This window comes from Pseudomonas putida, assembly GCF_028682395.1.
GTDB lineage: Bacteria > Pseudomonadota > Gammaproteobacteria > Pseudomonadales > Pseudomonadaceae > Aquipseudomonas > Aquipseudomonas putida_AB.
Genome location: NZ_JANHLC010000008.1, coordinates 1 through 55,946, shown reverse-complemented (window position 1 = coordinate 55,946; position 55,946 = coordinate 1). Strand labels below are relative to the sequence as shown.

General features: G+C 61.4%; 53 protein-coding genes (1 of these 53 running past the window's edge). 35 read left to right on the top strand and 18 right to left on the bottom strand.

Annotated features, from left to right (window positions below):
- From NPS46_RS18490 to NPS46_RS18480, 3 genes are all read left to right on the top strand, one after another.
- A protein-coding gene (locus NPS46_RS18490) for a nuclear transport factor 2 family protein (RefSeq protein WP_274109671.1) crosses the window boundary here: on the top strand, nt 1-16 show its 3' end. It extends 455 nt beyond the left edge of the window; 16 of the gene's 471 nt are visible here — the last part of the coding sequence; the start codon falls outside the window, past its left edge; it ends in the stop codon at nt 14-16.
- A 45-nt stretch (nt 17-61) separates the two neighbouring features.
- Complete coding sequence (locus NPS46_RS18485) at nt 62-367, top strand: GIY-YIG nuclease family protein (RefSeq protein WP_274109669.1); 306 nt, start codon at nt 62-64, stop codon at nt 365-367.
- Nucleotides 368-442: 75 nt separating this feature from the next.
- Complete coding sequence (locus tag NPS46_RS18480) at nt 443-1,378, top strand: glutathione S-transferase family protein (protein ID WP_274109668.1); 936 nt, start codon at nt 443-445, stop codon at nt 1,376-1,378.
- Between the two features lie 24 nt (nt 1,379-1,402).
- Here NPS46_RS18480 and NPS46_RS18475 read toward each other — a convergent pair whose 3' ends face one another.
- Nucleotides 1,403-1,753, bottom strand: coding sequence for a glutaredoxin family protein (locus NPS46_RS18475; RefSeq protein WP_274109666.1), 351 nt, complete (start codon nt 1,751-1,753; stop codon nt 1,403-1,405).
- The gene (gene yejK / locus NPS46_RS18470) at nt 1,753-2,757 is read right to left on the bottom strand and encodes a nucleoid-associated protein YejK (protein WP_274109664.1); all 1,005 of its coding nucleotides are present in this window, start codon (nt 2,755-2,757) and stop codon (nt 1,753-1,755) included. The genes NPS46_RS18475 and yejK overlap by 1 nt, the downstream gene beginning before the upstream one ends.
- Nucleotides 2,758-3,154: 397 nt before the next feature.
- On the opposite strand from yejK, the gene NPS46_RS18465 reads away from it, so the two are divergent.
- Complete coding sequence (locus NPS46_RS18465) at nt 3,155-3,436, top strand: HU family DNA-binding protein (RefSeq protein ID WP_003440137.1); 282 nt, start codon at nt 3,155-3,157, stop codon at nt 3,434-3,436.
- A gap of 73 nt (nt 3,437-3,509) precedes the next feature.
- Here NPS46_RS18465 and rlmF read toward each other — a convergent pair whose 3' ends face one another.
- From rlmF to NPS46_RS18440, 5 genes are all read right to left on the bottom strand, one after another.
- Nucleotides 3,510-4,526 (bottom strand): 23S rRNA (adenine(1618)-N(6))-methyltransferase RlmF, encoded by a 1,017-nt coding sequence (rlmF, locus tag NPS46_RS18460; protein ID WP_274109663.1) that lies wholly within the window; start codon nt 4,524-4,526, stop codon nt 3,510-3,512.
- A gap of 213 nt (nt 4,527-4,739) precedes the next feature.
- Entirely contained in the window at nt 4,740-7,586 is a 2,847-nt protein-coding gene (locus NPS46_RS18455; protein WP_274109661.1) for a valine--tRNA ligase, read from the bottom strand.
- Nucleotides 7,587-7,751: 165 nt separating this feature from the next.
- Nucleotides 7,752-8,243: a DNA polymerase III subunit chi gene (locus tag NPS46_RS18450; protein ID WP_274109659.1), complete on the bottom strand. Its 492-nt coding sequence runs from the start codon at nt 8,241-8,243 to the stop codon at nt 7,752-7,754.
- Nucleotides 8,244-8,254: 11 nt separating this feature from the next.
- Nucleotides 8,255-8,683, bottom strand: a complete 429-nt coding sequence (locus NPS46_RS18445) for a DNA polymerase III subunit chi (RefSeq protein WP_274109657.1) — start codon at nt 8,681-8,683, stop codon at nt 8,255-8,257.
- A 53-nt stretch (nt 8,684-8,736) separates the two neighbouring features.
- A complete protein-coding gene (locus NPS46_RS18440; protein WP_274109655.1) occupies nt 8,737-10,227 on the bottom strand; it encodes a leucyl aminopeptidase in 1,491 nt (496 codons plus the stop codon).
- Nucleotides 10,228-10,514: 287 nt separating this feature from the next.
- Here NPS46_RS18440 and lptF point away from each other — a divergent pair, with 287 nt between their 5' ends.
- From lptF to pdxJ, 9 genes are all read left to right on the top strand, one after another.
- The gene (gene lptF / locus NPS46_RS18435) at nt 10,515-11,636 is read left to right on the top strand and encodes an LPS export ABC transporter permease LptF (RefSeq protein ID WP_274109653.1); all 1,122 of its coding nucleotides are present in this window, start codon (nt 10,515-10,517) and stop codon (nt 11,634-11,636) included.
- Nucleotides 11,629-12,690, top strand: a complete 1,062-nt coding sequence (gene lptG / locus NPS46_RS18430; RefSeq protein WP_274109651.1) for an LPS export ABC transporter permease LptG — start codon at nt 11,629-11,631, stop codon at nt 12,688-12,690. The genes lptF and lptG overlap by 8 nt, the downstream gene beginning before the upstream one ends.
- A 172-nt stretch (nt 12,691-12,862) precedes the next feature.
- Complete coding sequence (gene lepA / locus NPS46_RS18425; protein WP_274109649.1) at nt 12,863-14,662, top strand: translation elongation factor 4; 1,800 nt, start codon at nt 12,863-12,865, stop codon at nt 14,660-14,662.
- Between the two features lie 5 nt (nt 14,663-14,667).
- Nucleotides 14,668-15,522: a signal peptidase I gene (lepB, locus tag NPS46_RS18420; protein ID WP_274109647.1), complete on the top strand. Its 855-nt coding sequence runs from the start codon at nt 14,668-14,670 to the stop codon at nt 15,520-15,522.
- A 64-nt stretch (nt 15,523-15,586) separates the two neighbouring features.
- Nucleotides 15,587-15,964, top strand: a complete 378-nt coding sequence (locus tag NPS46_RS18415; protein ID WP_274109645.1) for a DUF4845 domain-containing protein — start codon at nt 15,587-15,589, stop codon at nt 15,962-15,964.
- The gene (gene rnc, locus NPS46_RS18410; protein WP_274109643.1) at nt 15,961-16,650 is read left to right on the top strand and encodes a ribonuclease III; all 690 of its coding nucleotides are present in this window, start codon (nt 15,961-15,963) and stop codon (nt 16,648-16,650) included. Before NPS46_RS18415 ends, rnc begins: the two co-directional genes overlap by 4 nt.
- Nucleotides 16,643-17,545, top strand: a complete 903-nt coding sequence (gene era / locus NPS46_RS18405) for a GTPase Era (RefSeq protein ID WP_274109641.1) — start codon at nt 16,643-16,645, stop codon at nt 17,543-17,545. Before rnc ends, era begins: the two co-directional genes overlap by 8 nt.
- A gap of 131 nt (nt 17,546-17,676) precedes the next feature.
- The gene (gene recO, locus NPS46_RS18400; RefSeq protein WP_274109640.1) at nt 17,677-18,366 is read left to right on the top strand and encodes a DNA repair protein RecO; all 690 of its coding nucleotides are present in this window, start codon (nt 17,677-17,679) and stop codon (nt 18,364-18,366) included.
- Nucleotides 18,367-18,417: 51 nt separating this feature from the next.
- Complete coding sequence (gene pdxJ, locus NPS46_RS18395) at nt 18,418-19,164, top strand: pyridoxine 5'-phosphate synthase (protein WP_274109638.1); 747 nt, start codon at nt 18,418-18,420, stop codon at nt 19,162-19,164.
- Nucleotides 19,165-19,220: 56 nt separating this feature from the next.
- Here the strand turns inward: pdxJ and mltF are convergent, their stop codons facing one another.
- Nucleotides 19,221-20,681: a membrane-bound lytic murein transglycosylase MltF gene (mltF, locus tag NPS46_RS18390; protein ID WP_274109636.1), complete on the bottom strand. Its 1,461-nt coding sequence runs from the start codon at nt 20,679-20,681 to the stop codon at nt 19,221-19,223.
- Nucleotides 20,682-20,966: 285 nt separating this feature from the next.
- Here mltF and purL point away from each other — a divergent pair, with 285 nt between their 5' ends.
- Nucleotides 20,967-24,863, top strand: a complete 3,897-nt coding sequence (gene purL, locus NPS46_RS18385) for a phosphoribosylformylglycinamidine synthase (RefSeq protein WP_274109634.1) — start codon at nt 20,967-20,969, stop codon at nt 24,861-24,863.
- A gap of 8 nt (nt 24,864-24,871) precedes the next feature.
- A complete protein-coding gene (locus NPS46_RS18380) occupies nt 24,872-25,183 on the top strand; it encodes a YqfO family protein (protein ID WP_274110024.1) in 312 nt (103 codons plus the stop codon).
- A gap of 36 nt (nt 25,184-25,219) precedes the next feature.
- Here the strand turns inward: NPS46_RS18380 and NPS46_RS18375 are convergent, their stop codons facing one another.
- On the bottom strand, nt 25,220-25,723 hold the full coding sequence (locus tag NPS46_RS18375; RefSeq protein ID WP_274109632.1) for a L,D-transpeptidase family protein: 504 nt from the start codon (nt 25,721-25,723) through the stop codon (nt 25,220-25,222).
- 33 nt (nt 25,724-25,756) lie between these two features.
- The gene (locus NPS46_RS18370) at nt 25,757-26,314 is read right to left on the bottom strand and encodes an NUDIX hydrolase (protein WP_274109630.1); all 558 of its coding nucleotides are present in this window, start codon (nt 26,312-26,314) and stop codon (nt 25,757-25,759) included.
- 146 nt (nt 26,315-26,460) lie between these two features.
- Between NPS46_RS18370 and NPS46_RS18365 the strand changes: the two genes are divergently transcribed.
- The 5 genes from NPS46_RS18365 (at nt 26,461) to purT (ending at nt 29,774) form a co-directional block, all read left to right on the top strand.
- Complete coding sequence (locus tag NPS46_RS18365; protein WP_274109628.1) at nt 26,461-27,060, top strand: CoA pyrophosphatase; 600 nt, start codon at nt 26,461-26,463, stop codon at nt 27,058-27,060.
- 56 nt (nt 27,061-27,116) lie between these two features.
- Nucleotides 27,117-27,641: a gamma carbonic anhydrase family protein gene (locus tag NPS46_RS18360; protein ID WP_274110022.1), complete on the top strand. Its 525-nt coding sequence runs from the start codon at nt 27,117-27,119 to the stop codon at nt 27,639-27,641.
- Complete coding sequence (locus tag NPS46_RS18355; RefSeq protein WP_274109625.1) at nt 27,638-27,865, top strand: DUF1289 domain-containing protein; 228 nt, start codon at nt 27,638-27,640, stop codon at nt 27,863-27,865. Before NPS46_RS18360 ends, NPS46_RS18355 begins: the two co-directional genes overlap by 4 nt.
- 161 nt (nt 27,866-28,026) lie before the next feature.
- Nucleotides 28,027-28,494 (top strand): preQ0 transporter, encoded by a 468-nt coding sequence (locus NPS46_RS18350; protein WP_274109623.1) that lies wholly within the window; start codon nt 28,027-28,029, stop codon nt 28,492-28,494.
- A gap of 98 nt (nt 28,495-28,592) precedes the next feature.
- Nucleotides 28,593-29,774: a formate-dependent phosphoribosylglycinamide formyltransferase gene (gene purT / locus NPS46_RS18345; RefSeq protein ID WP_274109621.1), complete on the top strand. Its 1,182-nt coding sequence runs from the start codon at nt 28,593-28,595 to the stop codon at nt 29,772-29,774.
- Nucleotides 29,775-29,822: 48 nt separating this feature from the next.
- Here purT and NPS46_RS18340 read toward each other — a convergent pair whose 3' ends face one another.
- The 3 genes from NPS46_RS18340 to NPS46_RS18330 form a co-directional block, all read right to left on the bottom strand.
- Nucleotides 29,823-31,133, bottom strand: coding sequence for an MFS transporter (locus tag NPS46_RS18340; RefSeq protein ID WP_274109619.1), 1,311 nt, complete (start codon nt 31,131-31,133; stop codon nt 29,823-29,825).
- 222 nt (nt 31,134-31,355) lie between these two features.
- Complete coding sequence (locus NPS46_RS18335) at nt 31,356-32,597, bottom strand: transporter associated domain-containing protein (protein WP_274109617.1); 1,242 nt, start codon at nt 32,595-32,597, stop codon at nt 31,356-31,358.
- A 12-nt stretch (nt 32,598-32,609) separates the two neighbouring features.
- On the bottom strand, nt 32,610-33,422 hold the full coding sequence (locus tag NPS46_RS18330; protein ID WP_274109615.1) for a cytochrome C assembly family protein: 813 nt from the start codon (nt 33,420-33,422) through the stop codon (nt 32,610-32,612).
- A 210-nt stretch (nt 33,423-33,632) separates the two neighbouring features.
- Between NPS46_RS18330 and ffh the strand changes: the two genes are divergently transcribed.
- The 6 genes from ffh (at nt 33,633) to NPS46_RS18300 (ending at nt 37,709) form a co-directional block, all read left to right on the top strand.
- Nucleotides 33,633-35,009, top strand: coding sequence for a signal recognition particle protein (gene ffh / locus NPS46_RS18325; protein WP_274109613.1), 1,377 nt, complete (start codon nt 33,633-33,635; stop codon nt 35,007-35,009).
- Between the two features lie 249 nt (nt 35,010-35,258).
- Nucleotides 35,259-35,510 (top strand): 30S ribosomal protein S16, encoded by a 252-nt coding sequence (gene rpsP / locus NPS46_RS18320; protein WP_007927680.1) that lies wholly within the window; start codon nt 35,259-35,261, stop codon nt 35,508-35,510.
- Between the two features lie 5 nt (nt 35,511-35,515).
- Nucleotides 35,516-36,052, top strand: coding sequence for a ribosome maturation factor RimM (gene rimM, locus NPS46_RS18315; RefSeq protein ID WP_274109604.1), 537 nt, complete (start codon nt 35,516-35,518; stop codon nt 36,050-36,052).
- Entirely contained in the window at nt 36,034-36,807 is a 774-nt protein-coding gene (gene trmD, locus NPS46_RS18310) for a tRNA (guanosine(37)-N1)-methyltransferase TrmD (protein WP_274109602.1), read from the top strand. Before rimM ends, trmD begins: the two co-directional genes overlap by 19 nt.
- A 45-nt stretch (nt 36,808-36,852) precedes the next feature.
- A complete protein-coding gene (gene rplS, locus NPS46_RS18305) occupies nt 36,853-37,203 on the top strand; it encodes a 50S ribosomal protein L19 (protein ID WP_043193039.1) in 351 nt (116 codons plus the stop codon).
- A 92-nt stretch (nt 37,204-37,295) separates the two neighbouring features.
- On the top strand, nt 37,296-37,709 hold the full coding sequence (locus NPS46_RS18300) for an acyl-CoA thioesterase (protein WP_274109600.1): 414 nt from the start codon (nt 37,296-37,298) through the stop codon (nt 37,707-37,709).
- Here NPS46_RS18300 and NPS46_RS18295 read toward each other — a convergent pair.
- Nucleotides 37,706-39,526, bottom strand: a complete 1,821-nt coding sequence (locus NPS46_RS18295; RefSeq protein WP_274109598.1) for a cation:proton antiporter — start codon at nt 39,524-39,526, stop codon at nt 37,706-37,708. The genes NPS46_RS18300 and NPS46_RS18295 overlap by 4 nt on opposite strands.
- A gap of 117 nt (nt 39,527-39,643) precedes the next feature.
- On the opposite strand from NPS46_RS18295, the gene xerD reads away from it, so the two are divergent.
- From xerD to NPS46_RS18265, 6 genes are all read left to right on the top strand, one after another.
- Nucleotides 39,644-40,540, top strand: a complete 897-nt coding sequence (xerD, locus tag NPS46_RS18290; RefSeq protein WP_274109597.1) for a site-specific tyrosine recombinase XerD — start codon at nt 39,644-39,646, stop codon at nt 40,538-40,540.
- A 184-nt stretch (nt 40,541-40,724) separates the two neighbouring features.
- On the top strand, nt 40,725-41,453 hold the full coding sequence (locus tag NPS46_RS18285) for a thioredoxin fold domain-containing protein (RefSeq protein WP_274109595.1): 729 nt from the start codon (nt 40,725-40,727) through the stop codon (nt 41,451-41,453).
- Between the two features lie 139 nt (nt 41,454-41,592).
- Nucleotides 41,593-42,897, top strand: coding sequence for a homoserine dehydrogenase (locus NPS46_RS18280; protein WP_274109593.1), 1,305 nt, complete (start codon nt 41,593-41,595; stop codon nt 42,895-42,897).
- A gap of 108 nt (nt 42,898-43,005) precedes the next feature.
- Nucleotides 43,006-44,415, top strand: coding sequence for a threonine synthase (thrC, locus tag NPS46_RS18275; protein ID WP_274109591.1), 1,410 nt, complete (start codon nt 43,006-43,008; stop codon nt 44,413-44,415).
- Between the two features lie 168 nt (nt 44,416-44,583).
- Entirely contained in the window at nt 44,584-45,717 is a 1,134-nt protein-coding gene (locus NPS46_RS18270) for an EAL domain-containing response regulator (protein ID WP_274109589.1), read from the top strand.
- Nucleotides 45,718-45,895: 178 nt separating this feature from the next.
- A complete protein-coding gene (locus tag NPS46_RS18265; protein WP_274109587.1) occupies nt 45,896-46,183 on the top strand; it encodes a DUF3509 domain-containing protein in 288 nt (95 codons plus the stop codon).
- 185 nt (nt 46,184-46,368) lie between these two features.
- Here the strand turns inward: NPS46_RS18265 and NPS46_RS18260 are convergent, their stop codons facing one another.
- Both NPS46_RS18260 and NPS46_RS18255 read right to left on the bottom strand, forming a co-directional pair.
- Nucleotides 46,369-47,250: a TIGR02285 family protein gene (locus NPS46_RS18260; protein WP_274109585.1), complete on the bottom strand. Its 882-nt coding sequence runs from the start codon at nt 47,248-47,250 to the stop codon at nt 46,369-46,371.
- 35 nt (nt 47,251-47,285) lie between these two features.
- A complete protein-coding gene (locus NPS46_RS18255; protein WP_274109583.1) occupies nt 47,286-48,485 on the bottom strand; it encodes a CaiB/BaiF CoA transferase family protein in 1,200 nt (399 codons plus the stop codon).
- A 139-nt stretch (nt 48,486-48,624) separates the two neighbouring features.
- Between NPS46_RS18255 and NPS46_RS18250 the strand changes: the two genes are divergently transcribed.
- From NPS46_RS18250 to NPS46_RS18240, 3 genes are all read left to right on the top strand, one after another.
- Nucleotides 48,625-49,167 (top strand): YaeQ family protein, encoded by a 543-nt coding sequence (locus NPS46_RS18250; RefSeq protein ID WP_274109581.1) that lies wholly within the window; start codon nt 48,625-48,627, stop codon nt 49,165-49,167.
- Nucleotides 49,168-49,220: 53 nt separating this feature from the next.
- Entirely contained in the window at nt 49,221-50,930 is a 1,710-nt protein-coding gene (recJ, locus tag NPS46_RS18245) for a single-stranded-DNA-specific exonuclease RecJ (RefSeq protein WP_274109579.1), read from the top strand.
- 279 nt (nt 50,931-51,209) lie between these two features.
- The gene (locus NPS46_RS18240; protein ID WP_274109577.1) at nt 51,210-52,316 is read left to right on the top strand and encodes an NADH:flavin oxidoreductase/NADH oxidase; all 1,107 of its coding nucleotides are present in this window, start codon (nt 51,210-51,212) and stop codon (nt 52,314-52,316) included.
- A gap of 51 nt (nt 52,317-52,367) precedes the next feature.
- Here NPS46_RS18240 and NPS46_RS18235 read toward each other — a convergent pair whose 3' ends face one another.
- Together NPS46_RS18235 and NPS46_RS18230 are read right to left on the bottom strand one after the other, a co-directional pair.
- Nucleotides 52,368-54,230 (bottom strand): NAD(P)/FAD-dependent oxidoreductase, encoded by a 1,863-nt coding sequence (locus NPS46_RS18235; RefSeq protein ID WP_274109576.1) that lies wholly within the window; start codon nt 54,228-54,230, stop codon nt 52,368-52,370.
- A 65-nt stretch (nt 54,231-54,295) separates the two neighbouring features.
- Nucleotides 54,296-55,771, bottom strand: a complete 1,476-nt coding sequence (locus tag NPS46_RS18230) for an APC family permease (protein ID WP_274109574.1) — start codon at nt 55,769-55,771, stop codon at nt 54,296-54,298.
- Nucleotides 55,772-55,946 lie beyond the last annotated feature (175 nt).

The following is a 55,946-nucleotide window of genomic DNA, read 5'->3' as shown; positions in this document are numbered from 1 at the left end:
CCAGGCCGGGCGTTAGGTTCTGGTACTATCGCCGCCCGTTTCCTGTCAGCCTCAAGTGCCCGTGAACAGCCGCGAACCAGCCCCTGCGAGTGTCGAACCGCCTAGCAAACGCTGGTTTGTCTATCTGGTGCGCGCGGCTAATGGTTCGCTCTACTGCGGGATCAGCGACGACCCGCAGCGGCGCTTTGCTTTGCACCAAAGCGGCAAGGGCGCGCGGTTTTTCCATTCCAGCCCGGCGGTGGCGTTGGTGTATGTCGAGGCCTGCCGCGACAAGGGCGAGGCGTTGCGCCAGGAGCGGTTGATCAAGAAGCTCAGAAAAAGCGCCAAGGAATGCCTGGTGGCGAGCATGGCGGTGACCCTAAGCTGACTGATGGGTTCTTATAGGCCGCCCGGGGATTGCGCGCTAAGCTGCGGAATTCCCTATAAGATCGGTGGAACCAGCATGTCAGATTTGATTCTTCATCATTATCCGGCTTCCCCCTTTGCCGAGAAGGCCCGGCTGCTGCTGGGGTTCAAGAGCCTGTCCTGGCGTTCGGTGAAGATCTCGCCGGTGATGCCAAAACCCGATCTGACCGCCTTGACTGGCGGCTACCGCAAGACCCCGGTGTTGCAGATAGGGGCCGATATCTATTGCGACACAGCCTTGATTGCGCGGCGCCTGGAGCAGGCCAAAGCCGGCCCGGCGCTGTTTCCCGAGGGCCAGGAAGTGATCGTGGCGAGTTTTGCCGCCTGGGCCGATACGGTGATCTTCCAGCATGCCGTCAGCCTGGTGTTCCAGCCCGAGTCGGTGGCGGCGCGTTTTGCCGCGTTGCCGCCCGAAGCAATCAAGGCGTTTCTCGCGGACCGGGCTGCCCTGTTCAAGGGCGGCAGCACTACCCGCCTGAGCCCTGAACTGGCGCGGCACCAATGGCCGGCGTTGATGGCCCGGCTGGAACAGCAGCTGCAGCGTGAGGAAGGCGATTTCCTGTTTGGTGCGCCGTCCATCGCTGACTTTGCCCTGGCTCACCCATTGTGGTTTCTCAAGGGCACGCCCGTCACTGCACCGCTGGTCGATGCTTATCCGGCGGTGGCCACGTGGCTGGCCAGGGTCCTGGCGTTTGGTCATGGTGCGTCGAGTGCGCTGGGGGCCGAGGAAGCCCTGGAGATTGCTCGCCTGGCCACGCCCGCCGCGCTGCCCACTGAAGCCTTTAGCGACCCCAACGGTTTTGCGGCCGGTCAGCGGGTACGTATTGCCGCGACCGACTATGGCGTCGATCCGGTGGAGGGGGAGTTGGTGTTTGTCGGTGGGGAAGAGCTGATTCTGCGGCGCGAGGACCCCAGGGCGGGTGTGGTGCATGTGCACTTCCCGCGCCTGGGTTTTCAGCTTGAGGCGATCTAACACCTGCTGCTGGCGGGCTGGCGGCTACTCGAGCGCTGCCAGTATCGCCTCCGGGCTGTAGCCACGGATCAGCGTGCCATTGACGTCCAGCAGTGGAATGCCCCGCCCGCCTAGTGCTTCGTAGGCCTTGCGCCCTTCGGCCGATTTTTCGATATCGAACTCGCTGAAGGGGATCCCCTTCTGGTCGAGAAAACGTCGCGTCAGCTTGCAGTAGCCGCACCAGTCGGTGGCATACAGCACGACCCGGGCATTGGCCTGGGTCTGTTGCGACACCTGGCCGGCCGGGTTGAACAGCCGCTCGATCTTGCCCCAGTGCTGGTAGACCACGACCACCAGCAGGATCAGCAGGAATTTCTTGAGCACTCGGTTGAGCATCAGTTACGCCGCTTCAACTGGTCGGTCAGTTGGGTGGGCAATCCCTTGATAATCAGGGTGCCCGCTTCCTCGTCATACTCGATCTTCGAACCCAGCAGATGGGCTTCGAAGCTGATGGACAGGCCTTCGGCGCGGCCGGTGAAGCGGCGGAACTGGTTGAGGGTGCGTTTGTCCGCCGGGATCTCTGGCGACAGGCCGTAGTCCTTGTTGCGGATATGGTCGTAGAAGGCCCGCGGGCGCTCTTCGTCAATCAGCCCGGAAAGCTCCTCCAGGCCCATGGGCTCGCCCATTTTGGCCTGGCTGCTGGCGTAGTCGACCAGGGTCTTGGTTTTTTCCCGGGCGTCATCTTCAGGCAGGTCTTCGCTCTCGACAAAGTCGCTGAACGCCTTGAGCAAGGTGCGGGTCTCGCCCGGGCCGTCGACGCCTTCCTGGCAGCCGATAAAGTCGCGAAAGTACTCGGAGACCTTTTTGCCGTTCTTGCCCTTGATAAAGGAAATGTACTGCTTGGATTGGCGATTGTTCTGCCACTCGGAAATATTGATCCGTGCGGCCAGGTGCAATTGGCCTAGGTCCAGATGGCGCGAGGGCGTCACATCCAGTTCGGCATTCACTGCCACCCCTTCGCTGTGGTGCAGCAGGGCGATGGCCAGGTAGTCGGTCATGCCTTGCTGGTAATGGGCAAACAGCACGTGGCCGCCAGTGGATAGGTTGGATTCTTCCATCAGCTTTTGCAGGTGCTCGACGGCGACCCGGCTGAATGCGGTGAAGTCCTTGCCGTCGTCCAGGTATTCCTTCAGCCAGCCGCTGAAAGGGTGTGCCCCGGACTCGGCATGGAAGAACCCCCAGGCCTTGCCCTGTTTGGCGTTGTAGCTCTCGTTGAGGTCGGCGAGCAGGTTCTCGATGGCGGCTGATTCAGCCAGTTCGCGGTCGCGGGCGTGGAGAACTGCAGGAGTGCCGTCGGGTTTTTTGTCGATCAGGTGGACAATGCAATGACGGATCGGCATGGGCTTCTCGGCTGGTGGGCGGGAGCAGGACAGACTCCCCGAAAAAGTGCCCAGTGTACCGCACCCATTGGTTTTGGCGCTGTTCGAAGGCGCTTTGACAGAGGTGTCATACTGCACTTTGGCTTTTTTTCCCGGTTTAGAGCGATAAAGCTGACCAAATGGCTAGGTAGAGGCGGATATTTCCCCGTCTCTGTGCTAGTTTTGCCCCGTCTTGCGCTCTAGACGGCGCAAAGCGTGCATTCAGCAGTTGTCAGGTCGAACCAAACCCCGATTTCGGTATCTACACTTGGCGATTCTTCGAGCAAGGAGAGCCGGGGGTGCCTGGTCATGACGATCCGGCTCGATGGCTGACACTGCACTCTGCAAACCAAATGAATTTGATAGGGAAGGAACACACATGGCTATTACTAAAGACCAACTGATCGCCGATATTGCCGAAGCTATCGACGCGCCGAAAACCACTGCGCGTAACGCTCTGGACCAACTGGCTCAGATCGTTGCTGATCAATTGGAAAATGGCGGCGAAATCACTCTGCCAGGTATCGGCAAACTGAAAGTGACCGAGCGTCCTGCCCGTACTGGCCGTAACCCTTCGACTGGCGCTGCCATCGAAATCGCAGCTAAGAAAGTTATCAAGCTCGTTGTGGCCAAAGGCCTGACTGACGCTGTTAACAAGTAAGACGCTGTAGAAACCGTGTCCCGGAGTGATCCGGGCACGGTTTTTTTTCGCCTGGAGAAAAGCGGCCCTGGCTTCAGCTCCAGCGGGCCTGGCGCCAGGCGGCTTGCTGGGCTTGATCCTGAAAGGTCCAGGCGACGAAGCGGCTCTGCTTTTGTCCCTGGGACATTTCCACCACCTGGCTGTGCAAGGCGCCGGCTTTTTTCAACGCGCTCTCGATGGCCGGCAGGTTGGAGGCCTTGGACACCAGGCTGCTGAACCACAGCACCTGGTGCGCCACTTGGGCGCTCTCGGCGATCAACTGGGTGACGAAGCGCACTTCGCCGCCTTCGCACCACAACTCCGCCGCCTGCCCGCCAAAATTCAGCACCGGCAGCTTGCGCTTGGGGTCGGCCTTGCCCAGGGCTCGCCACTTGCGCTGGCTGCCACGCTGAGCTTCGTCCAGCGAGGCGTGGAAGGGCGGGTTGCACATTGTCAGGTCGAAGCGTTCATCACTCTTGAGCAGGCCGAGCAGGATCTGCCGCGGATTGCCCTGCTGGCGCAGGCTTATGCTCTTGCCCAGGCCGTTCGCCTGGACAATGGCCTGGGCGGCGGCGATGGCGGTCTTGTCGATATCCGAGCCGAGAAAATGCCAGCGATAGTCGCCATGGCCGATCAACGGGTACACGCAGTTGGCGCCGGTGCCGATATCCAGCACCCGCACCGCTGCACCCCGGGGGATGACGCCGGCATTGTGCTCGGCCAGCAGGTCGGCGAGAAAGTGCAGGTAATCGGCGCGCCCGGGAATGGGCGGGCACAGGTAGTCAGCCGGGATATCCCAATGGGCGATGCCATAGAAGGCCTTGAGCAGGGCACGGTTGAAGACGCGAACCGCTGCGGGATTGGCGAAGTCGATGCTCTCCTTGCCATAGGGGTTGATGATCACGAAGGCGCCCAGTTCGGGGGTGCTCTTGATCAACTGCGGGAAATCGTAACGCCCCTGATGGCGATTGCGCGGATGCAGGCTGGCCTTTTCCCGGGGCGCGGCCGGCTGGGATGCGGTGGCAGGCTTGGGCTGTTTGCGCGGGGCTTTGGGAGTGCGGGGGGTGGTCATGGGCAGCGTCGATTCGGGTATGGCTCAAAGTGACGGGCATTGTCCCATATCTGGCGCTCGAACCTTGCGGACAAATCGCCGGGCGTGACTTGCCGCTCCCTGCTGTCTGTTTAGACGCAAGGCGGTTGCAGCGTTTGGCGTGGTTACAGGAAAGGGGGGGAAGGGGGGACCTGCCGGAGCGAGCACGCTCGCCCCGGCAGGGGGGGGCAGCCTTTACAGGCTGGCGATCCGGGCGTGCTGCTCGGCCAGCTTGCCCAGGGCCTGTTCGGCCTCGGCCAGCTTGGCGCGTTCCTTGTCGATGACTTCGGCAGGGGCCTTGTCGACGAATGCCGCATTGGACAGTTTGCCACCAACGCGCTGGACTTCACCCTGCAGACGCTGGATTTCCTTGTCCAGGCGCGCCAGTTCGGCGCCCTTGTCGATCAAGCCGGCCATAGGCACCAGCACTTCCATCTCGCCGACTAGGGCGGTGGCGGACAGCGGTGCTTCGTCGCCTTCGGCCAGTACGGTGATCGATTCGAGCTTGGCCAGTTTCCTGAGCAGGGTCTCGTTTTCGCTCAGGCGGCGCTGGTCTTGGGCACTGACATTTTTCAGGAACAGGGCCAGAGGCTTGCCCGGGCCGATGTTCATTTCGGCACGGATATTACGGGTGCCGAGCATCAGGCCCTTGAGCCATTCGATATCGTCTTCGGCCGCCTGGTCGATGCGTGCCTCGTTGGCCACCGGCCAAGGCTGCAGCATGATCGTCTTGCCTTCGACACCGGCCAGCGGCGCGAGACGCTGCCAGATTTCTTCGGTGATAAACGGCATGAACGGGTGAGCCAGACGCAGGGCGACTTCCAGGACCCGGACCAGGGTCCGACGGGTGCCACGCTGGCGTTCGACCGGCGCATTTTCATCCCACAGAACCGGCTTGGACAGCTCCAGGTACCAGTCGCAGTACTGGTTCCAGATAAATTCGTACAACGCCTGGGCGGCGAGGTCGAAACGGAACTGGTCGAGTTGGCGAGTCACTTCGGCTTCGGTGCGCTGCAACTGCGAAATGATCCAGCGGTCAGCGAGGGACAGTTCGTAGGCTTCGCCGTTCTGGCCGCAGTCTTCGCCCTTGTCCAGCACATAGCGTGCGGCGTTCCAGATCTTGTTGCAGAAGTTGCGGTAGCCTTCGACGCGGCCCATGTCGAACTTGATGTCGCGACCGGTGGAGGCCAGCGAGCAGAACGTGAAGCGCAGGGCGTCGGTGCCGTAGCTGGCGATACCGTCGGCAAATTCCTGGCGGGTCTGCTTCTCGATTTTCTTCGCCAGTTGCGGTTGCATCATGCCGGTGGTGCGTTTTTGCACCAGGTCTTCCAGCTCGATGCCGTCGATGATGTCCAGCGGATCCAGGACGTTGCCCTTGGACTTGGACATCTTCTGGCCCTGGCCATCGCGGACGAGGCCGTGGACATAGACGGTCTTGAACGGAACCTGCGGGGTGCCGTCCTCGTTCTTCACCAGGTGCATGGTGAGCATGATCATCCGGGCGACCCAGAAGAAAATGATGTCGAAGCCGGTGACCAGTACGTCGGTCGGGTGGAAGGTCTTGAGGTAGTCGGTCTGCTCCGGCCAACCCAGGGTGGAGAACGTCCACAGGCCCGAACTGAACCAGGTGTCGAGTACGTCGTTGTCCTGCTGCAGGGCTACATCCGGCCCCAGGTTGTGCTTGGCACGCACTTCGGCTTCATCGCGGCCGACATAGACTTTGCCCGACTCGTCATACCAGGCCGGGATCCGGTGGCCCCACCAAAGCTGACGGCTGATGCACCAGTCCTGGATATCACGCATCCAGGAGAAGTACATGTTCTCGTACTGCTTGGGTATGAAGGCGATACGGCCGTCTTCGACTGCGGCAATGGCCGGTTCGGCCAGGGGCTTGGTCGATACATACCATTGGTCGGTCAGCCACGGCTCGATCACGGTGCCGGAGCGGTCGCCTTTGGGGACTTTCAGGGCGTGGTCGTCGACGCTGACCAGCAACCCGGCGGCATCGAAGGCGGCAACGATGCGCTTGCGCGCTTCGAAGCGGTCGAGGCCGGCGTATTCGGCCGGGATCGCGCCGTCGATGCTGTCGTTGAGCGTGCCGTCCAGGTTGAACACCTGGCAGGCCGGCAGCACGGCGGCATTTTTGTCAAAGATGTTGAGCAACGGCAGGTTGTGGCGCTTGCCGACTTCATAGTCGTTGAAGTCGTGGGCCGGGGTGATTTTCACGCAGCCTGTGCCGAACTCGGGGTCGCAGTAGTCGTCGGCGATGATCGGGATGCGACGGCCGACCAGGGGCAGCTCGACGAATTTGCCGATCAGGGCTTTGTAGCGCTCGTCCTCAGGGTTTACCGCGACGGCGGAGTCGCCGAGCATGGTTTCCGGGCGCGTGGTCGCGACCACCAGGTAGTCCAGGCCTTCGGCGGTCTTGGCGCCATCGGCCAGCGGGTAGCGCAGGTTCCACAGGAAGCCTTTCTCGTCGTGGTTTTCCACTTCGAGGTCGGAGATCGCCGTGTGCAGCTTGGTGTCCCAGTTGACCAGGCGCTTGCCGCGATAGATCAGGCCGTCTTCGTGCAGGCGGACGAACGCTTCTTTAACCGCTTCCGAGAGGCCGTCGTCCATGGTGAAGCGCTCGCGGCTCCAGTCCACGGACGAGCCGAGGCGCCGGATCTGCCGGCTGATATTGCCGCCGGACTGTTCCTTCCACTCCCAGACCTTGTCGAGAAACTTCTCGCGACCCAAGTCGTGGCGGTTCAGGCCCTGGGCTTCGATCTGGCGCTCCACCAGCATCTGGGTCGCGATGCCGGCGTGGTCGGTGCCCGGCTGCCACAGGGTGTTGCGACCCTGCATGCGGCGGAAACGGATCAGGGCGTCCATGATCGCGTTGTTGAAACCGTGGCCCATGTGCAGGCTGCCAGTGACGTTCGGCGGCGGGATCATGATGGTGTACGAGTCGCCGGCGCCTTGCGGGGCGAAATAGTTCTCGGACTCCCAGGTCTGGTACCAGGAAGTTTCAATGGCGTGCGGCTGGTAGGTCTTATCCATGCGCGGCGGGACCCTATTGGCATTAATTCAGGAAAGCCGGCAAGTATAACGGAGCGAAGGGGAACGGAGCTACAAGCGACTAAGCGCTAAGCTACAGGCACATAAGTGCTGAGCTAAAAGCCCCGCGTGTGGCGGGGCTTTGGCGTTCGGGAGGTTGCTTGTCGCTTAGGGCTTGCCGCTGGTCGCCGTGGCGAGCAGCCGCTCCAGTCTTACATCGAGGCGCCGCTTGATCTCGGTCTCGATATGCGGGGCAAAATCGTCGATCACATCCTGCATGATCAATTGGGCGGCGGCCCGCAATTCGCTGTCCAGGTGCAGCAGGGCATCCGCGCCGCTACGCTCGGCAGCTGGAGCTGGAGCTGGAGCTGGAGCTGGAGCTGGAGCTGGAGCTGTTGCGGCAGCGACGGGAGTCGTGATGACAGGCGCTGCTGCAGGTGTTGGGGGTGGGGCAGCTGCAGCCGTTGGTGCGGCGGCTGGACGAGGCGCGGCGGGCGGGCTGGCGATCACATCGAACAGCAGGGGGATCTGGACTTCGGCAGGCTCGACGGTGTCGGTCAGGAGCGGCGGCTGCAGGTTGTCATCGCCCAGCAGTTGGCGGATCGATTCGAGATCGTCCAGCAGGTGTGCGGACTTTTGTTGTGGTTTGGGTGTGTCCATCATCGTTTTACTCAAAGGCGCTGTAGACGGTGATCCTGCAGAGGATAGCCCTGTTCGCGGTAGTAACGGAAACTCTCCCGGGCGGCCTGGCGAATGGCCGGGTCCTCGACCACCACTTCCGCCACACGGGCGAAACGCGAGGCAAAGGCCGGTACGCGCAGGTCCAGGTTCACCAGCAGATCCTGGTGCTCGCCGGGGTCTTCTCCCAGGCCAAGGACGATGCAACCGTCGGGCTGTTCCTCCCGTGCACTGTGGGGCACGAAGCTTTCGCCCTTGAAGCTCCACAGGCGGGCATCGAGTGCCTCGCGCTGGGCGCTATCGCTGCAGTGCAGGTAGACCTGATGGCCGAGGCGCCAGGCTTTTTCCGTGAGCTTGCAGGCAAAGTCCAGCCGCGCCATGGGGTCGGCGCTGGGCAGGATATAGAAGTCGACTTTGGTCATAGGGATTCCCGAGCCAGCGGCCACCCCATGGGAGGCGACCGCGGGTCTCAGCTTCAGGCCTTGGCGCGGTCGAGCAGGTACTGGGTCAGCAGGGGCACAGGCCGGCCGGTGGCGCCCTTGTCCTTGCCGCCGCTGGTCCAGGCGGTCCCGGCGATGTCCAGGTGAGCCCAGTGGTATTGCTTGGCAAAGCGCGAGAGGAAGCAGCCGGCCGTGATGGCGCCGCCTTTCGGGCCGCCAATGTTGGCGATATCGGCGAACGGGCTGTCCAGTTGCTCCTGGTACTCATCGAACAGTGGCAACTGCCAAGCGCGGTCATCGGCCAGCTGGCCGGCGTTGAGCAACTGACCGATCAGTTCGTCGTTATTGCCCATCAGGCCGGTGGTGTGGGAGCCCAACGCGACCATGCAGGCGCCGGTCAGGGTGGCGATATCAATCACCGCCTGGGGCTTGAAGCGTTCGGCGTAGGTCAGGGCATCGCACAGCACCAGGCGGCCTTCGGCGTCGGTGTTGAGGATCTCCACGGTCTGGCCGCTCATGGTCGTGACGATATCGCCAGGGCGGCAGGCGCCACCGCTCGGCATGTTCTCGGCACAGGCCAGCAGGCACACCAGGTTGACCGGCAGCTTGAGTTCGAGCACCGCGCGCAGGGTGCCGAACACGCTGGCCGCGCCCCCCATGTCGTATTTCATCTCGTCCATGCCGGCGCCCGGTTTGAGGCTGATGCCACCGGTGTCGAAGGTAATGCCCTTGCCGACCAGCACATAGGGCTTCTCGGACTTCTTGGCGCCTTGATAGCTCATGACGATCAGGCGTGGCGGCTGGTCGCTGCCCTGGCCCACGGCATAGAACGCGCCCATGCCCAGTTCCTTGATCTTCTTCTCGTCGAGGATCTCGACTTTCAGGCCCTTGTGCTCCTTGCCCAGGTTCTTGGCCTGTTCGGCCAGGTAAGTCGGGTGGCAGATATTGGGCGGCAGATTGCCCAGGTCGCGGGTCAGGGCCATACCGCTGGCGATGGCCCGGGCGTGGCTGACGGCGCGTTCGACTTCGGCCTGGGCGGCCTTGATGGTCAGCAGGGTGACTTTTTTCAGGGCGCGGGGTTCGGCTTTCTGGCTTTTGAAGCGATCGAAGCTGTACTCGCCATCGAACAGGCTTTCAGCCAGCAGGCGGGTCTTGCCATAGCTGTCGCGACCCTTGACCACCAGTTCATCCAGGGCCAGCACCGCATCGCTGCCGCCCAGGCCCTTGAGGGTGTTGAGGAGGCCGGCGACAATCTTGCGAAACGGCCGGTCGCCCAGTTCAGCGTCCTTGCCTGTGCCGACCAGCAGCACGCGTTCGGCCTTGAGGTTGGGCAGGCTGTGCAGCAACAGGCTCTGGCCGACCTTGCCGGCCAGGTCGCCGCGCTTGAGTACGGCACTGATCGCGCCACCGCTAAGTTCATCGAGGGTCTTGGCCACGGCGCCGAGCTTGCGGTCTTCGCCAACGGCGACGACCAGGGTGGCGGTCTTCAACGATTCTGGGTTGACGCTTTTTACAACCAATTCCATGTCCGGATCCCTGAATGAGTAGTCGATGCGCCGGGGTGGGCCGTGCGCTGGAAAAAGGCCTGGCGGCAGGCTCGCCCGCCCATGGCAAAGGCCGCAGTTTGAACCTCGCCGCAGGCCACTGACAACCCTGGATTACAGCTTTGCCGCGTCGTTGGAGCAAGCGCAGTGACAGGCGCGGCCAATCGCAGGATAATGCCCCATCTTTTTTCGGTGGCCCGTCTCCACGGGCCGACTCGATATGCTTGAGTGTCCGGCCATTCGCGCTTGGCAACCCTGGAGTGTCCGGTTTGATTGTCTTTCGTTATTTATCCCGTGAAGTTCTGGTGACCTTGAGTGCAGTGAGTGCTGTGCTGCTGGTCATCATCATGAGTGGGCGCTTCATCAAGTACCTGGCGCAAGCCGCCTCGGGGATGCTCGATCCCAGCTCGCTGTTCCTGATCATGGGCTTTCGTCTGCCAGGCTTCTTGCAGGTCATCCTGCCTTTGGGCCTGTTCCTGGGGATTTTGCTGGCCTATGGCCGGCTCTACCTGGAAAGCGAGATGACCGTGCTTTCGGCTACCGGCATGAGCCAGCAGCGTTTGCTGGGCATGACCTTGGTGCCGGCGACACTGGTTGCGCTGGTGGTCGCCTGGTTGAGCTTCAGCCTGGCGCCGCAGGGGGCGACGCAATTCTCCCTGCTGATCAACAAGCAGGACGCGCTGACCGAGTTCGACACCCTGGTGCCGGGGCGCTTCCAGTCATTGCGCGATGGCACTCGGGTGACCTACACCGAGGAGTTGTCCGAAGACCGGACCCGCCTGGCCGGCGTGTTCATTTCCGAAAAACGTATTTCCCAGGACAAGAGCAAGGATCGCGGGATTTCCGTGCTGGTGGCCGAAAAAGGTCGTCAGGAGATACGCCCCGATGGCAATCGCTACCTGATTCTGGAAAACGGCTACCGCTATGACGGTAACCCGGGCCAGGCCGATTACCGTGCCATCAAGTACGAGACCTATGGCGTGCTGCTGCCCAAGCCGGATGTCAGCGATGAAGTCACCGACCGTGACGCCATTCCGACCCTGGACCTGATCGGCAAGGACGACAACCGCTCGCGGGCCGAGCTGCAATGGCGGGTGTCGCTGCCGATCCTGGTGTTTATCGTGACCCTGATGGCCGTGCCACTGTCGCGCGTCAATCCGCGCCAGGGGCGCTTCCTCAAACTGCTGCCGGCGATTCTTCTTTATATGGGTTACCTGACCATTCTGATTTCCGTACGTGGCGCCATGGAGAAGGGCAAGGCCTTCGGCGCCCTGGGTGTGTGGTGGGTGCACGCGCTGTTCCTGCTGGTCGGCCTGGGGCTGCTGTACTGGGAGCCATGGCGCTTGAAGCTGGCGAGTCGTCGTAGCGCGCGGGAGATGGCCCATGGTTAAGCTCGATCGCTACATTGGCCGCAGCGTGCTGTTTGGCATCGTCGCGGTGCTGGGGATTATTTTCGGCCTGGCCTCGTTGTTCGCCTTTATCGATGAAATGAGCGACATCAGCGACACCTATACCTTTATGGATGCCCTGGCCTACGTGATGCTCACGGCGCCGCGGCGTATCTACGACATGCTGCCGATGGCTGCGCTGATCGGCTGCCTGATCGGCCTGGGCAATCTGGCCAGCAACAGCGAACTGACCATCATGCGCGCCGCTGGCGTGTCCATCGGTCGGATCGTCTGGGCGGTCATGAAACCGATGCTGGTACTGATGGTGGTCGGTGTGCTGATGGGCGAGTACGTGGCGCCAGTCACGGAAACCCTGGCCCAGGCCAATCGCTCCCTGGCCCAGGGCGGCGGTTCGGCGCAGAGTTCCAAGCACGGTCTGTGGCATCGCCAGGGCGAGGAGTTCATTCACGTCAACTCGGTCCAACCCAGTGGCATGCTCTTGGGCGTGACCCGTTATCGGTTTGACGAGCAGCGCCATATGCTCTCTTCGAGCTTCGCCAAGGAAGCGCGTTTCGAGCAGGATCACTGGCAACTGAGCGATGTGGCGACCACCGTGTTCCACCAGGACAGGACCGAGGTCATCAGGACGCCGCAGGAGCGCTGGGATATTGCCCTGAGCCCACAGCTGTTGAGTACGGTGGTGATGGCCCCGGAGTCGTTGTCCATTACCGGATTGTGGGGCTATATCCACTACCTGGCGGATCAGGGGCTGAATAACGGCCGCTACTGGCTGGCGTTCTGGGTCAAGGTCCTGCAACCACTGGTCACGGCAGCCCTGGTGCTGATGGCGATCTCGTTTATTTTTGGTCCGCTGCGCTCGGTAACCCTGGGGCAGCGCCTGTTTACCGGCGTGCTGGTCGGTTTCAGTTTCCGTATCGCCCAGGATCTGCTGGGGCCATCGAGCCTGGTATTCGGTTTCTCGCCGCTGTTTGCGGTGCTGGTGCCGGCCGGTATCTGTGCGCTGGCCGGGTTCTGGCTGTTGCGTCGGGCCGGCTGATCGCCCGGGAAACACAGGCTGTACAGGCTAAAAAGCCCTGGTCCGATGACCGGGGCTTTTTACGTCCGGGCGGGGCCGGCTTGCAAACGTGACGCCCGGCACGGGTATCAGGTACAATTCCCGGCTATTTTTCGGCGGGCAGTCTGCCCGCAGCCTTTTTGAGTGTTGACCCGTGAGTGATTTGAGTCATATCCGCAATTTCTCCATCATCGCCCACATTGACCATGGCAAGTCGACTCTGGCCGATCGGTTTATCCAGATGTGCGGCGGCCTGGCCGAGCGCGAAATGGAAGCCCAGGTGCTGGACTCCATGGACCTCGAGCGCGAGCGCGGGATCACCATCAAGGCTCACAGCGTTACCCTGTATTACAAAGCCAAAGATGGCGTGACCTACCAGCTGAACTTCATCGATACCCCGGGCCACGTCGACTTCACCTATGAAGTCAGCCGTTCCCTGGCGGCCTGTGAAGGCGCGCTGCTGGTGGTCGATGCCGGCCAGGGCGTAGAAGCCCAATCCGTTGCCAACTGCTACACCGCCATCGAGCAAGGCCTCGAAGTGATGCCGGTGCTGAACAAGATCGACCTGCCTCAGGCCGATCCGGAGCGGGTCAAGGAAGAGATCGAGAAGATCATCGGTATCGACGCCACTGACGCCGTGACCTGTAGCGCCAAGACCGGCCTGGGTGTCGATGAGGTGCTCGAGCGCCTGGTCACGACCATTCCGGCGCCGACCGGCAATATCGAAGATCCGCTGCAAGCGTTGATCATCGACTCCTGGTTCGACAACTACCTGGGCGTTGTTTCCCTGGTTCGCGTGCGCCACGGCCGCGTGAAAAAAGGCGACAAGATCCTGGTCAAGTCCACTGGCAAGGTGCACTTGGTCGACAGCGTGGGTGTCTTCAATCCGAAGCACACCGCCACCGCCGACCTGAAAGCCGGTGAAGTAGGCTTTATCATCGCCGGCATCAAGGACATTCACGGTGCGCCGGTCGGCGACACCCTGACGTTGAACTCGACGCCCGACGTCGATGTTCTGCCGGGCTTCAAGCGTATTCAGCCGCAAGTGTATGCCGGCCTGTTTCCGGTCAGCTCCGATGACTTCGAGGATTTCCGCGAAGCCCTGCAGAAGCTGACCCTGAACGACTCGTCGCTGCAGTACACCCCGGAAAGCTCCGACGCGCTGGGCTTCGGCTTCCGCTGCGGCTTCCTCGGCATGCTGCACATGGAGATCATCCAGGAGCGCCTGGAGCGCGAGTACGACCTGGACCTGATCACCACGGCGCCGACAGTAATCTTCGAGCTTCTGCTCAAGACCGGCGAGACCATCTACGTCGATAACCCGTCCAAGCTGCCGGACCTGTCGTCGATCGAAGACATGCGCGAGCCGATCGTGCGCGCCAATATCCTTGTGCCTCAAGAGCACCTGGGTAACGTCATTACCCTGTGCATCGAGAAACGGGGCGTGCAGCATGACATGCTGTTCCTCGGCTCCCAGGTGCAAGTGACCTACGACCTGCCGATGAACGAAGTGGTCCTGGACTTCTTCGATCGCCTGAAGTCGACCAGCCGTGGTTATGCCTCGCTGGATTACCATTTCGATCGCTATCAGTCGGCTAATCTGGTCAAGCTGGACGTGCTGATCAACGGCGAGAAGGTCGATGCCCTGGCCTTGATCGTGCATCGTGACAACGCACACTACAAAGGCCGTGCGCTGACCGAGAAGATGAAGGAACTGATCCCACGGCAAATGTTCGACGTGGCAATCCAGGCCGCCATTGGCGGGCAGATTGTGGCGCGTACAACCGTCAAGGCTCTCAGAAAGAACGTACTGGCCAAATGCTACGGTGGTGACGTTAGCCGTAAGCGCAAGCTGTTGGAAAAGCAGAAGGCCGGTAAAAAACGCATGAAGCAAGTGGGTAACGTGGAGATTCCACAGGAAGCCTTCCTTGCAGTGCTCAGGTTGGATAGTTAGGTCCTATGTCACTAAATTTCCCGCTGTTGCTGGTTATCGCCGTTGCCCTGTGCGGTCTGTTGGCGCTGCTTGATCTGGTCTTCCTGGCGCCGCGCCGGCGCGCGGCCATTGCCCAGTATCAGGGCAGCGTCAGCGAGCCTGATATTGAGACGGTCGAAAAGCTCAACAAAGAGCCACTGCTGGTTGAATACGGCAAGTCGTTCTTTCCGGTGCTGTTTATCGTGTTGGTGCTGCGCTCGTTTCTGGTCGAGCCGTTCCAGATTCCATCGGGTTCGATGAAGCCGACCCTGGAAGTGGGTGACTTCATTCTGGTCAGCAAGTTTTCCTACGGGATCCGCTTGCCAGTGATCGACAAAAAAATCATCGATATCGGCGAGCCTGCGCGCGGCGATGTCATGGTGTTTCGCTATCCAAGTGATCCGAACGTCAACTACATCAAGCGTGTAGTCGGCCTGCCGGGTGACGAAGTGCGCTACACCAGCGACAAGAAGCTGTTCGTCAACGGCCAGCCGATTGCCGAGCAGTTGGTCGGCTCCGAGCCCGGTGCGCTGGGGACTGCCGAGCTCTACCAGGAGAAGCTGGGTGAAGCCGAGCACATGATCCGCAAGGAAATGAGCCGCTACCGCTCGCCGCCGGACAGCCAGTGGGTCGTACCGGCAGGTCACTACTTCATGATGGGTGACAACCGCGACAACTCCAACGATAGCCGCTACTGGGATGACCCAAGTATTCCCAAGGCGCTGCACGGCATGGTTCCCGACAAAAACATCGTCGGCAAGGCCTTCGCGGTCTGGATGAGCTGGCCGGAACCCAAACTCAGCCACCTGCCTAATTTCTCGCGGGTTGGCCTGATCAAGTAACCCATGACGGCGCTGTGAACACAGCGCCGAATGCGTTTCTGGGACTTGGCAATAGAGATCGACTATGACATTTACCCGTAACGAGAAAGGCCTTTCTTTTGTTGGCTGGCTACTGGTCCTGGCATTGCTTGGCTTGAGCGTCAATCTGGCGATGAAGCTGGTGCCGCACTATCTCGATTACCTGTCGATGAAGAAAATCATCGCTTCGGTCGGTACCGACCGAGCGACGGGCGTCAGTACCGTCGACGACTTCTATCAGTATGTCGCCCGAGGCATGAAGCTCAACAATATTCAGGATGTGGATTTGAACAAAGCGTTAAGCGTGACATTGGAGAACAATCGGTTTCTCGCGCACTTGAGCTACGAGGCGCGTGAACCCTTGATCAAGAACATCGACCTGCTGGTCAAATTCGACCAAGACTTCAGCGTGGTCAAACCGTGAGCGTCTCTTTAAGCCGTCTCGAGCGTCAGCTCGGCTATACCTTCAAGGATCAGGAACTGATGATCCTGGCCCTGACCCACCGCAGTTTCGCCGGGCGCAACAACGAGCGCCTGGAGTTCCTCGGTGATGCCATCCTCAATTTTGTCGCCGGTGAAGCCTTGTTCGATCGCTTCCCGCAGGCCCGTGAAGGGCAGCTGTCGCGCTTGCGTGCGCGGTTGGTGAAAGGCGAAACCCTGGCGGTGTTGGCCCGTGGCTTCGATCTGGGTGAATACCTGCGCCTGGGCTCCGGTGAGCTGAAAAGTGGCGGTTTTCGCCGCGAGTCGATCCTTGCCGATGCTCTGGAGGCGTTGATTGGCGCCATCTACCTGGACTCGGGCATGGACGTGGCACGTGAGCGCGTCCTGGCCTGGTTGACGTCCGAGTTCGAGAGCCTGACGCTGGTCGACACCAATAAAGACCCCAAGACCCGCCTGCAGGAATTTCTGCAATCGCGTGGTTGCGAGCTGCCGCGTTACGAAGTGGTGGATATCCAGGGTGAACCGCATTGCCGGACCTTCTTCGTCGAATGCGAGATCACCTTACTGAATGAAAAAAGCCGAGGTCAGGGTGTGAGCCGTCGTATTGCCGAACAGGTAGCGGCCGCTGCAGCACTGATTGCCCTGGGCGTGGAGAATGGCCATGACTGATTCAACTGCAACTCGCTGTGGCTATGTCGCCATTGTCGGCCGCCCGAACGTGGGCAAGTCGACGCTGCTCAACCATATCCTCGGGCAAAAGCTTGCGATCACTTCGCGCAAGCCCCAGACCACTCGCCACAATATGCTGGGCATCAAGACCGAGGGCGCGATCCAGGCGATCTACGTCGATACCCCCGGTATGCACAAGGGCGGCGAGAAGGCCCTGAACCGCTACATGAACAAAACCGCCTCGGCTGCCTTGAAGGACGTTGATGTGGTGATCTTCGTGGTCGATCGTACGCGCTGGACCGAAGAGGACCAGATGGTCCTCGAGCGTGTGCAGTACGTCGAAGGGCCGCTGATCGTGGCCTTGAACAAGACTGACCGGATCGAAGACAAGGCCGAACTGATGCCGCACCTGACCTGGTTGCAGGAGCAGTTGCCCAATGCCCAGATCGTGCCGATTTCCGCACAGCACGGCCATAACCTCGACGCGCTGGAAGGGCTGATCGCCCAGCATCTGCCGGAGAACGAGCACTTTTTCCCGGAAGACCAGATCACCGACCGCAGCAGTCGCTTCCTGGCTGCCGAACTGGTGCGCGAGAAAATCATGCGTCAGTTGGGTGCGGAATTGCCGTACCAGATCACCGTGGAAATCGAAGAGTTCAAGCAGCAGGGCAAGACGCTGCATATCCATGCGCTGATCCTGGTCGAACGTGATGGCCAGAAGAAAATCATCATTGGCGACAAGGGCGAGCGCATCAAGCGTATCGGCACCGAAGCGCGCAAGGATATGGAGCTGTTGTTCGACTCCAAGATCATGCTCAACCTGTGGGTCAAGGTTAAGGGCGGCTGGTCCGATGACGAACGCGCCCTGCGTTCGCTCGGTTACGGCGACCTCTAACCCGTTCAGGGTTGCCGGCGTGTCTCGCCTGGCAACCCTCTGGTTGCGGCCATCGGTAGGTCCCTCGGCACTTCCAGCAGGCCGCGGCCGTGCTGACAGGTCCAGGTTTCGATTTCGCCAGAGAATGCCTGATGTCCAGTTCCGCGCCTCCCGGTCAACTCGCCTATGTGCTGCACAGCCGTGCCTATCGGGAAAGCAGTGCGCTGGTGGATTTCCTTACGCCCCAGGGCCGCCTGCGCGCGGTCTTGCGCAGTGCGCGCGGCAAAGCCGGGACCCTGGCGCGGCCGTTTGTGCCGTTGGAAGTCGAGTTTCGCGGACGCGGGGAATTGAAAAACGTCGGGCGCATGGAAAGCGCTGGGCTATCGACCTGGCTCAATGGCGAAGCGCTGTTTAGCGGCCTCTATCTCAATGAATTGCTGATTCGCCTACTGCCGGCCGAAGACCCGCATCCCGCCGTCTTCGAGCACTATGCGGCGACCCTGTTGGCCTTGGCCGAAGGGCGTGCCCTGGAGCCCTTGCTGCGTTCGTTCGAGTGGCGCCTGCTGGATGACCTGGGCTACGGTTTTGCCCTGAGCCAGGATATCCATGGCGACCCGGTCGCTGCGGATGGCATGTATCGCCTGCAGGTCGATGCTGGGTTGGAGCGGGTCTATCTGTTGCAACCCGGCTTGTTTCAGGGGGTGGAACTGCTGGCCATGGCCGAGGCGGACTGGAGCGCCGCCGGCGCGCTGTCGGCGGCCAAGCGCTTGATGCGTCAGGCCCTGGCGGTGCATCTGGGCGGTCGGCCGCTGGTCAGTCGCGAGTTGTTTCGAAAGCCCTGAATTCCCCGTGTATGCTGTGCGCCGAATCCTCAACTCTTCAGGAGAGTGTCCGTGACCAGCTGCAATCGTATTCTTCTCGGCGTCAACATCGACCACGTCGCCACCCTGCGTCAGGCCCGGGGGACGCGTTATCCCGATCCGGTCAAGGCCGCGCTGGATGCCGAAGAAGCGGGCGCTGACGGCATTACCGTGCACTTGCGCGAAGATCGCCGGCATATTCAGGAGCGCGATGTCCTGCTGCTCAAGGATGTGCTGCAAACGCGGATGAACTTCGAGATGGGCGTGACCGAGGAGATGCTGGCCTTTGCCGAGCGTATTCGTCCGGCCCATGTCTGCCTGGTACCGGAAACCCGCCAGGAATTGACCACCGAAGGCGGCCTGGATGTGGCCGGCCAGGAAGCGCGGATCAAGGCGGCCGTCGAGCGGCTGGCGCTGCTGGGTTGCGAGGTTTCGCTGTTTATCGATGCCGATGAGCGGCAGATCGAAGCGTCCAGGCGAGTCGGTGCGCCAGCCATCGAGCTGCACACCGGGCGTTATGCCGATGCCCAGACCCCGACCGAAGTGGCCGATGAGTTGCAGCGCATTGTCACGGGCGTGGCCTGTGGCCTCGACCAGGGGCTGATCGTCAATGCCGGCCACGGCTTGCACTACCACAACGTCGAAGCGGTTGCGGCGATCAAGGGAATCAATGAGCTGAATATTGGCCATGCCCTGGTCGCGCACGCACTGTTCGTAGGCTTCAAGGCCGCGGTGGCAGAGATGAAGTCATTGATTCTGGCAGCCGCCAGGTCCGCTTGAGCTGCTTATAGGGGCGAGCCTGCTCGCTCCTATAGCAAGATGGGTATTGCGAGGGCTTAGAGCTTGGACGGGTCTTCGGAGGGCTTGGTCTTGTCCACGCCTGGCACATGCAGTTTGCCTTCGATCGCCTGGCTGCCTTCGAGCTGCGGTTGGGTCACCCAGGTGAGAATGTCGTAGTAGCGGCGGATGTTGGCGACAAAGTGCACCGGCTCGCCGCCCCGGGCGTAGCCGTAGCGGGTCTTGCTGTACCACTGCTTCTGGGCCAGGCGTGGCAGCATCTTCTTCACGTCGAGCCATTTATTCGGGTTCAACCCTTCTTTTTGCGCCAGCTTGCGGGCGTCATCCAGGTGCCCGCCGCCTACGTTGTAGGCTGCCAGTGCAAACCAGGTGCGATCCGGCTCTTCGATCTTGTCGTCGAGTTGGCTCTTGATCAGTGCCAGGTACTTGGCGCCGCCCTTGATGCTTTGCTTGGGGTCCAGGCGGTTGGACACACCCATGGCCTGGGCGGTGTTCTGAGTCAGCATCATCAGCCCGCGCACGCCGGTCTTGGAGGTGACCGCGGGTTGCCACAGGGATTCCTGGTAGCCGACGGCGGCCAGCAAGCGCCAGTCGAGCTTTTCTTCCTTGGCGGCGTCCTTGAAGAACTTTTCGTACTTGGGCAGGCGCTGCTGCAGATGCTGGGCGAAGGTGTAGGCGCCGACATAGCCAAGTACATCCACATGCCCGTAATAGCGGTCTTTGAGGCGCTGCAGGGTGCCATTCTTCTCGACCTTGTCGAGGAAGTCGTTGATTTCGTTGAGCAGGCTGTTGTCTTCCCCGGCGGCGACGGCCCAACGCTGGTTGCGCGCATTGCCGAGGTCGAAGGCGACCCGCACATTGGGGAAATACACCTGGTTCATCGCCACTTCATTGGAGTCGACCAGGGTCAGGTCAATCTGTCCTTCGTCGACCATACGCAGCAGGTCTACCACCTCTACGGCGTCGGACTCTTCGTATTCGATGCCGGGGTACTGCAACTTGAGCTCGGCGAGCTGATCCGCGTGGCTGCTGCCTTTGAGCACGGTAATGCGCTTGCCCACCAGATCGGCCGCAGTGGTCGGGCGCGATTGGCCATTGCGATAGATGATCTGTGGGGTGACTTCCAGATAGGGGTGGGAAAAGCGCGCTTCTTGTCTGCGCTTCTCGCTCTCGACCAGGCCGGCGGCAGCGAGTACCGGGCCGTTGGGCTTGCCTAACTGGGTAAAGAGGTCATCGAGATTGTCGGCGGTTTCGATCTTCAGCTCGACGCCCAGGTCATCGGCAAAGCGCTTGACCAGCTCGTATTCGAAGCCGGTTTCGCCATTGCGATCCTGGAAGTAGGTGGCCGGGCTGTTACGGGTAATCACCCGCAGCACGCCATCCTCCTTTACGCGCTCGAGTGTGCTGGGTTTTTCAACGCAGGCACCGAGCATCAGGAAGAGTCCGGTAGCGATAAGCCATTTGGCGCAGCGCGGACGTAAAGCCGTATGGGAAAACATCCGCGCAGTATACGCAAAGGACCACGACCGCCATATCTCGACAGATGAAGGCCGCTCTGCTAGGAATTGCCCATTGTGTGCAGAAGCCTCTGCAACGGGCTTTTTAGAGGGCCTGCAAGCCCCTAAATAACCGGGGGTAAAGGCCTTGATGGCAATTTAGAATAAGACGCCGTCCGTCGGGCGATATGTGGCGCATGCGTTACATACCGTTTCGGATGCCCTGGCGGGCGGTTTAGGCTAGAATGCACGGCCTCAAAGCACACCCCCTCCGAGGCTGTCCCGAAGATGTTGATCCTGCGCGGCGCTCCTGCCCTTTCCGCCTTTCGCCACAGCAAACTACTTGAGCAACTGAGCCAGAAGGTTCCAGCTGTCAGTGGCTTGTATGCCGAGTTCGCCCACTTCGCCGAAGTTACCGGCGTCCTGACCGGCGACGAACAGCAGGTGCTGGCCCGCCTCCTGAAATACGGCCCGAGCGTGCCGGTTCAGGAGCCGAGTGGCCGACTGTTCCTGGTATTGCCGCGTTTCGGCACTATCTCTCCCTGGTCGAGCAAGGCCAGTGATATCGCCCGCAACTGCGGCCTGGAAAAAATCCAGCGCCTGGAGCGTGGTATTGCGTTTTATGTGGCCGGGCAATTCAGTGAAGCCGACGCCGAGCTGATCGCCGCTAGCCTGCATGACCGCATGACCCAGATCGTACTGGGCGCCCTGGAGCAGGCCGCCGGTCTGTTCAGTCACGCCGAGCCCAAGCCGCTGACCGCCATCGACGTGCTGGGCGGCGGTCGCGCTGCACTGGAAAAAGCCAACGTCGAGCTGGGCCTGGCCCTGGCTGAAGACGAGGTGGACTATCTGGTCAACGCCTTTATCGGGCTCAAGCGCAATCCCCATGACATCGAACTGATGATGTTCGCCCAGGCCAACTCCGAGCACTGCCGCCACAAGATCTTCAACGCCAGTTGGGATATCGACGGCCAGAGCCAGGAAAAAAGCTTGTTTGGCATGATCAAGAACACCTACCAGATGCACAGTGAAGGTGTTCTGTCGGCCTACAAAGACAACGCCTCGGTCATCGTCGGCAGTGTGGCGGGGCGTTTCTTCCCGGACCCTGAAACCCGCCAGTACGGCGCGGTGCAGGAGCCGGTGCATATCCTGATGAAGGTCGAGACGCACAACCATCCGACCGCGATTGCCCCGTTCCCGGGCGCGTCCACAGGCTCGGGCGGCGAGATCCGCGACGAAGGTGCTACCGGCCGGGGTGCCAAGCCAAAGGCCGGGCTGACCGGTTTCACCGTGTCGAACCTGCAGATTCCGGGCTTTGAACAGCCCTGGGAAGTGCCTTACGGCAAGCCCGAGCGCATCGTCACGGCGCTGGATATCATGATTGAAGGCCCTTTGGGCGGCGCTGCATTCAACAACGAATTCGGCCGTCCTGCGCTGACCGGCTATTTCCGTACTTTCGAGCAGTCCATCACCACCCCGCGTGGCGATGAAGTGCGCGGTTATCACAAGCCGATCATGCTGGCCGGCGGGATGGGCAACATCCGCGCCGAACACGTGCAGAAAGGCGAGATCACCGTGGGTGCCAAGCTGATCGTGCTGGGTGGCCCGGCGATGCTGATCGGCCTGGGCGGCGGCGCCGCTTCCTCCATGGCGACCGGCACCAGTTCGGCCGACCTCGATTTCGCTTCCGTGCAACGGGAAAACCCGGAAATGGAGCGCCGTTGCCAGGAAGTCATTGACCGCTGCTGGCAGTTGGGCGACAAGAACCCGATTGCCTTTATCCACGACGTGGGGGCGGGTGGTTTGTCCAACGCCTTCCCGGAGCTGGTCAACGACGGCAACCGTGGTGGTCGTTTCGAGCTGCGCAATATTCCCAACGACGAGCCGGGCATGGCCCCGCACGAGATCTGGAGCAACGAATCCCAAGAGCGCTACGTACTGGCGGTTAGCGCCGTCGATTTCGAGCGCTTCCAGGCGATCTGCGAACGTGAGCGCTGCCCGTTTGCCGTCGTTGGCGAAGCCACGGCCGAGCCGCAATTGACCGTTACCGACAGCCATTTCGGCAACAGCCCCGTCGACATGCCCCTTGAAGTGCTGCTGGGCAAAGCCCCGCGGATGCACCGTTCGGCCGTTCGCGAGGCTGAGCTGGGCGACGACTTCGATCCAAGCACCCTGGCGATTGCCGATTGCGTCGAGCGTGTGCTGCATCACCCGGCCGTGGCCAGCAAGAGCTTCCTGATCACCATTGGCGACCGGACCATTACAGGTCTGGTCGCACGGGATCAGATGGTCGGCCCGTGGCAGGTCCCGGTGGCTGACGTTGCCGTCACCGCGACCAGCTTCGACGTCTACACCGGTGAAGCCATGGCGATGGGCGAACGTACTCCCCTGGCCCTGCTGGATGCTCCGGCATCCGGGCGCATGGCCATCGGTGAAACCCTGACCAACATCGCCGCTTCGCGCATTGGCAAGATCTCCGACATCAAGCTGTCGGCGAACTGGATGTCGGCAGCCGGCCACCCGGGTGAAGATGCCCGCCTGTACGACACCGTCAAGGCCGTCGGCATGGAGCTGTGCCCGGAGCTGGGCATTACCATCCCCGTGGGCAAGGACTCCATGTCCATGGCCACGCGCTGGAGCGACGAGGGTGTCGACAAGAGCGTGACCTCGCCGCTGTCCCTGATCGTGACCGGTTTCGCGCCAGTGACTGACATTCGTCAGACCCTGACCCCGGAACTGCGCATGGACAAGGGCGTTACCGACCTGATCCTGATCGACCTGGGTCGTGGCCAGAACCGTATGGGCGCGTCGATCCTGGCCCAGGTACACGGCAAGCTCGGCAAGCAGGCACCGGACGTCGACGACGCCGAAGACCTCAAGGCCTTCTTTGCCGTGATCCAGGGCCTGAACGCCGACGGCCACCTGCTGGCTTACCACGACCGTTCCGACGGTGGTGTGCTGGTCAGCACCGTGGAAATGGCATTCGCCGGTCACTGTGGCCTGAGCCTGAACCTCGATGGCCTGGCGGAAACCTCTGCCGATATCGCGGCCATCCTGTTCAACGAAGAGTTGGGTGCAGTGATCCAGGTGCGCCAGGATTCCACGGCCGATGTACTGGCGCAATTCAGCGCAGCGGGCCTCGGCGACTGCGTCTCCGTGATCGGCCAGCCGCTGAACAACGGCGATATCAGCATCAGCTTCAACGGCGAGACCGTGTTCAGTGGCGAGCGTCGCCTGCTGCAGCGCCAGTGGGCGCAGACCAGCTACCAGATCCAGCGCCTGCGTGACAACGCCGACTGCGCAGACCAGGAGTTCGATGTCCTGCTCGAAGAAGAGAACCCGGGTCTGAGCGTCAAACTGAGCTTCGACGTCAATCAGGACATCGCCGCGCCGTACATCAAGAAAGGCATTCGTCCGCAAGTGGCGGTTCTGCGCGAGCAGGGCGTCAACGGTCAGGTGGAAATGGCTGCGGCCTTCGACCGCGCCGGCTTCAATGCCGTCGACGTGCACATGAGCGACATCCTCGCCGGCCGTGTCGACCTGAACGAATTCAAGGGCCTGGTTGCCTGTGGCGGCTTCTCCTACGGTGACGTATTGGGTGCCGGCGAAGGCTGGGCCAAGTCGGCGCTGTTCAACGCCCGTGCCCGGGATGCGTTCCAGGGCTTCTTCGAGCGTACCGACAGCTTCACCCTGGGGGTGTGCAACGGGTGCCAGATGATGTCCAACCTGCACGAGTTGATCCCGGGCAGCGAGTACTGGCCGCACTTTGTGCGCAACCGTTCCGAGCAGTTCGAGGCGCGGGTGGCGATGGTTCAGGTGCAGGAGTCGAACTCGATCTTCCTGCAGGGCATGGCCGGTTCGCGCATGCCGATCGCCATTGCCCATGGCGAAGGCCATGCCGAGTTCGAAAGCGAAGAGGCCCTGCTGCAAGCCGACCTGTCGGGATGCGTGGCCATGCGGTTTGTCGATAACCACGGCAAGGTCACCGAGCGTTACCCGGCCAACCCGAACGGCTCGCCGCGCGGGATCACCGGGCTGACCAGCCGCGACGGTCGCGTCACCATCATGATGCCGCACCCTGAGCGGGTCTTCCGCGCAGTGCAGAACTCCTGGCGTGCCGAAGAGTGGAACGAAGATGCGCCATGGATGCGCATGTTCCGCAACGCTCGCGTCTGGGTGAACTGATCCAGGCCATGTACAAGCTCAGCTTCTTCGTGCCGCCCAGTCATGTGGAAGCTGTCAAGAGCGCCGTATTCGCCGCCGGTGGCGGACGGATCGGCGCTTATGACAGCTGCGCCTGGCAGGTACTCGGCCAGGGCCAGTTCCGCCCGCTGGACGGTAGCCAGCCGTTTCTCGGGCAGCGCGGGGTCGTTGAGCAGGTGCAGGAGTGGAAGGTGGAACTGGTGGTCGCCGACACGTTGATCGAGTCGGTGGTCGCGGCCCTCAAGCAGAGCCATCCCTACGAAACGCCGGCCTACGAGGTCTGGCGTCTCGCTGATTTCTGATGCCGCTGGCGGCACTTCTGTGCGGCCAGCCGGCAATCAGGGACGGATTTCGATCATCGTCCCGTCTTTGACCAATCCCCAGACTTCTCGCATATCGACGTTGCGCATGGCAATGCAGCCATCGGTCCAGTCGAGGGTGTGGAAGAAGTTTTCCGGGTAATCCTCTGAATCGGGCGTGCCGTGGATCATGATCATGCTCCCGGGCGAGACGCCTTCGCGGCGCGAGCGGGCTGCGTCGGAGATGTTCGGATAGGAGATATGCATGGCCAGGTTGAACTTCTCGCTGGTCTTGCGCCAGTCAAGCCAGTAAAAGCCCTCCGGCGTGCGCTTGTCGCCTTCCATCAGCTTCTGTCCCACGGGCTTTTTGCCGAGGGAGATGCGATAGGTCTTGAGAGGCTTGTCGTGGCTGATCAATTGCAGTTGGCGAGCGGACTTGAGTACCAGCACCTTGTCGATCACCTTGCCGTTGAATGTTTCAGTCACTGTGGCATGGGATACAGCGGCGAACGAGAAGCAGAGCAGAGCGAGCAACCAACGCATTGAAACGATATCCCTGAGGTGAGGCGGATCTGATTATTGTGGGCGTTTGGCCGGCGGCACGAACGGCTGGACCGCTTCGCTGCGCACGGGAAACTCCTGTTTGCGCCGGTCAGCGAAAAAGCATTCTAAGGTACGGGCGACAGTCCTGAAAGCCAGCTCTGACCAAGGGATCTGCGCTTCTTCAAATAGTTGCACTTCAAGGCTTTCTTCACCGGCACGGAAATCCAGATCGATCAACTCGGCCCGGTAGAACACATGCACCTGGTTGATATGCGGCACATCTATCAGGGTGTAGATCTGCAGGTCGCGCACCCTTGCGCAGGCTTCTTCGGCGGTTTCCCGGCTGGCGGCCTGCGCGACGGTCTCGCCGTTTTCCATAAAACCGGCGGGAAGTGTCCAGAAACCCAGGCGTGGCTCGATTGCACGGCGACACAGCAGTATCTGGCTGCCCCAGACCGGCAGGCAGCCGGCGACGATATTGGGGTTCTGATAATGGATGGTCTGGCAGTGGTCGCAGACGAATCGAGGGCGTGAATCGCCCTGGGGAATACGCTGGCTGACGGTGTGGCCGCATTGGCTGCAGAATTTCATGGCGGGATCTCTGGAGGCTGTGCCTATCTTCGCGTGCGCGCCCGTCTGGCGGCAAGTTGTGCTTTCGCGACATGCGATGGCGCGGGGCTTGGGCGGCCCGCGACTTTGGTGCATCATGCCGGTTACGTGAAAAATCGAGATACCCCATGCTGGACGAGCTAGTTCGCCGTGTAAGCAGTCATGTGCCGCGCACCCTGGAGACCGATCGACGTTTTCCGGAGGCCGCTGTGCTGGTGCCCGTCACGCGTAGCGATGAGCCGGAACTGATCCTGACCCTGCGCGCGAGTGGGTTGTCGACCCACGGCGGCGAAGTGGCTTTCCCCGGCGGACGTCGTGACCCCGAAGACCCTGATCTGGTATTTACCGCCCTGCGCGAAGCCGAAGAGGAAATCGGTCTGCCGCCCGGCCTGGTCGAAGTGATTGGCCCGCTCAGCCCGCTGATTTCCCTGCATGGAATCCGGGTTACTCCCTATGTCGGGGTAGTCCCCGATTTCGTCGAATACCAGGCCAACGACGCTGAAATTGCGGCGGTCTTCAGCGTTCCGCTGGAGTTCTTCCGCCAGGACCCGCGCGAACATACCCACCGTATCGACTATCAGGGGCGCAGTTGGTATGTGCCCAGCTATCGGTATGGCGAGTACAAGATCTGGGGGCTGACGGCGATCATGATCGTCGAGTTGGTCAATGTGCTCTATGACGCTCGCATCAGCCTGCACCAGCCGCCGGAACGCTTTATCAACATCTAATTGCAGCCAAGCCATCGTCAGTATGGCGCCGTACCGTGAGTCTTGAGGGCAACACCATGAACTACCGCCTGGGCGATTTTTGCGTCGAAACCCACCCCGACAGTTGGGTTGCACCCAATGCAACACTGGTTGGCAAGGTCCGCCTGGAGGAGGGCGCCAGTGTCTGGTTCAACGCCGTCCTGCGCGGCGACAACGAGCTGATTCTGGTGGGTAAGCACAGTAACGTCCAGGACGGTACGGTGATGCACACCGATATGGGCTACCCCCTGACGCTGGGCACCGGCGTGACCATCGGCCATAACGCCATGCTCCATGGCTGCACGGTGGGCGACTACAGCCTGATCGGCATCAACGCGGTGATCCTCAACGGGGCGAAGATCGGCAAGCATTGCATCATTGGCGCCAATGCCCTGATCGGCGAAGGCAAGGAAATTCCCGACGGTTCGCTGGTCATGGGCTCGCCGGGCAAGATCGTGCGTGAGCTGACCGAGGCACAGAAGAAAATGCTTGAAGCCAGCGCCGCCCACTATGTGCATAACGCCCAGCGCTATCGGCGCGAACTGGCAGTGCAGGAGGCATGACCGGCCTCGAACGGCCCGTGGCGTCTCCTTGCGTGAATATCTGCGCGCTGGACGATGACGATATCTGCACCGGCTGCCAGCGCAATGTCGACGAGATCACCCGCTGGAGCCGCATGGACAACCCCGAGCGCCGCGAGGTGCTGCTGCGTTGTCATGAGCGGGCGAAAAGTAGCGGGCTGGTCTGGCTGATCGGTGCGCAGAAGGATCCGTCGAATCCCAGTTGACGTCAGGCTGCGATAGGGCCGAGAGGCCCTTCGGTCCTTTGGCAGCCGGCCATGGCGTTGGCAACGGTGTTGTGCCTGTGTGGCGCAGCCTTCCCGGCAGCTGCGACAACAGGGCCTTATGCAGTACCCTGTGCGCCTTATCGACAGGTATCGCGCGTCCCATGCTCTTTCTTATCGCTTATATCGCCAGCGTTGTGCTGATCAACTTCGCGTTCTCCAGTGCGCCGCACCTGGATATTATCTGGTCGGCCTGGGGCGGCCTGGTGTTTGTCCTGCGCGATATGGTGCAGACCCGATTCGGCCATGGTGCGATTATCGCTATGCTGGTGGCGCTGGTCCTGTCCTATGTCACCTCCGATCCCACCATTGCCCTGGCCAGTGCAACGGCCTTCGCGGTCTCCGAGTGCATCGACTGGCTGGTGTTCAGCATCACTAAGCGGCCTCTGCATGACCGTCTGTGGATCAGCTCGGCGCTGAGTATTCCCCTCGATACCTTTATCTTCTTCGGCATGATCGATGCCCTGACACCGGGCGTGGTCCTGACCGCGCTGGCCTCGAAGTTTGCCGGTGTGACCTGTGTCTGGCTGGCCATGGCCTGGCGACTGCGCAAGTCGAGCTGCGCGAGCTGAAGCCAAGCCTGTAAGTTCATGTAAAATGCCGGCCTTTGCTCCCGGCAGGTGCTTGGTTTGCGAGTGCCTTCGATGATCTGCTTCCTTGAGGACCTGAAATGACCCGTATCGGAACTCCACTGTCGCCGACTGCGACCCGCGTACTGCTGTGTGGCTGCGGCGAACTGGGCAAGGAAGTGGTGATCGAGCTGCAACGCCTGGGTGTCGAGGTGATCGCGGTCGATCGCTATGCCGATGCGCCGGCGATGCAGGTTGCCCACCGCAGTCACGTTATCAACATGCTCGACGGCGCCGCCTTGCGGGCAGTGATCGAGGCCGAAAAGCCGCACTTTATCGTGCCGGAAATCGAAGCCATCGCCACGGCGACGCTGGTCGAGTTGGAAGCCGAAGGCTTCACCGTGATTCCGACGGCGCGCGCCACCCAGTTGACCATGAACCGCGAAGGTATTCGCCGCCTGGCCGCCGAAGAGCTGGACCTGCCAACCTCGCCGTATCATTTCGCCGATACCTTTGAAGACTACCGCCTGGCGGTCGAAGACCTGGGTTTCCCGTGCGTGGTCAAACCGGTGATGAGTTCTTCGGGCAAGGGCCAGAGCCTGCTGCGCAGTGCCGATGATGTCCAGCAGGCCTGGGATTACGCCCAGGAAGGCGGACGTGCAGGCAAGGGCCGGGTCATTGTCGAAGGCTTTATCGATTTCGATTATGAAATCACCCTGCTGACGGTGCGGCATATCGGCGGTACCACCTTCTGTGCGCCGGTGGGTCACCGTCAGGAAAAAGGTGATTACCAGGAGTCCTGGCAGCCCCAGGCCATGAGCCCGATTGCCCTGGCCGAGTCCGAGCGCGTGGCCAAGGCGGTGACTGAGGCCCTGGGCGGCCGCGGTCTGTTTGGCGTGGAATTGTTTATCAAGGGTGATCAGGTCTGGTTCAGCGAAGTGTCGCCGCGCCCGCACGACACCGGCTTGGTAACGCTGATTTCCCAGGACCTGTCGCAGTTCGCCCTGCATGCGCGGGCCATTCTGGGCTTGCCGATCCCGTTGATTCGCCAGTTCGGACCTTCGGCTTCGGCGGTGATCCTGGTTGAAGGCCAGTCGACCCAGACCGCATTCGCCAATCTGGGCGCGGCCCTGAGTGAACCGGATACGGCTTTGCGCCTGTTCGGCAAGCCCGAGGTCAATGGCCAGCGCCGCATGGGCGTGTGCCTGGCTCGGGATGAGTCGATCGAGGCCGCACGGGCCAAGGCGACCCGCGCCTCCAAGGCGGTCAGCGTCGAGCTGTAATCTGCCCCCGCCAGTCAGCGCAGTACCGTTGCGCTGACTGGCGAGCGCCTATCGACCGATCTGGTCGAGATCGTTATGGCGCGTTTCTTTCAGGCACAACACGGCCATCAGGCTGAGCAGTGCCGCCACCGACACATACCCGCCCACCCAGCTCAAGCCGCCCATCGCTACCAGTTTCTGGGCGAAGAAGGGGGCGGCGGATGCTCCGACGATTCCGCCCAGATTGTAGGCCGCCGATGCACCGGTATAGCGGACATGGGTGGGAAACAGCTCGGGCAGCAGGGCGCCCATCGGGGCGAACGTCACGCCCATCAGAAACAGCTCGATGCACAGGAACAGGGCCACGCCCCAGGTCGAGCCCTGGGTCAGCAAGGGCTCCATGGTGAAGCCGGACAGGATTGCCAGCACGCCGCCGACAATCAGCACCGGCTTGCGTCCGTATCGATCACTGGCCCAGGCCGATAGCGGCGTCGCGGCCGCCATGAACAGGACGGCGAAGCACAGCAGGCCAAGGAAGGTCTCGCGACTGTAGCCCAGGGTCGAGACGCCATAGCTGAGTGAAAACACCGTCGAGATATAGAACAGTGCATAGCACACCACCATGGCGGCGGCGCCCAGCAGCATCGGTGCCCAGTACTGGCTGAACAGTTCGACGACCGGCATTTTCACGCGCTCGTGGCGTGCCACCGCCTTGGCGAACACCGGGGTCTCCTCCAGTTTGAGGCGTACATACAGGCCGACCATGACCAGGGCGGCACTGAGCAGGAACGGGATGCGCCAGCCCCAGGAGCGGAACTGTTCGTCGTTCAGCAGCATGGCCAGGCTCAGGAACAGCCCGTTGGCTGCCAGAAACCCAATGGATGGGCCCAGTTGCGGGAACATGCCGAACCAGGCGCGCTTGCCCTTGGGCGCGTTCTCCGTGGCCAGCAGGGCGGCGCCGCCCCATTCGCCACCCAGTCCCAGGCCCTGGCCGAAGCGCAGCACGCAGAGCAGGATCGGGGCCCAGGCGCCAATGCTGTCGTAGCCCGGCAGGACCCCGATCAAGGTGGTGCAGACGCCCATCAGCAGCAGGGATGCGACCAGGGTCGACTTGCGCCCGATGCGATCGCCGAAATGGCCAAACAGTGCCGAGCCCAGCGGGCGGGCGAGGAACGCGATGCCAAAGGTCAGAAAGGCGGACAGCATCTGGGCGGTGCCGGAGGTCTGGGGAAAGAACACCGGGCCAATCACCAGGGCTGCCGCAGTGGCGTAGACGTAGAAATCGTAGAACTCGATGGCCGTACCGATAAAGCTCGCCGTGGCCACGCGGGTCGTGGAATTGACGGGTTTTGCGCTGGCGGCTTCGCTAAGGGTGCTCATGTGGGTATCCCTGACGGTCTGTGCTCCAGTGGAGCCAATTATTGTGGTCAAGCGTGGGGCGAGTGCGGGCGGGACTCGGGATGGAAGTCGCCGCCGCGAAAGCGTGGGTATAGCGAGGGCCGGTTCTTGCGGGGTGCGGGTAGCACGCGAAGCGGCGGAGCTGGGTAAGCCAGGGGGATTATAGGAAGCGTGCTATCTATCGAGCAAGGGGCAGGATCAGGATCAGACGGCGCTGGGCAGGGTGCTGGTGTGCCAGATCAGAACGCGGCTGACACGATTTTCCTCGGTGGCAAGGATTTCCAGGCGGTAGCGGCCGATCTTCAGGCATACGGCGCTTTCGGGGATGCTTTCCAGCGCCTCGGTCACCAGGCCGTTGAGGGTCTTCGGGCCGTCGCTGGGCAGGTGCCAACCCAGGCTTTTGTTCAGCTCGCGAATCGAGGCGGCGCCATCGATGATAAAACGACCGTCGACCTGGGGATGGATATGGGGGTTGTCGAGGCGGTGTTCCTCTTCGAACTCGCCGACGATTTCTTCGAGGATATCTTCCAGGGTGACGATGCCAAGCACTTCGCCGTACTCGTCGACGACCATGCCCAGGCGACGCTGCTGCTTGTGGAAATTCAGCAACTGCAAGTGCAGGGGCGTGCTTTCCGGGACGAAATAGGGTTCATGGCAGGCGGCGAGCAGGGCGGCCTTGGTCAGGCTGGCATCGGTTAGCAGGTGGCGGATCTGCCGGGTGTTGAGTACGGCTTCGACCTGGTTGATGTCGCTGTGGAAGACTGGCAGTCGGGTACGTTTGGACGTACGGAGTTGCTCGATGATCTGTTCGATCGGGTCATCGAGATTGATTCCGTCGACTTCACTGCGGGGCACCAGGATGTCGTTGACCGTGATGTTATCCAGGGCGTGGATGCCACTCAGGCTGTGGGGAGAATTGCCCGCGCCTTCCTGATCGTCGTCCTCGGCCTGGTTGTCCAGGGTTTGCTGATCACTCTGGCGAACGACGCCGGCTTTGGGCAGCAGTGGGCGAATCAGTTGACGCGCCAGGCCGTCGAGCAGCCAGGCCAGGGGGAACAGTACTTTCAGCGGGATCGCCAGCAGGGCATTGCCCAGGCTGATAACGGTTTGTGGATAGCGATTGGCCAGGGCCCTGGGCAGGTACTCGGCAAGCAGCAGCAAGGCCAGTGTGCTCGCCAGGCAGGCCAGGAATGGGCCGTTTTCACCCCAGTGGGCCAGGCTCAACAGGGTGGCGATAATCACCGCCAATACCCGGCACAGGGTATTGCACAGAATCAGGCTTTCCTTGGGGAAACCCAGGCGTGCAGGGGCTTTGTCGCGGGTACGAGAAGCGGGACGTTGCCCGATCAATTGCAACTGGGCGGCTTCGATGGCCGTGAACAGCCCCGACCAGACGATCAGCAGGGCCAATACGGCGAGCATCGGCCCGGTGGGCAAGCTATCCATGTTCTCGGGCCTTTAGATGTGCAGGATGTATTCGCGAACCAGCTTGCTGCCGAAATAGGCCAGCATCAGCAGGCAGAAGCCGGCGAGGGTCCAGCGGATCGCCTTGTGTCCGCGCCAGCCGAGGCGGCTACGCCCCCACAGCAGCACGCTGAAGACGAACCAGGCCAGGCAGGCCAGCAGGGTCTTGTGGACAAGGTGCTGGGCGAACAGGTTCTCGACGAACAGCCAGCCGGAGATCAGCGACAGCGACAGCAGCGTCCAGCCGGCCCAGAGGAAGCCGAACAGCAGGCTTTCCATGGTTTGCAGGGGCGGGAAGTTGCGGATCAGTCCCGAGGGGTGCTTGTGCTTGAGTTGATGGTCTTGCAAAAGCAGTAGCAGCGCCTGGAACACCGCAATGGTGAACATACCGTAGGCCAGGATCGACAACAGGATATGGGCCAGGATGCCGGGGGCTTCATCGATGATCTGCACGGTGCCGGCCGGGGCGAACTGCGCCAGCAGCACGGTCAGTAGCCCGAGCGGGAACAGGAGCAGGAGCAGATTCTCCACCGGGATGCGCGCGCAGGCCAGCAGGGTCAGGGCAATGACCGCCGCCGCGATCAGGCTGGCCGCGCTGAAAAAGTCCATTGCCAGGCCAAGTGGCGTGATCAGGTGGGTATAAAGGCTGGCGGCATGGATCAGCACGGCACCGATGCCCAGCCCGACCAGCAGGCGTTTGTTGGCCTTGGTGCCCAGGCGTAGGCGCGAGCCTTGATAAAGGGTCGCGGCGGCGTAAAGGCAGGCGGCGACGAGACTGATAAGCAGGCTGGGTGACAAGGGGAGCATAAATCCTGTTAGGCGGACCCGAAAGGCCCTGAGTTTGGCATACAACCGCCGTTCCACGAAAGGCCATGGCACCAGACAGCCGAGGTGGGCGCGACGCGCAGTCTTCGCTATAATCCGCGACCTGCCCACGCCGCAGGCTCGCCGGGCGCTGTTTTTTTCGCCGCCGGGCGGCCCCTACCTCGGTCAATTCAGGGCCTTAAAGGATCGCGCATGTTTGAAAACCTAACCGACCGTCTCTCGCAGACGCTGCGCCATGTCACCGGCAAGGCCAAGCTGACCGAAGACAATATCAAAGACACCCTGCGCGAAGTGCGCATGGCGTTGCTCGAGGCTGACGTCGCCCTGCCGGTGGTGAAAGACTTCGTCAATGCGGTCAAGGAGCGCGCTGTCGGCACCGAGGTGTCGCGCAGCCTGACGCCGGGCCAGGCCTTCGTGAAGATCGTCCAGGCCGAGCTCGAGAGCCTGATGGGCGCGGCCAACGAAGACCTCAATCTGAGTGCCGTTCCGCCTGCCGTGGTGTTGATGGCCGGTCTGCAAGGTGCGGGCAAGACCACCACCGCCGGCAAGCTGGCGCGCTTCCTTAAAGAGCGCAAGAAGAAAAGCGTGATGGTGGTTTCGGCGGACGTTTACCGTCCGGCCGCCATCAAGCAGCTGGAAACCCTGGCGAACGACATCGGCGTGACGTTCTTCCCGTCCGATATCAGCCAGAAGCCGGTGGCGATCGCCGAAGCGGCTATTAAAGAAGCCAAGCTCAAGTTTATCGACGTGGTCATCGTCGACACCGCCGGTCGTCTGCATATCGATGCCGAGATGATGGGCGAGATCCAGCAGTTGCACGCGGCGATCAAGCCGGTGGAAACGCTGTTCGTGGTCGATGCCATGACCGGCCAGGATGCCGCCAATACGGCCAAGGCTTTTGGCGATGCGCTGCCATTGACCGGGGTGATCCTGACCAAGGTCGACGGCGATGCCCGTGGCGGTGCCGCGCTGTCGGTACGCGCGATCACCGGCAAGCCGATCAAGTTCATCGGTATGGGCGAGAAGACCGAAGCCCTCGAGCCTTTCCACCCTGAGCGAATTGCTTCGCGGATCCTGGGTATGGGGGACGTGCTCAGCCTGATCGAACAGGCCGAGCAGACCCTCGACAAGGAAAAGGCCGACAAACTGGCCAAGAAGCTCAAGAAGGGCAAGGGCTTCGACCTCGAGGACTTCCGCGACCAGTTGCAGCAGATGAAAAACATGGGCGGCCTTGGCGGCCTGATGGACAAACTGCCCAATATCGGTGGTGTGAACCTGGCGCAGATGGGCAATGCCCAGGGTGCGGCAGAGAAGCAGTTCAAGCAGATGGAAGCCATCATCAACTCCATGACCCCGGCCGAGCGGCGTGACCCTGAGCTGATCAGCGGTTCGCGCAAGCGTCGGATCGCCATGGGCTCCGGCACCCAGGTGCAGGACATCGGACGCTTGATTAAGCAGCACAAGCAGATGCAGAAGATGATGAAGAAATTCTCCGCCAAGGGCGGAATGGCCAAAATGATGCGCGGCATGGGCGGAATGTTGCCCGGCGGCGGTATGCCAAAGATGTAAGGAATTCAGGCGATAGAAGGTTATCGCCTTGCCCACAGGGACGTGGGATCTCCAGCAAACCCGCATTGCGTGGGAGCTGACTGGCCGTTTTGAACGACGGCTCTATAGCAAGTCTCGATGATATGGCGCCAGGCGCCGGAAAAAGGCATTTGCAAAAGTCCGGATATTCCTTAGAATATGCGGCCTTTCGGGCACCCATGCCCGCTGTGCATTTAGATTTGCAGCACCGACTACAGGAACGATGTTCACATGCTAACAATCCGTCTTGCCCTTGGCGGCTCCAAAAAGCGCCCGTTTTACCACTTGACCGTGACCGACAGCCGCAACCCACGCGACGGTTCGCACAAAGAACAAGTTGGCTTCTTCAACCCGATCGCTCGTGGTCAAGAAGTCCGCCTGTCCGTGAACCAAGAGCGCGTAGCCTACTGGCTGAGCGTTGGTGCACAGCCTTCTGAGCGCGTTGCTCAGTTGCTGAAGGAATCGGCTAAGGCTGCAGCCTGAAGCCTATGAACGCGACGCCTGCTCCTGCTGATGATTTGATCGTTATCGGCAAAATCTACTCTGTTCACGGCGTTCGCGGCGAAGTGAAGGTTTATTCCTTTACTGATCCAATTAAAAACCTGTTGGACTACAAAACCTGGACGCTCAAGCGCGAAGGTAGCGTGAAACAGGTTGAGCTGGTCAGCGGACGCGGGAATGACAAATTCCTGGTCGCAAAGCTCAAGGGTCTCGATGATCGTGAAGAAGCTCGTCTTCTGGCCGGTTATGAGATCTGCGTGCCGCGCAACCTGTTCCCTGAATTGACCGACGGCGAGTACTACTGGTACCAGCTTGAAGGTCTGAAGGTTATTGACCAACTCGGGCAATTGCTCGGGAAGATCGATCATCTTCTGGAAACCGGCGCCAATGATGTAATGGTGGTCAAGCCTTGCGCTGGCAGCCTGGATGATCGCGAACGCCTGTTGCCGTATACCGAGCAATGCGTGTTGGCTGTCGACCTGGCCGCAGGCGAGATGAAGGTGGAATGGGATGCGGACTTCTAAGCGTGGCTAATTTGCGCGTAGAAGTGATCAGTTTGTTTCCCGAGATGTTTTCCGCCATCAGCGAGTACGGCATCACCAGTCGGGCGGTGAAACAGGGGCTCTTGCAGCTCACCTGTTGGAACCCGCGAGACTACACGACGGATCGACATCACACTGTGGATGATCGCCCATTTGGCGGTGGTCCGGGCATGGTGATGAAGATCAAGCCCCTGGAAGATGCATTGGTTCAGGCCAAGGCAGCCGCCGGGGAGAAGGCGAAGGTAATTTACCTGTCCCCTCAAGGCCGTCAGCTGAATCAGTCGGCGGTACGCGAGTTGGCGAATCTGGAAGCATTAATCCTGATTGCCGGTCGCTATGAAGGCATTGACGAGCGTTTTATTGATGCTCATGTCGATGAAGAGTGGTCGATTGGGGACTATGTCCTGTCTGGCGGCGAGCTGCCGGCGATGGTCCTGATAGATGCGGTTACACGACTGCTGCCCGGAGCTTTAGGGCATGCGGACTCCGCGGAGGAAGATTCCTTTACGGATGGTTTGCTGGATTGCCCGCACTACACCCGACCGGAGGTGTATGCGGATCAGCGTGTTCCCGACGTATTGCTAAGCGGCAATCACGCACACATCCGGCGTTGGCGTTTACAGCAGTCCCTCGGGCGGACCTATGAACGACGCGCCGATCTTCTGGAAAGCCGCTCGCTTTCTGGAGAAGAGAAGAAGCTGCTCGAGGAATACATCCGCGAGCGGGACGATAGTTAACAACGTATCGATGGTAAGTCAGACGATTTACCTTAGGAGCACAGCATGACCAACAAAATCATCCTTGCACTCGAAGCAGAGCAGATGACCAAAGAGATCCCTCCCTTTGCCCCGGGCGACACCATTGTCGTTCAGGTGAAAGTGAAGGAAGGCGACCGTTCGCGTCTGCAGGCGTTTGAAGGCGTGGTAATTGCCAAGCGTAACCGTGGTGTGAACAGTGCTTTCACTGTTCGTAAAATCTCCAACGGCGTTGGCGTAGAGCGTACTTTCCAGACCTACAGCCCGCAAATCGACAGCATGGCCGTTAAGCGCCGTGGTGACGTGCGTAAAGCCAAGCTGTACTACCTGCGCGACCTGTCGGGTAAAGCAGCTCGCATCAAAGAAAAACTGTCTTAAGTTCAGTTTTTACGATGCAGAAAAAAGCAGCCTACGGGCTGCTTTTTTGTTTCCGTCATTTTTGTATGTAACGTTTCAGGCAATCGATTCCCATGAGTTCCCGCGAGCAAGAAATCCAGCGTCGTACCGAGTTATCGGTGACCCGCGTCACCAAGGCGGTCTTCCCGCCGACCACCAACCATCACAACACCCTGTTCGGCGGCACGGCCCTGGCCTGGATGGATGAAGTGTCCTTTATCACGGCCACCCGGTTTTGCCGTCTGCCCCTGGTCACGGTCTCGACCGACCGTATCGACTTCAACCACCCGATCCCGGCCGGCTCGATCGTCGAGCTGGTAGGGCGAGTGGTTAAAGTGGGCCGGACCAGCCTCAAGGTCGAAGTCGAGGTCTTCGTCGAAAGCATGAGCCAGGATGGTCGGGACAAGGCCATCCATGGCCTGTTCAGTTTTGTGGCCATCGACGATGACAAGCGTCCGGTCCCGGTGCTGCCGGGCTACGACGCCTAGAGTGGCGGTTCGCCGGACTCGGGGGCTTGCTGAATCAGCGCCAGTACAGTCCATCCGGCCTGGGGCGTCAGCTCCGTTTCCGGGGTGATCACATGCACCCAGCCTTGCAGATCCCGGGCAAACAGCAGTATTGCCCGTTCGCCATGCAGTGCCTGGTAGTCCTCCCAATTGAAGTTCTCGGTGAGCGTGGTGCTGTACAGCTCGGCGCCTTTATTGAGCAGGCCGGCCAGTTGGGCATAGGTCAAGGCCTGCTTGCCCAGGGGCCGACCACGGTGCTCGTGGCTGGCGCGGTGTTTGTCCGAGCGCCTTTTCTCCAGGCCGCTGGCCAGGGTGAACAGCCGTTTCTGGCCGAAATCATGGCGAAAACGTATGCACGCCAGCGTGTTGAGTTCGCCGGCGGGCGACAGTGCCAGTAGATGGCCGAGCCCGACGAGGTCGAGGTGGACCTCGGCGTGTTGCGAGGCCGGGTTGCCAAAGTAGGTCGGCAGGCCGTCCATGCGGGCGGCGCGAATATTTTCCCAGTTGGAGTCGGTGAGCAGGACGCGACTGCCCAGCTGTTGCAGGGCTTTGCCCAGTGTGCGGGCCAGGCCGTTGGCACCGACGATCAGAAAGCCACTGGGCGCCGGTTCCGCGACTTTCAACAGCCGCGCAAGGGGGCGAGCGGTCGCGCTTTGCAGGACAACGGTGCCGATAATCACCGCGAAGGTCAGCGGCACCAGCAGCAGCGCGCCTTCATGACCGGCTTCGTGCAGGCGCAGGGCGAAAATGGCCGAGACCGCCGCTGCGACAATCCCCCGTGGGGCTACCCAGGCCAGCAGGGTCCGCTCGCGCCAGTTCAGATTCGAACCAAAGGTTGAAAGGGCCACGGTCAATGGCCGGGCAATCAGTTGGATGATCAACAGCAAGAGCAGCACCACCGGTCCCAGGCCGATCAGGGCGTCCAGGTCGAGCCGCGCTGCAAGCAGGATAAACAGCCCGGAAATCAGCAGGACGCTGAGGTTTTCCTTGAAGTTGAGGATGTCGCGGACATCGACTCCCGGCATATTGGCCAACCACATACCCATCAGGGTCACGGCCAGGAGTCCTGATTCATGCATGACCTGGTTGGACAGGACAAAGATCCCCAGCACCGCCGCCAGCGTCGCCAGGTTGTGCAGGTACTCGGGCAGCCATTGATGGCGTATCACCTGGCCCAGCAGCCAGCCGCCGGCGATCCCGAAGCCGCTGCCGCAGACAATCACCCCGGCGAAGGTCAGCAGGCTGTGGCTCAAGCCGGCGCCCGAGGCGTTGGCGATGATAAAGCTGTAGACCACCACCGCGAGCAGGGCGCCAATCGGGTCGATGACAATGCCCTCCCAGCGCAGGATAGTGGCGATGGACGCGCGGGGGCGTACGACCCGCAGCATCGGCGCAATGACCGTGGGCCCGGTGACCAGGGTCAGCGTGCCGAAAAGCAGGGCGAGCATCCAATCGAAGTCCAGCAGCCAGTGGGTGGCCAGGGTAATCACCGCCCAGGTCGAGAGGGCGCCGAGGGTGACCAGGCGTTTGACCACGCTGCCGATTTCCTGCCATTCGGACAGTTGCAGGGTCAGGCTGCCCTCGAACAGGATCAGTGCGACCGCCAGCGAAACCAGGGGCATCAGCAACGGCCCGAACATTTCCTGGGGGTCGAGCCAGCCCAGTACGGGGCCCAGCACGATGCCGCTGAGCAGCAGAAAGAGAATGGCGGGCAGCTTGATACGCCAGGCCAGCCACTGGCAGGCGAGGGCGACCAGGCCGATGCCACCCAGGGTCAGCAGTATCTGTTGTTCGCTCATGGGGTTTCCTGTTCCTTGAAGGGGCCGGCTATGAAAGACTAGCGGCCACGCTTGGCGATGATGTTATTTATTGTGCAGCGCCCAAGCACTGCGCCTACCCAGTTTTCAGAGCTTTTCATGCCTGCCATCGACCATCCCCTGATTGATCAATTTCTCGATGCCCTGTGGCTGGAAAAAGGTTTGTCGGATAATACCCGAGCGGCCTATCGCAGTGACCTGGCACTCTTTAACGGCTGGTTACGGGAGCTGGGGCTGGAGCTGGACCAGGCCGGTCGCGAGTTGATCCTTGACCATCTGGCCTGGCGGTTGGAGCAGGGTTATAAACCGCGCTCCACTGCGCGCTTTCTCTCTGGTGTGCGTGGGTTCTATCGGCATTTGCTGAGAGAAAAACTGATCGTCGTGGACCCAACACTGCAAGTCGATATGCCTCAGTTGGGCAGGCCGTTGCCCAAATCCCTATCGCAAGCCGATGTGGAGGCCTTGCTGGCCGCGCCGGACCTGAGCGAAGCCATTGGCCAGCGCGACCGGGCCATGCTTGAAGTCTTGTATGCCTGCGGCCTGCGGGTCACCGAACTGGTCAGCCTGACCCTGGAACAGGTCAATCTGCGCCAGGGTGTGTTGCGGGTGATGGGCAAGGGGAGCAAGGAGCGGTTGGTGCCCATGGGGGAAGAGGCGATTGTCTGGGTTGAACGCTATATACGCGATGGGCGTAACGAGATGCTCAACGGCCGTCCAAGCGATGTGCTGTTTCCCAGCCAGCGCGGCGAGCAGATGACGCGCCAGACCTTCTGGCACCGCATCAAGCACCAGGCCGGCGTTGCCGGGATTGCCAAATCATTGTCGCCCCATACATTGCGCCATGCCTTTGCCACGCACCTGCTCAATCATGGTGCGGACCTGCGGGTCGTGCAGATGCTGCTGGGGCACAGTGACCTGTCCACGACCCAGATCTACACCCATGTTGCCCGTGCCCGATTGCAGGATTTACATGCTCGCCACCATCCGCGAGGTTGATCGCGATTTACCTGTACGGAGTGTTGTAAGCGGATTGCAGAAATATGGGCTCCCATTGATCGGGAGTCCGCCCCAGCGGCCTTATGTGATAGGCTTTGTCGGTTTATACAATGGGCCTTCACCGCCTTCCCGTCCGGAACTGCGTGTTACCTTGCGGCCCATTTTTCCGCCCTCAGGAGTTCCCATGCGCTTGACCCAGATTTTTGCCGCTGCCTTGGCGTTGTTCAGCACCGTCGCCCTGGCCGATAACGCCGCCGAGCAAGCCATTCGCAAGAGCCTCGAAGGCCTGCAACTGGAAGTACCGGTCGAGAGTATCAGCGCCAGCCCGCTGGCCGGTCTGTACGAAGTCAAACTGCAGGGCAGCCGCGTACTCTACGCCAGCGCTGACGGCCAGTTCGTGGTCCAGGGCTACCTGTTCCAACTCAAGGACGGCAAGCCGGTCAACCTGACCGAGAAGACCGAGCGCCTGGGCATTTCCAAGCTGATCAATGGCATTCCGGTTGCCGAAACCGTGGTTTATCCGGCCATTGGCGAAACCAAATCCCATATCACCGTATTTACCGACACCACCTGCCCGTACTGCCACAAGCTGCACGCCGAAATCCCCGAGCTCAATCGTCAGGGCATCGAAGTGCGTTATGTCGCGTTCCCGCGTCAGGGCCTCGGCTCGGCAGGCGACGAACAACTGCAGGCGGTCTGGTGCTCCAAGGACAAGAAAGGCGCGATGGACAAGATGGTCGATGGCAAGGAAATCAAGGCGGCCAAGTGCGCCAACCCGGTTTCCAAGCAGTTCGCCCTGGGCCAGTCGATTGGCGTAAACGGTACGCCGGCCATTGTTTTGGCTGACGGTCAGGTGATTCCGGGTTATCAGCCTGCGCCGCAACTGGCCAAACTGATCCTCGGTGCGAAATAATCCAGCATCGTCACGCTAAGCCTTTGACGATCATGCCCGGCGGGCTTGCACCGCCCGGGCATCAATAGAGAGCCGCAGGGTACCTGCGGCTGTTTTCCACGGCCGACCTCGCGTCGGCCGTTTCATGGGGAGTTCTTCAGTGAAACCGGTCAAAGTAGGCATCTGTGGGCTAGGTACCGTCGGTGGCGGCACCTTCAACGTACTCAAGCGTAACGCCGAGGAGATTGCCCGCCGTGCCGGGCGTGGAATCGAAGTGGCACAAATTGCCATGCGTACGCCAAACCCGCAGTGCGAGATTACCGGTACCCCCATTACCAACGATGTATTCGCCGTGGCGACCAATCCGGACATCGATATCGTCATCGAGCTGATCGGCGGCTACACCATCGCCCGTGAGCTGGTGCTCAAGGCCATCGACAACGGCAAGCACGTGGTCACCGCCAACAAGGCGCTGATTGCCGTGCACGGTAACGAGATCTTTGCCCGCGCCCAGGAGAAGGGCGTGATCGTCGCCTTCGAAGCGGCCGTGGCCGGTGGCATCCCGGTGATCAAGGCGATTCGCGAAGGGCTCTCGGCCAACCGCATCAACTGGGTGGCGGGGATCATCAACGGGACCGGCAACTTCATCCTGACCGAAATGCGCGAGAAGGGCCGTACCTTCGAAGACGTGCTGGCCGAAGCCCAGGCCCTGGGCTATGCCGAAGCCGATCCTACCTTCGACGTCGAAGGTATCGATGCAGCGCACAAACTGACCATTCTGGCGTCGATTGCCTTCGGCATCCCGCTGCAATTTGACAAGGCCTATACCGAAGGCATCACCCGCCTGACCACTGCCGACGTGAACTACGCCGAGGCCCTGGGCTATCGCATCAAGCATCTTGGCGTGGCCCGCAGCACCCCGGCCGGCATCGAGTTGCGGGTGCACCCGACGCTGATTCCGGCTGACCGCCTGATCGCCAACGTCAATGGTGTGATGAATGCCGTGATGGTCAATGGCGATGCTGCCGGTTCGAGCCTGTTCTACGGCGCTGGCGCCGGTATGGAGCCTACGGCATCCTCGGTGATCGCAGACCTGGTCGACGTGGTTCGCGCCATGACCAGCGACCCGGAGAACCGTGTACCGCACCTGGCCTTCCAGCCGGACTCGCTGTCGGCTCATCCAATCCTGCCGATCGAAGCCTGTGAAAGCTCCTACTACCTGCGTATTCAGGCCAAGGATCATCCAGGCGTTTTGGCCCAGGTGGCGAGCATCCTGTCGGAGCGCGGCATCAATATCGAATCGATCATGCAGAAAGAAGTCGAAGAACAGGATGGCCTGGTGCCGATGATTCTGCTGACCCACCGCGTGCAGGAGCAGCGCATGAACGATGCCATCAATGCGCTTGAAGCGTTGCAGGGCGTCGTTGGGCCGGTCGTGCGTATCCGCGTCGAACACCTGAATTGATCATTTAAGCGCCAAGCTGTGAGCGGCAAGCTGCAAGTCAGAGCCGATGTGTTTCTACTTGCAGCTTTTAGCTTTGAGCTTGGAGCTCCAACCCAAAGGTTTGCACCCATGCGCTATATCAGTACCCGTGGCCAGGCACCGGCCCTGAATTTCGAAGATGTGCTGCTGGCCGGCCTGGCCAGTGATGGCGGCCTGTATGTGCCGGAAAACCTGCCACGTTTTACCCAGGAAGAGATCGCTTCCTGGGCGGGCCTGCCGTACCACGAGCTGGCTTTCCGGGTGATGCGCCCGTTTGTCAGCGGCAGCATCCCCGACGCCGATTTCAAGAAGATCCTCGAAGAGACCTATGGCGCGTTCGCCCACAGTGCCGTGGCGCCGCTGCGTCAGTTGAACGGCAATGAATGGGTGCTGGAACTGTTCCACGGTCCAACCCTGGCGTTCAAGGATTTCGCCCTGCAACTGCTCGGTCGCCTGCTCGACTACGTGCTGGAAAAGCGCGGCGAGCGCGTGGTGATCATCGGTGCCACCTCCGGCGATACCGGCTCCGCGGCAATCGAAGGCTGCCGTCGTTGCGACAACGTCGATATCTTTATCCTGCATCCGCACAACCGGGTATCCGAAGTGCAGCGCCGGCAGATGACGACCATTTTCGGCGACAACATCCATAACATTGCCATCGAAGGCAACTTCGATGACTGCCAGGAAATGGTCAAGGCAAGCTTCGCCGACCAGAGCTTCCTCAAGGGCACCCGCCTGGTCGCCGTGAACTCGATCAACTGGGCGCGGATCATGGCCCAGATCGTTTACTACTTCCACGCGGCCCTGCAACTGGGCGGCCCGGCCCGCTCGGTGGCGTTCTCGGTGCCGACCGGCAACTTCGGCGATATCTTCGCCGGATACCTGGCGCGCAACATGGGCCTGCCGATCAGCCAACTGATCGTCGCGACCAATCGCAACGACATCCTGCACCGCTTTATGAGCGGTAATCAGTACGTCAAGGAAACCCTGCACGCGACCCTGTCGCCGTCGATGGACATCATGGTCTCCTCGAACTTCGAGCGCCTGCTGTTCGACCTGCACGGGCGCAATGGCGCTGCGATCGCCGAACTGATGGAGAACTTCAAGCAGGGTGGTGGTTTCAGCGTCGATCAGGACCGCTGGACCGAAGCCCGCAGACTGTTTGACTCCCTGGCCGTAGACGACGCCCAGACCTGCGAGACCATCGCCGAAGTCTTCGCCCAGAGCGGTGAGCTGCTGGATCCGCACACCGCCATTGGCGTCAAGGCGGCGCGCGAGTGCCGGCGCAGCCTGGATACCCCGATGGTGATCCTGGGGACCGCCCACCCGGTCAAGTTCCCCGAAGCGGTCGAGAAGGCGGGTGTCGGCAAGGCTCTGGAGCTGCCGCCGCACCTGGCGGACCTGTTCGAGCGCGAGGAGCGTTGCACGGTATTGACCAATGATCTGCAGACCGTTCAGCGCTTTGTCAGCGAGCGTGGCAATCGCGGCAAACCGTTGTAAGCCGCTAGCGCCGATCTGGAAAAGCCCGTCTTGTGACGGGCTTTTTCGTTTCTGCCCGGGTGGCGCAGCACGGCGGCGCACTTCCATTTGGGAGCCATCCTATACGGGGCTTTGCCGAGTTTCCTTAAGGTACTCAGCGTGGAACCAGAGGCTGTTTAGGAGAGGCATATGCGCGCGCTCAAGGTACTGATTCTCGAAGACCATTCGTTCCAATTGATGGCCTTGCACCAGATGCTCAATTGTCAGGAAGTCTTCGATGTGCTGACGGCCGAGAATGTCGAGGCGGCGCAACGCTCCCTCGGTAACCGCGGCAGTATCGACATTGCCATTTGCGACCTGCACATGGCTGGCGATGACGGGTTCGAGATGATCCGCTATCTGGGCCGACACCATGCAGCTCAGGCCATCATTATTCTGAGCAGCGCCGAACAGGCGGTCATCGATCACGCGGTCTGTCTGGCGGAACAGCAAGGGCTGTGGGTGCTGGGAGGGGTACAAAAGCCGCTCACGCCGAATGCTTTACGCGCGTTGCTGGCGCGTTACCACGAACTCGAGGAGCAACGTCATGGTTTGGTGGAGCGTCAGCAGGTGCCTGCCTGTGCGTTGCTGGCATCACCGCTCCAATACTGTGTCGCCTACTACCAACCCGTACTGTCCCCAGGTGGGGATTTGCTCAGGGTGGATGCTCTGCCGCGCTGGCGCTATTGCGCGGGAGTGACGGTCGCGCCGCAAAGCATGCTGGCCAGTATCGAGTCCGCCGCCCTGTCCTGGCATCTGTTGGAGCTGGCGTTCACGGCCTCTGCACGTTTTTCGGCACAGTCCGGCAGGGCGCTGCCGGTGGGCGTCAGCGTAAGCCCGGCCTGGCTAAAGGAGCCCAGACTTATCGAGCGGCTCTGCGAACTGCTTGAGCGCACCGGGATCCCTGCGGACCTGGTCACGCTGCAGGTTCGAGATATCGCCCTGCTGAGCGCGCAGCAGCGCCGCGAGAGCCTGGAGCGCTTGCATCGGCTGGGATGCCGGCTGGCACTGGGCGATTTCGGCTGTACCGCCATCAGCCTGCAAGGGCTGCTGGAGTTGCCTTTCAGCGAGCTGATCATCGCCGCACCGGCAGACGATGCGTGCCAGGCGGCGGTCCTTGCGGCTGGGACGGCGGTGGCTGCGCAGATGGGCATGAGCGTGGTGACGTCGAACGTCCAGCGATTTCCCGACCGCCTTATGGCCTGCCCCCAGGGAGCTATTTGCGGCGAGCCGATGAGCTATGCGCTCTTGCAAACCTGGATCAGTGAGCGCGGCGCGGCTTGAGGCGCCCATGCGGTTTGATCTGTCATCTTTATCGTACAGGCTGGGGGCGACGGGCTTTCTTTCTACGTCGTGCCTGTACGAACTTTCTGTTTGTAATGCGGGTCAGTACTACAGGCACTTGGTTTTCCGTGGTCGGTCTTGTGCACCGACAGTGTCGAATGAGTGAGGAGTGAGCGAGATGGAAAGTACCCGCCTGTTGTTGAATGACGCGCTGGCCCCCTATCGGGTTGCCTTGTCGCCTTGCGGTGCCCACGGCGAATGCCTGGTGAGCGTGAGCAATGTCGAGGGAGTGGTTCTGGTGGAACGCGAGATCAATCAGGCCCAGCTCACCGACAAGCCGTTGCTGATCGACGTGGTGGACGGCCTGCACCGTGATGTACTAATTGCCGAAGGGCGGCTGGAGCCCAGCATGATTGCCACGCTACGCGGGGTTGAACAACGCCGCTCGTTCGCGCTGTTCAACTGACGGGCCAAGAAAATCGATTTTTCGGGAACCTTGGGCCGCTGAAAAAGTCATATTTTGTAACGGCAAGGTCAGGCATTTCGCTCCTTTGCTTGTAACCTGCCGTTCTGGTCTCCCCAGACCACGTTTAACCCCGAGTCGACTCCCCACTTCTCGGGGTTTCTTTTGCCTGCAATTTGGCCGTTTGACTACTGGTCCTGCGGGTTCTGGAAAAACCCCTTGGCATCTTCCAGGTACTCGCCATGCATCTTCGGGTCGAGCCAGGCGGCGTAGAACCCCGGCAGGCGTTCATGGCGCAAGTTGCGCAGGGTTTCATTGATGCGGCTGATGGCCGCGTGTCCCTGGGCGGTGTTGGAGCAGGCGACGTGAATAAACTGGTACTTGGCATTGCCTTCGACGGGATAAAACCGCAGTTCCTGTAACGCAATACCCTGCTGGCTGGCCTGGTAGCGGACTTCCGGCCAATAGCCGAGCAGCAGCTTCAGGCGATCCAGGCGCTGCATCTGCAACAGGCTGCCCAAGGCATCGTTGCCATAGTGGGCGGTCAGGTGCTCGGCGGGTGCGTGCTTGAGCACGCTGTCGATCTGGGGGCCATAGCTGCGTTCGGCAATGATCCCCAGTTTCAAATCGCCCTTGGTCAGCAGCGCTCCCAGGTCCACCTCGCCTTGGTGGGTGAAGGGGTTGAGCAGGGCGCTGTCTTGGTCTCGAACGATCAGACCGTTGCTGTTCATGCCCATGCTGGGGATGGAGTAGGTGATGGTCTTGGCCCGCTCGGCAGTCCACAACAGTGCCGGATCGCAGGCAAAGCCCGGTTCGTGGAGCATTTGCATGGCCCGCGCGCGGTTGACGCGCAAAATGCTGTGTTCGTACTCGGGCAGGCTGGCCATCAACAGTGGCAGCAGTTGGTCAACCGCGCCCTGGCCCTTTTGCGGGCCCTCGAAGATGGTCAGTGGCGGCAGGTCTCGCAGCAGCCAGACCAGGGTTTCCCTGGCATGGGCCTGGGGTGCAAGCAGGCAGGCTGCGCTCAGTAGAACGCAGGCCAGTTTGCGCGACCAGAAGCGATAATCCATGACCCTGTTCACCTCACCCAATAGATGGCTCCTGCCTAAATGGCCCCGGTTTCGCGCAGGCGGGCAATGCTCGCTGCGTCGTAGCCCAGTTCGCTTAGAACCGGTTCATTGTGCTCACCCAGTTGCGGCCCGACCCACTGCGCGCTGCCGGGTGTCTCGGAGAGTTTCGGCACGATGCCGGGCATCTTGAAGGCTTTGCCGTCGGGCAGTTTGGCGTGGAGGAACATTTCCCGGGCGAGAAACTGCGGGTCGGTGAGCATGTCCTCGGCGCTGAAAATCCGGCTGGCCGGGACTTCGGCGCGGTTCAGCACGTCGAGGACCGCATCGAGGGGTAAGGATGCAACCCAGCGATCGATGACCCCGTAAAGTTCGTCACGGCGTGTGTCGCGGCCATCGTTGCTCGCCAGCACCGGGTCGTTGGCCAGGTCATCACGGCCGATGGCGCTCATAAAGCGCTTGAAGATCGCATCGCCATTGGCGCCGATTTGTACATGCCGGCCGTCCTGGCTGGTGTGAATGGAGGAGGGGGTGATACCGGGCATGATATTGCCGGTGCGCTCGCGGATAAAACCGAACACGTCGAACTCCGGGATCATGCTTTCCATCATCGCGAAAATGGCTTCGTACAGGGCGACATCGACCACCTGGCCCTGGCCACCATTCACTTCGCGATGACGCAAAGCCATCAAGGCGCCAATCACGCCCCAAAGGGCTGCAATGGAGTCACCGATGGAAATGCCGGTGCGCACCGGCGGGCGGTCTTCGAAGCCGGTGATATAGCGCAGGCCCCCCATGGATTCGCCAACGGCGCCAAAGCCTGGCTGATCCTTCATGGGGCCGGTCTGGCCAAACCCGGAGAGGCGCACCATCACCAGCTTGGGATTGAGCGCATGCAGGGTGTCCCAGCCCAGCCCGAGTTTTTCCAACACACCGGGGCGGAAGTTCTCGATCAGAATGTCGGCGTCGGCCAGCAGTTGCTTGAGGATGGCCAGGCCCTCGGGGTGCTTGAGGTTAAGCGTCAGCGATTGTTTGTTACGCGCCTGGACAAACCACCACAGCGACGTGCCCTCATAGAGCTTGCGCCACTTGCGCAGGGGGTCGCCACCCTCCGGAGACTCGACCTTGATCACATTGGCCCCGAATTCGGCACAGATACGTGCGGCGAAAGGTCCGGCGATCAAGGTGCCGAGCTCGATGACTTTGAGTCCGGCAAGGGGTTGGGCGGTGGTCGGCATAACGAATCCTGTAGGACGAGAGGCTAGGCAGTAGAGCGTTTTAACATGGCTCGGCCAGGGCGGGTCAAATCATCATGCGCCGGGGTCTGGCCGTATCGGTTAGACTTGCCGCCTTTCCTCGCCTTTAGAAGCCCCGTTCATGGCACAGCCGTCTACTACCTACAAATTCAACCTGAACCTGACCGACCTTGATCGCGGGGTCTACGAGAGCGTCAACCAGACCATCGCCCGTCACCCTTCGGAAACCGAAGAGCGCATGACCGTACGTCTGCTGGCCTACGCCTTCTGGTACAACGAGCATCTGTCGTTCGGGCGCGGTTTGTCGGATGTGGATGAACCGGCGCTCTGGGAACGCAGCCTGGATGATCGTGTCCTGCACTGGATCGAAGTCGGCCAGCCGGACGCCGATCGCCTGACCTGGTGTTCGCGCCGCACCGAACGCACCAGCCTGCTGGCCTACGGCAGCCTGCGGGTTTGGCAGACTAAGGTGGTCGATGCGGTGAAGAACCTGAAAAACCTGCATATCGCTGCCGTTCCCCAGGAAGTCCTCGAGACCCTGGCCAAGGACATGCCGCGGGTCATCAAATGGGATGTGATGATCAGCGAAGGCACGATGTTCGTTACCGACGATCGCGGCCAGCATGAAGTCCAGCTGGAGTGGCTGCTCGGCGAGCGCGGCTGAAGCCGAGCACGTCCCCCTCTTTTTCCGATTATCCAGAGACCTACCGCCAGCCCATGCGTATCGAACCTCGTCCACTGCCCGCCACCCTGCCGTTTCTCGGTGATCTGCCACCCCTGTTGACCCGGCTGTACGCGGCCAGGGGCGTGGCGTCGGTGGAGGAGCTGGACAAGAGCCTGGCACGGTTGATTCCGTTCCAGCAGCTCAAGGGGATCGACGCTGCCGTGGACCTGCTGGTGGTGGCGCTGGAGCAGCGTGAACGCATCTTGATCGTGGGTGACTTCGATGCCGATGGCGCCACGGCCAGTACCGTCGGCCTGCTGGGTTTGCGCCTGCTGGGCGCGGCCCATGTCGATTACCTGGTGCCCAATCGCTTTGAATACGGCTACGGGCTGACCCCGGAAATCGTGGCCGTGGCCCTGGAGCGCCAGCCGCAGTTACTGATTACCGTGGACAATGGCATTTCCAGCGTCGACGGCGTGGCGGCGGCCAAGGCGGCGGGCTTGAAGGTGCTGGTCACCGACCACCACTTGCCGGGTGTCGAGTTGCCGGCGGCCGATGCCATCGTCAATCCGAACCAGCCTGGCTGCGAGTTCCCGAGCAAGTCGCTGGCCGGGGTCGGGGTGATTTTTTATGTGCTGATGGCCCTGCGCGCACGCTTGCGCAGCCTGGGCTGTTACGCCAGTCAGCCGCAACCCAATATCGGCGAATTGCTCGATCTGGTCGCCCTGGGCAGCGTCGCCGACGTGGTGCCGCTGGACGCCAATAACCGCATTCTGGTCCATCAGGGCCTTGAGCGGATTCGTGCCGGGCGGGCGCGGCCCGGCTTGAAGGCCATTCTGGAAGTCGCCAAGCGTGATCATTCGCGCATTACCTCCACCGACCTCGGCTTTATCCTAGGCCCGCGGCTGAATGCGGCGGGGCGTCTGGACGACATGAGCCTGGGGATCGAATGCCTGTTGACCGAAGATGTCGCCCAGGCCCGCGAGATGGCGGCGCAGCTTGATGGCATGAACCAGGACCGCAAATCCATCGAGCAAGGCATGCAGCGTGAAGCCCTGGCGCAGCTCAAGGACCTGACGGTGGAGTCCCTGCCATTTGGTCTGTGCCTGTTCGACCCCGAGTGGCACCAGGGGGTGATCGGTATCCTGGCGTCGCGGCTCAAGGAGCGCTATTTCCGCCCGACCTTCGCCTTTGCCGATGCGGGCGACGGCTTGCTCAAGGGCTCCGGGCGCTCAGTGCCGGGCTTTCACATTCGCGACGCGCTGAGCGTGGTGGCGACTCAATATCCCGAGCTGATCACCAAGTACGGCGGTCACGCCATGGCGGCGGGCCTGACGTTGCCCGAGGCCAACTTCCCGCTGTTTGCCGAGGCCTTCGATGCCGAGGTGCGGCGCCAGCTTAATGAGGATGATCTGACGGGGCGGTTGTTGTCCGATGGCACCCTGGCGGTCGAGGAGTTCCACCTGGAACTGGCCCGCGCTCTGCGCAATGCCGGGCCCTGGGGCCAGCACTTTCCGGAGCCGTTGTTCCATGGTGTCTTCCAGCTGGTGGAGCAACGGGTGGTGGGCGAGCGCCATTTGAAGGTGGTGCTCAAGAGTGAGTGTGGTTCGGTAAAGCTTGACGGGATTGCCTTTGGCATCGACCGTGAGATCTGGCCCAATCCGACCATTCGCTGGGTTGAATTGGCCTACAAGCTTGACGTCAATGAGTACCGGGGCAATGAAACGGTGCAATTGATGATCGCCCATATCGAACCGCGCTAGCCCCGCGTGCCGTTGCGCGGCCTTCCCGTTCGGTGGCGTGTGCTGGAGGGGGAGTGCAGTGCCCGCGGTCGCCCTCGGGCGGTAGCGGCGACCAACGCGCTGCGCAATTGCATCGCAACCCTGCTCGATTCGCCGATGTCGACTAGTCTCTAAGCACTGTCCGATAGAGCGTGTGCCGTTTTCACTATTACCCGCCGGGGGGCGGATCTCTTTCCATCTGGCCACTCAGCGCCTTCGAACAGCACCCTGGAGCCGTCCACTGGAATTGAGAGGTGCCCCATGAGCCTGTTGCTAGAACCCTATACCCTGCGCGGGTTGACCCTGCTCAACCGTATCGCCGTTTCCCCCATGTGCCAGTATTCCAGCGTCGATGGCCTGGCCAATGACTGGCACCTGGTTCACCTCGGCAGCCGTGCCATTGGCGGGGCCGGCTTGGTCTTTACCGAAGCCACGGCCGTCACTGCCGATGGACGGATCACCGCCCAGGACCTGGGGCTGTGGAACGACGCGCAAATCGAACCGCTGCAACGCATTACCCGGTTTATCAGCGCCCAGGGTGCGGTCGCCGGTATCCAGCTGGCTCACGCCGGGCGCAAGGCCAGTACCTACCGGCCGTGGCTGGGCAAGCATGGCAGCCTCAAGCCCGCAGACGGCGGATGGATCCCGGTCGGTCCGTCACCCATCGCCTTCGATCCGCAGCACAGCGCCCCGACCCAGCTTGACGAGGCCCAGATCGGCGCCGTGATCCAGGCGTTTGTCGCCGCCGCCAGGCGGGCTTTGGAAGCCGGCTTCAAGGTGGTCGAGGTGCACGCCGCCCACGGTTATCTGTTGCACCAGTTCCTTTCGCCCTTGAGCAATCAGCGCCGCGATCAGTACGGCGGCTCGTTCGAGAACCGGATTCGCCTGGTGTTGCAGGTCACCGAAGCGGTGCGTGAAGTCTGGCCCCAGGAGCTGCCGCTGTTTGTGCGGGTGTCGGCGACAGATTGGGTGGAGGACGGCTGGAACCCCGATGAGACGGTAGAGCTGGCGCGGCGTCTGAAGGCGTTGGGGGTGGACCTGATCGATGTGTCGTCGGGCGGCACTGCGGCCAATGCGGAAATTCCTACCGGCCCGGGCTACCAGACCCGCTTTGCCGAACGCGTGCGCAAGGAAGCGGCCATCGCGACCGGCACCGTTGGCCTGATTACTGAGCCGGCCCAGGCCGAACATATCCTGCGCACCGGCCAGGCCGATCTGATCCTGCTGGCCCGGGAGCTGTTGCGTGATCCGTACTGGCCCCTGCATGCCGACGACGACCTGGGTGGCCGCAAGGCCACCTGGCCGGCGCAATATCAGCGAGCCACGCACCGTGACCAGCCCATCCATGAGTCGGACCTGCGCGATTGATGGCCGCCCATCAGGCCCGGCCATCCACGCCGGGCCTGATGGTTACCGGGTTTAACCCACTTCCCCCACGGCTCTCCAGGCTTCGTCGATTGCCGCATGGGCGTAAGCGCTCCAGGCCGCATCGGAGTTGGCGATGCTGACCCGACCGACAGGCTTGCGGGCCAGGTTCATCCAGGCTTCGCATTCGTCGGCATCATCGAACAGGCTGTTGGCAAAGCACGCATAACCGTGGGACCAGCGGTTGACGGTGATGGCGAGGATATCGGTCTGGTGATTGAAACCACCCGGGCCGAGCATGCGCTGGAGCTGGTCACGCAACTGCGCTTCCAGGTGTTCGAAGCTCTCGCCAAACAGCCGACCGCGTCCTGCTCGGGCCTGGTCGCGGGCATTCATGCCGCTGTTCGGGCTGGTGGGCACATAGACCATGTGCAGGCCAATGGGTTGGTTTGGATCCCTGGGGTGTTCATAGCCCCCCATGCTCACCGGGTAATCCAGCTTGATCCGGCTGTAGGGCTGGGTGGCCGCATAGATCTCGTGAACGCCGAGCTTCTGGAAGGATTTCCAGTTGCGGATCACCACCTTGGTGTAAACCAGCGGGAACTTCACGTTCTGGCTCAGAGCATGGGCTTGTTCGGTCGACAGATCGCGCAACAGGTAAGGGATCATCATGTTGTAGCAGGCCATGATGCAGTGCTTGCCGCGCACCTGGACGAGCTGGTCGCCGCGCTTGTAGCCGATATTCACCCCGTCGCCGACGTTGCGCACGCTGACGGCCGTGCTGTTGAGGCGCAGGCGCACCGGTGCCTTGGGCTGGTCGAGCTTGGCGTAGTCAAAGGTGGCCAGGACGATATCGTCCATGGTGTTGCCCGGTGCCACGCTCGGGATCAGGCTGCGCACCAGCAGGCGGGCCAGCGAGGCGTTGCCATCGGGGAAGTGGTAGATGTAGGGATCTTCCATCTCCACCTTGGCTTCTTCGCTGATCGGCGGCAGGTTGAGCGCGGCGAAACCGGGGAAGCCGACGTTGTAGGCATCGTATGCCGCGACGACGTCGATGCTCAGGGCCATGAAGTCGTTGGTTCGGCTCTGGAAATATTTCACCGCACCGGCCGAGATACCCGCGTCCTTGAGCAGGAAGTCACGGTAGCTAGTGGCTTCCAGGTAGGCGATTTTTTCGTCGACGGTTTTCCCGCTCAGATAATCCTTGGGCGTTTCGTGCAGCGCGATCAGTGCCGTGCGGTCCGCCTGCGGCAGTGGGAAGTCGTTGATAAAGGCCTTGATCGGGCGCGCGTGCAGTTGGTCGGGCGCGATATCGTCGGCCACCATCGGCGTCGGGTCGCCGGTGACCAGCTTGTCTTCGCCGAAGTTTTCCTTGTCGAAGAACACCGCACGCGACAAGCCCAGATTAGGGTAGAACTGGCGATCGAAAGCGGTTTCGAAGCGCTTGATGTTGACCCCGAGCTTTTGCAGCAGGCCATTCACTTCCTGGCTGTACAGGTGGCTGGGCGACTGGAAGGATTCGCTGCCGCCATAACCGAGAATCATGCGTCCACCGGCCGAGAATTCGTTGCGCTTGGCATGGCCGCCGAAGTCGTCATGGTTCTCGAGAATCAGGATGCGTGCGTTTGGGTGCTTGTCCCGATAGAACCAGGCCGCCGACAAGCCGCTCAGGCCGCCACCGACGACCACCAGGTCGTATTCTTCGTGGATGGGCAGTGCATCGGTATTGAAGACCTTTTTTTCCCAGCCCATCTGGTGGGCCACTTCAAACGAGCCAACGTGGCTGCCGCGCAGGCCGGTCAGGGCGGGCGGGTAATAACGGCCGTCCGGAGCGGCCTGCAGGATTTGCAGCGGGGTCATGCCGGCGGCAACGGTGATCGCGACGCCATTGAGGAAGTCGCGGCGAGTGATGTCCATGGTGAATCCTTGCTGAATAGGGGAGAGCTGTCCCCGGCTCGACACACGAACCGGGGAGCGTGGCGTTAGCGGCTGATTTTCCAGGCATCACCGGCCGGGGCGGTGCCACGGTCGTACGGTTTGCCCAGCCACATGTAGAGAAGCCCCAAAGCAATGACGATGGCGGTGCTCAGGAGCATCGAGTAATTGATGTACCAGGGCGCGTCCGGCGTCCGTGGCCAGGCCATATTGACGATGGCGCACAGCCCATAGACCAGCGCGCCGATATTGACCGGCAGCCCCCAGGCGCCCAGCGTGAACTTGCCGCTGGGCTTCCAGCCGCGTGCCCGGGCGAACAGCGCCGCGAGGACAATCATCTGGAAGGCCAGGTAAATGCCGATGGCGGCAAAGCTGACGATGGTCGCGACCGCGTCCTGCAGGAAGAACCCCAGGATAATGATCAGCGCCGGCAGCACGCCGGAGACAAACAGCGCGGCCACCGGCACCTGGGTGTTGGGCGAAATGCGCTTGAGCAGGCTGCTGCCAACGACCATTTCGTCCCGCGCGTAGGAGTACAGCAGGCGGCTGGCGGCGGCTTGCAGGCTGATCACGCAGGAGATGAACGAGACCATCACCACGCCCATCACCACTTTCGAACCGATACTGCCAAAGGCATTGTCGAGGATGGTAGTGACCGGGTCCTTGTCGGTGCCATCGATCACGGCCTGCATATCCGGCACCGCGAGAATCAGTGCCAGGCAGGCAAACATCGCTGCCAGGCCACCGATATAGATGGTCATGCGCATGGCCACCGGGATCTGCTTGCTCGGGTTGGGCGTTTCCTCGGCAACGTCGCCACAGGCTTCGAAGCCGTAGTAGAGAAACATCCCCGCCAGCGAGGCGGTCAGGAAGGCCGGCAGGTACGAGCCGTCGATGCTGATATCGAAGGTATTGAACAGCACGCTGATTGGCTGATGTCGCTCAAAGACCAGCAGGTAGACGCCGACGATGACCGCGCCGACCAGCTCGCACAGAAAACCGAACATGGCGATCCGTGCCAGCACCTTGGTGCCGCTCAGGTTGACCAGGGTGGCGAACAGCGTCAGGACCAGGGCAATGACGATATTGGTATTGCTGTTGGGCTCGAAACCGAGCATGGCGGCCAGGTACGGGCCGGCGCCGACCGCGACGGCGGCGATGGTCACGCACAGGGCGATGGAATACACCCAGCCGACCATCCACGCCCAGCGCTTGCCCACCAGGCGTCGGGCCCAGGGATAGACCCCGCCGGAGATCGGGAATTGGGACACCACTTCACCGAAGATCAGGCACACCAGCAACTGGCCGCAGCCAACCAGCAGATAGGCCCAGAACATCGGCGGGCCTCCCGCAGCCAGGCACAGACCGAAGAGCGTGTAGACCCCGACCACGGGCGAGAGGTAGGTAAAGCCCAGGGCGAAGTTTTCCCAGAGGCTCATGCTACGGTTGAAGTTCGAGGTATAGCCCAGTTGGCGCAGTTGCTCGGCATCGCTGTCGGCAGAGAGTTCTTGACGGGCACTCATGGCGTTTGTTCTCCGGCAAATCGATAGATTTCGGATACCCGCTGTCGTGATCGAGCTCTTGAGAGCCGACCCGCGCGGTGGTTTTTGTGGTGGTTACTGCGGTTTTGCGGTGTGGCCATCGCCAGCGAGCGGGCCCCTATAGACAGGTGTCCGCTGGCTGGCCATGTTGTTTCTT

What these genes read in the sequence shown, in the direction of transcription:
- NPS46_RS18480 (WP_274109668.1), top strand. Translation starts at nt 443, where the DNA reads ATGTCAGATTTGATTCTTCATCATTATCCGGCTTCCCCCTTTGCCGAG.
- NPS46_RS18475 (WP_274109666.1), bottom strand. Translation starts at nt 1,753, where the DNA reads ATGCTCAACCGAGTGCTCAAGAAATTCCTGCTGATCCTGCTGGTGGTC.
- yejK (WP_274109664.1), bottom strand. Translation starts at nt 2,757, where the DNA reads ATGCCGATCCGTCATTGCATTGTCCACCTGATCGACAAAAAACCCGAC.
- NPS46_RS18465 (WP_003440137.1), top strand. Translation starts at nt 3,155, where the DNA reads ATGGCTATTACTAAAGACCAACTGATCGCCGATATTGCCGAAGCTATC.
- rlmF (WP_274109663.1), bottom strand. Translation starts at nt 4,526, where the DNA reads ATGACCACCCCCCGCACTCCCAAAGCCCCGCGCAAACAGCCCAAGCCT.
- NPS46_RS18455 (WP_274109661.1), bottom strand. Translation starts at nt 7,586, where the DNA reads ATGGATAAGACCTACCAGCCGCACGCCATTGAAACTTCCTGGTACCAG.
- NPS46_RS18450 (WP_274109659.1), bottom strand. Translation starts at nt 8,243, where the DNA reads ATGGACACACCCAAACCACAACAAAAGTCCGCACACCTGCTGGACGAT.
- NPS46_RS18445 (WP_274109657.1), bottom strand. Translation starts at nt 8,683, where the DNA reads ATGACCAAAGTCGACTTCTATATCCTGCCCAGCGCCGACCCCATGGCG.
- NPS46_RS18440 (WP_274109655.1), bottom strand. Translation starts at nt 10,227, where the DNA reads ATGGAATTGGTTGTAAAAAGCGTCAACCCAGAATCGTTGAAGACCGCC.
- lptG (WP_274109651.1), top strand. Translation starts at nt 11,629, where the DNA reads ATGGTTAAGCTCGATCGCTACATTGGCCGCAGCGTGCTGTTTGGCATC.
- lepB (WP_274109647.1), top strand. Translation starts at nt 14,668, where the DNA reads ATGTCACTAAATTTCCCGCTGTTGCTGGTTATCGCCGTTGCCCTGTGC.
- NPS46_RS18415 (WP_274109645.1), top strand. Translation starts at nt 15,587, where the DNA reads ATGACATTTACCCGTAACGAGAAAGGCCTTTCTTTTGTTGGCTGGCTA.
- era (WP_274109641.1), top strand. Translation starts at nt 16,643, where the DNA reads ATGACTGATTCAACTGCAACTCGCTGTGGCTATGTCGCCATTGTCGGC.
- recO (WP_274109640.1), top strand. Translation starts at nt 17,677, where the DNA reads ATGTCCAGTTCCGCGCCTCCCGGTCAACTCGCCTATGTGCTGCACAGC.
- mltF (WP_274109636.1), bottom strand. Translation starts at nt 20,681, where the DNA reads ATGTTTTCCCATACGGCTTTACGTCCGCGCTGCGCCAAATGGCTTATC.
- purL (WP_274109634.1), top strand. Translation starts at nt 20,967, where the DNA reads ATGTTGATCCTGCGCGGCGCTCCTGCCCTTTCCGCCTTTCGCCACAGC.
- NPS46_RS18380 (WP_274110024.1), top strand. Translation starts at nt 24,872, where the DNA reads ATGTACAAGCTCAGCTTCTTCGTGCCGCCCAGTCATGTGGAAGCTGTC.
- NPS46_RS18375 (WP_274109632.1), bottom strand. Translation starts at nt 25,723, where the DNA reads ATGCGTTGGTTGCTCGCTCTGCTCTGCTTCTCGTTCGCCGCTGTATCC.
- NPS46_RS18370 (WP_274109630.1), bottom strand. Translation starts at nt 26,314, where the DNA reads ATGAAATTCTGCAGCCAATGCGGCCACACCGTCAGCCAGCGTATTCCC.
- NPS46_RS18365 (WP_274109628.1), top strand. Translation starts at nt 26,461, where the DNA reads ATGCTGGACGAGCTAGTTCGCCGTGTAAGCAGTCATGTGCCGCGCACC.
- NPS46_RS18360 (WP_274110022.1), top strand. Translation starts at nt 27,117, where the DNA reads ATGAACTACCGCCTGGGCGATTTTTGCGTCGAAACCCACCCCGACAGT.
- NPS46_RS18355 (WP_274109625.1), top strand. Translation starts at nt 27,638, where the DNA reads ATGACCGGCCTCGAACGGCCCGTGGCGTCTCCTTGCGTGAATATCTGC.
- NPS46_RS18350 (WP_274109623.1), top strand. Translation starts at nt 28,027, where the DNA reads ATGCTCTTTCTTATCGCTTATATCGCCAGCGTTGTGCTGATCAACTTC.
- purT (WP_274109621.1), top strand. Translation starts at nt 28,593, where the DNA reads ATGACCCGTATCGGAACTCCACTGTCGCCGACTGCGACCCGCGTACTG.
- NPS46_RS18340 (WP_274109619.1), bottom strand. Translation starts at nt 31,133, where the DNA reads ATGAGCACCCTTAGCGAAGCCGCCAGCGCAAAACCCGTCAATTCCACG.
- NPS46_RS18335 (WP_274109617.1), bottom strand. Translation starts at nt 32,597, where the DNA reads ATGGATAGCTTGCCCACCGGGCCGATGCTCGCCGTATTGGCCCTGCTG.
- NPS46_RS18330 (WP_274109615.1), bottom strand. Translation starts at nt 33,422, where the DNA reads ATGCTCCCCTTGTCACCCAGCCTGCTTATCAGTCTCGTCGCCGCCTGC.
- ffh (WP_274109613.1), top strand. Translation starts at nt 33,633, where the DNA reads ATGTTTGAAAACCTAACCGACCGTCTCTCGCAGACGCTGCGCCATGTC.
- rpsP (WP_007927680.1), top strand. Translation starts at nt 35,259, where the DNA reads ATGCTAACAATCCGTCTTGCCCTTGGCGGCTCCAAAAAGCGCCCGTTT.
- rimM (WP_274109604.1), top strand. Translation starts at nt 35,516, where the DNA reads ATGAACGCGACGCCTGCTCCTGCTGATGATTTGATCGTTATCGGCAAA.
- trmD (WP_274109602.1), top strand. Translation starts at nt 36,034, where the DNA reads ATGGGATGCGGACTTCTAAGCGTGGCTAATTTGCGCGTAGAAGTGATC.
- rplS (WP_043193039.1), top strand. Translation starts at nt 36,853, where the DNA reads ATGACCAACAAAATCATCCTTGCACTCGAAGCAGAGCAGATGACCAAA.
- NPS46_RS18300 (WP_274109600.1), top strand. Translation starts at nt 37,296, where the DNA reads ATGAGTTCCCGCGAGCAAGAAATCCAGCGTCGTACCGAGTTATCGGTG.
- NPS46_RS18295 (WP_274109598.1), bottom strand. Translation starts at nt 39,526, where the DNA reads ATGAGCGAACAACAGATACTGCTGACCCTGGGTGGCATCGGCCTGGTC.
- xerD (WP_274109597.1), top strand. Translation starts at nt 39,644, where the DNA reads ATGCCTGCCATCGACCATCCCCTGATTGATCAATTTCTCGATGCCCTG.
- NPS46_RS18285 (WP_274109595.1), top strand. Translation starts at nt 40,725, where the DNA reads ATGCGCTTGACCCAGATTTTTGCCGCTGCCTTGGCGTTGTTCAGCACC.
- thrC (WP_274109591.1), top strand. Translation starts at nt 43,006, where the DNA reads ATGCGCTATATCAGTACCCGTGGCCAGGCACCGGCCCTGAATTTCGAA.
- NPS46_RS18270 (WP_274109589.1), top strand. Translation starts at nt 44,584, where the DNA reads ATGCGCGCGCTCAAGGTACTGATTCTCGAAGACCATTCGTTCCAATTG.
- NPS46_RS18265 (WP_274109587.1), top strand. Translation starts at nt 45,896, where the DNA reads ATGGAAAGTACCCGCCTGTTGTTGAATGACGCGCTGGCCCCCTATCGG.
- NPS46_RS18260 (WP_274109585.1), bottom strand. Translation starts at nt 47,250, where the DNA reads ATGGATTATCGCTTCTGGTCGCGCAAACTGGCCTGCGTTCTACTGAGC.
- NPS46_RS18255 (WP_274109583.1), bottom strand. Translation starts at nt 48,485, where the DNA reads ATGCCGACCACCGCCCAACCCCTTGCCGGACTCAAAGTCATCGAGCTC.
- NPS46_RS18250 (WP_274109581.1), top strand. Translation starts at nt 48,625, where the DNA reads ATGGCACAGCCGTCTACTACCTACAAATTCAACCTGAACCTGACCGAC.
- recJ (WP_274109579.1), top strand. Translation starts at nt 49,221, where the DNA reads ATGCGTATCGAACCTCGTCCACTGCCCGCCACCCTGCCGTTTCTCGGT.
- NPS46_RS18240 (WP_274109577.1), top strand. Translation starts at nt 51,210, where the DNA reads ATGAGCCTGTTGCTAGAACCCTATACCCTGCGCGGGTTGACCCTGCTC.
- NPS46_RS18235 (WP_274109576.1), bottom strand. Translation starts at nt 54,230, where the DNA reads ATGGACATCACTCGCCGCGACTTCCTCAATGGCGTCGCGATCACCGTT.
- NPS46_RS18230 (WP_274109574.1), bottom strand. Translation starts at nt 55,771, where the DNA reads ATGAGTGCCCGTCAAGAACTCTCTGCCGACAGCGATGCCGAGCAACTG.